Source organism: Cedecea neteri (assembly GCF_000758305.1).
GTDB classification, from domain to species: Bacteria; Pseudomonadota; Gammaproteobacteria; order Enterobacterales; family Enterobacteriaceae; genus Cedecea; species Cedecea neteri_C.
Window position 1 is genome coordinate 227,907 of sequence record NZ_CP009458.1, and the last position, 57,671, is coordinate 285,577.

Genomic DNA, 57,671 nt, shown 5'->3' on the forward strand with positions numbered 1-57,671 from the left:
AAAAAAATGAGAAAAGCAAGCTCCCCCCGAAAGGGAAGTTACTTTTCTCATCGTCTCTAGTAACTGGCTAAAATAAGTATCACAGCGGTGGGGGCATGTTATGTGATCAACCTCACAACTCATTAACAAGAAGGTTTTATCGCTAAATTATTCACCATGAAAACCAATATCGTGATATTTCTCACACTAAAAAACGATCTCTCATGATAATAATCTCCGCAATTACTAGAGCCCATGAGAAAAGTAATCAGCCCTTAAAAGGGGATTGGTTACTTTTCTCTTTTTTTTGTCTTTAACAATCCTGATTACTGAGAGCACACCATGCGTGATTCAAATTTTCGTCGCTGGCTAACGCTGGCAATAATAAGTATCAGTGGTGGTGTAAGTTTTGACCTTGCTTATTTAAGGTATATTTACCAAATCCCCATGGCAAAATTCATGGGATTTAGCAATACCGAAATAGGCTTAATTATGAGTACTTTCGGAATAACCGCAATTATCCTTTATGCGCCGAGCGGAATTATTGCCGACAAATTCTCTCACCGCTTAATGATGACGCTGGCGATGATTGCCACCGGCCTGCTGGGAATTGTCATGGCGTTCTACCCGCCGCTGTGGGTAATGATCGTCATTCAGGTCGCTTTCGCCGTGACCACCATTCTGATGCTGTGGTCGGTCTCCATTAAGGCGGCTTCCCTGCTGGGGGATCATAGCGAGCAGGGAAAAATCATGGGCTGGATGGAAGGCCTGCGCGGCGTCGGCGTGATGGCGCTGGCGGTGTTCACCATGTGGGTGTTCTCGCGCTTCGCGCCGGAAGATGCCAACAGCCTTAAAGCCGTTATTCTTATCTACAGCGGCGTTTATATTGCGCTCGGCGTGCTGTGTTGGTTCTTTGTCAGCGATGGCTTTACCGGCCGTACAGAAGACTCTCAGGAAGCCAAAAAACCAGCGTTCCAGCTTAAAGATATCCTGTCCGTTTTACGGATCAGCACCACCTGGTACTGCAGTATGGTGATCTTCGGGGTTTACACCATTTATGCCATCCTGAGCTATTCCACCAACTATCTGACCGAGATGTACGGCATGTCGCTGGTGGCCGCCAGTTACATGGGCATTGTGATCAATAAAATCTTCCGCGCCGTTTGTGGCCCACTCGGCGGCATTATTACGACCTACAGCAGAATCAAATCGCCCACTCGCGTGGTGCAGCTGCTCTCTATTGTTGGCGCAGTCGCCCTGGTAGCGCTGCTGGCGACCAACGCCAATCCTCAGTCGGTTGCGATGGGCATTGGGCTTATTTTGCTGCTGGGATTCACCTGTTATGCCTCACGCGGGCTGTACTGGGCCTGCCCCGGCGAAGCGAGAACGCCGCCCTATATTATGGGTACCACCGTGGGGATTTGTTCGGTCATCGGCTTCCTGCCGGACGTGTTCGTTTACCCGCTTGTCGGCCACTGGCAGGACACCCTGCCCGCTGAAGAAGCCTACCGCAATATGTGGCTGATGGGATTAGCCGCGCTGTGCATGGTCATCGTGTTTGCCTTTTTGCTGATTCGCAAAATTCGCGCCGCCGACATCGCACAGGAAAAATTGGCATCACTGGCCGCAACGGGCGAGTGATGAGGGAAAATTGAAGGAGAAAGGCAATGTCGAAGCAATACATCATTGGGATTGATGGTGGGAGCCAAAGTACAAAAGTCGTGATGTACGATCTGGCGGGCAATATCGTCTGTGAAGGCAAGGGGCAGCTTCAGCCAATGTACACGCCGGACGCGGATACCGCCGAGCATCCTGACGACGACCTTTGGGACTCGCTGTGCCGCGCCGGGCAGGATTTAATGAACCACTTCACGGGCGACAAGGACGCCATCGTCGGGATTGGCCTCGGCTCCATACGCTGCTGCCGCGCCCTCTTAAAGGCCGACGGCACACCGGCTGAGCCGCTGATCAGCTGGCAGGACGCGCGCGTCACCCGCCCCTACGAGCACACGAATCCTGATGTCGCCTGGGTGACTTCATTCTCGGGTTACCTGTCCCATCGCTTAACCGGCGAGTTCAAGGACAATATCGCCAACTATTTTGGCCAGTGGCCGGTGGACTACAAAACGTGGTCATGGAGCGACGACGGCGAAGTACTGAAGAAATTTAATATTCCGCGCACCATGCTATTTGATGTTCAGATGCCAGGCACGGTCATCGGCCATCTTACCGAAAATGCGTCGAAGGCTACGGGCTTCCCGGCCGGATTACCGGTAGTTTGTACCACCAGCGATAAGCCGGTAGAAGCGCTTGGGGCCGGGCTGCTGGATGACGAAACCGCGGTGATTTCTCTCGGCACCTATATCGCGCTGATGATGAACGGCAAAGCGCTGCCGAAAGACCCCGTGGCTTATTGGCCCATTATGTCGTCTATTCCTGAAACGCTGCTGTATGAAGGTTACGGCATCCGCAAAGGAATGTGGACGGTAAGCTGGCTGCGGGACATGCTGGGTGAGTCATTGATTCAGGATGCGAAAGCGCAGAATCTTTCCCCGGAAGGGTTGCTGAACAAGAAAGCGGCGCTGGTGCCGCCGGGCTGTAACGGCCTGATGACCGTGCTGGACTGGCTGACAAACCCGTGGGAACCCTTCAAACGCGGGATCATGATTGGCTTTGATTCCAGCATGGACTACGCATGGATTTACCGCTCGATCCTCGAAAGCATCGCCCTGACGCTGAAAAACAATTACGACAATATGTGCCATGAGATGGACCATTTTGCCAAACATGTGATCATCACCGGCGGCGGCTCCAACAGCGATCTGTTTATGCAGATCTTTGCCGACGTGTTTAACCTGCCGGTCAGGCGGAACGCGATCAACGGCTGCGCGAGTCTGGGGGCGGCAATCAACACCGCCGTCGGGCTAGGGCTGTATACCAGCTATGAAACCGCCGTTGAAAAAATGGTGCGGGTCAAAGATGTGTTTATGCCGATAGAAAACAACGCGAAACGCTACGAGGCGCTAAACAAAGGGATTTTCAGGGAGTTAACGCAGCACACTGACGTTATTTTGAAAAAATCGTATCAGGTGATGCACGGGGAGTTAGACAACACGGACTCAATTCAAAGCTGGTCCAACGCTTAACTCACGGTTTACGCCGGGTGTGATGACCGCACCCGGCTTTGCTCATCAGGCAATATTCAAATACTTGTGCGTCTGCATCGACAGGCGCCAGTTGCGCGCGATGCAGGTTTCAATGCACAGGCGCGTAGCATCGTCTTTTTGGCTGATAGGCTGCAGCGCGATAATGCGGTTTTTCTCATCCGTCAGCGTAGCCAGCAGTTCGTCCAGCGCTTCAACGTCACGCATACGCCCCACCGGGTGCTTAATTTCATCCGAGCGCTCCAGCGCCTGGGAGAGAATGTCGTACCCACCGCGCATGTTCACCTTCGGGGAAACCGTCACCCAGGTATTTGCCGTGCAGCGCACTTCATGCGTGCCGCTGGTTTCTATCTGGCAGCTAAATCCGTTTTTCTCGAGCAAATCAGTCAGCGGAGTTAGGTCGTGAATGCACGGCTCACCGCCGGTGATCACTATATGTCGCGCGGTATATCCCTGACGGCCAATAACGGCCAGCAGATCTTCAGCGCTTGCCGCGCCCCATTTATCGCTTTCTTTGGTTTTGGCCAGGATGCTGAACAGCGACACTTCACGATCCGCGAGCTTATCCCAGGTATGTTTGGTATCGCACCAGGCGCAGCCTACCGGGCAACCCTGCAGGCGAATAAAAATGGCGGGCACGCCGGTAAAATAGCCTTCCCCTTGCAGGGTCTGGAACATCTCGTTAATCGGGTACTGCATAATTATCTCAGTCATAGTCACAAAAAGTAATTATCGCAGAACTGGCGATGGAGATCATGCGAAAGCGGCTGCGCGACATCGATGTCTGATGCTCATGCCGCACACAGAACCTCCGTTTTCACGGTTACTGTGTGCCAGCTCTCAACTTTCTTATGGTGATTAAACCTTCGCTCCTCATGTTGATCGCCGTCATAACAGCACGTATTGCTAACTTCTAGCATCCCTCTGGCTTTCCCACTGAAATCACATAAGGAAATGATAAATGGATGATTCTTCTGTTCCTGGACAACAAAGAGTTGGGCCCGCCGCCTGGTTTAGCCTGCTGTTTGCGATGGTCTTTTTCTCTGGCCTGTTGGGAGGAAAAAACTGGTACGGGGTGTTTGACTTCACCACGCTAAACGGTGCCTTTGGCAAAGTGGTCAGCGGCGTTAACCCGGCCGGAGAATCGCTGGATGTTGCCAAAAGCGCCTTCCGCGGCAACGGCGGATATGGCGCGATGGACGGTTTTCTTTTCGCTTTCGGCCTGATTCCCGCCGTGATGTTTGCGCTGGGCATGATTAACGTGCTGGAACACTACGGCGCCCTGCGTGCCGCAAGAAAACTGCTGACACCTCTCCTTCGGCCCCTGATGGGCGTGCCCGGTGCTACGGGCCTTGCGCTCATCGGCAGCCTGCAAAGTACCGACGTTGGCGCATCGCTCACCCGCGTACTGGCGGATGAAGGCCAGATCAGCGAAAAAGAAAAAACCGTGTTCACTATGTTCCAGTTTTCCGCCGGAGCCATGATCACCAACTTTTTCTCTTCCGGGGCCGTGCTCTTCACGCTGATCGCCGTGGACGGTAGCCAGGCCGTGCCTAGCTCAATCGGCATGTGCGTCGCCGTGATGTTCATTATGAAAATCGTGGGGGCAAACATGATGCGCCTGATCCTGAACGTCACAGAGCGTAAAGCAAAAACAGAGGTGCAACATGGCTGATGCAGCAAAACCGATGATCACCGATGTCTTTGTGGCCGGGGCGCGCAAAGGCTGGACCATCGCCACAACCAGTACGCTACCTAATGTGTTGATGGCATTCATTATTATTTATGCGCTTGAGCTTACGGGCGCGCTGCAGGGCATGGCCTGGCTGTTTGGCCCGGTGATGAAACTCTTTGGGCTGCCCGGTGAAGCAGCGGCGGTACTCATCGGCGGCTGGATGTCGATGGGCGGCGGCGTGGGCGTCGCTATCAGCCTGTTTGAAAGAGGCATTCTCAGCGGCGAACACCTGGCTATTCTCGCACCGGCCATCTATTTGATGGGCTCTCAGGTGCAGTATGCCGGGCGTATTCTCGGCGTTGTAGGTATTCCGGCGAAACGCATTCCGCTGATGATAGCCCTTTCTGTACTCAACGCATTTTGCGCCATGCTGATCATGCGCGTGCTTATTCTGGAGTAACCCATGGATCTGAAACAGTATCTTCAAGAGTTAAAAAGCGTCGTAAATATCGACTGCGGTACCGCTACCGTTATGGGCGTGGAAGAGGTCAGTCGTATCTTTCAGCAGTGGTATCTGTCAGAAAACTGGCACTGCGACAGCGTTGATCTGGGGAATAAAGTAGGGCCAGGTTTGTTCGCCACGAATAAACCTGACGCTGAACAGTACGACGTTTTGCTGGTGGGACATATGGATACCGTCTTCCCGCCGGGAACCGTCTCAGAGCGCCCTTTCAGCATTGAAGGCGACCGTGCCTATGGCCCTGGCGTGTCAGACATGAAAAGCGGGTTGTTATCTATTCTTTGGGCTTTACGCGGCCTGGACAAAGCCGATCTTGAGCGGCTGGCTATCGCCGTGGCCATGAACCCGGACGAAGAAACTGGCTCAGCCCATTCGCATGAATGGATAGGCGGCATCGCAAAACGCAGCCGCTGCGTGCTGGTATGCGAGGCGGCAAGAGCCGATGGCTCACTGGTGAAAGCCAGAAAAGGCATGGCCCGTTACCGTCTGGCGTTTAAAGGCGTAGCCGCCCATGCGGGCAACGATCCGGAAAAAGGCCGTTCTGCGGTGAAAGCGCTCGCTTACGCGGTGCTGGCAATAAGCGAGCTGGCCGATATGACGAAGGGCACCACGTTGAATACCGGCGTGATTTCCGGCGGCGTTGGGGCGAATATCGTGGCGGATCACGCTGAAATGATTGTCGATCTCCGCTTCAATGATAACGACGAATATCTGCGGGTTAACGAGGCCGTTCAGTCGTTTAGCCACCGCCAGTTCGAGCCAGATGTGTTAACCACCGTCGAACAGCAGGCGCAAACGCCTGCAATGACACCTTCTGCCGAAACGGAAAAACTGATGAAGCTGGTTGAAAAAGCCGGTGAGGCTGTCGACGTAGAAGTTCGCTGGCAGGCGGTAGGTGGCGGCTCAGACGCCAACCACACGGCGGCCCTTGGTGTGCCTTCTCTGGACGGGTTTGGCCCTGTCGGTGCCGGATTCCATTCCCCTTCCGAATATCTGGAGCTGAACAGTATCGAGCCTCGGGTTCGACTGCTGCGTGAAGTGATCCGCTCGCTGTAAAAAAAGGCCGGGGTCTTCCCGGCCTGCTTCATTACTTTTTCAGTTTAAAATCAATCACCATGCGGCCTTTGATCTTGCCGCTCTCCATTTCAGGGTAAAGGGCAATGAGCACCTGAAGCCGATCGGGTGCCTGTTCCTGGATTATTTGATCTTAACAGCCTTCACGTCCAGCATCGGTGTCAGCAGACAGGTATAGCTAAGTTTGTCATTGTCTGGCCCTTTCCCCGGGAAAAATGCCGAACCTTCTACGACAACGTCATAGCGTTCGCTCTTCTTACCGGCAATGACCTTACCGGGAGCAAAAGCGGGTGAGTCAGGACTAATCTCAACCAACCGCTCAAGTCCGGTGCTGATAACATCACTACGGTTAGATTTCGACAACGCCGCGTTGAGACAAGCCCTGTTTGCAGCATCACGCCCCTGCATCGTGCCCATACCAGGCTCATACTTTTGTGGAAGATTAGCCAGGCGCCAAATATCTGACTGTGGCATATAGACGCCAGGTTCAAATCGCCCGGTTCCAGAGCGCACGGCACAAACGATCAGTTGAGGACTGACTCCATCGATAGCAACGAAAGTGGTGCCAGGCTCAGATTGCAGCGTGAGTTTTGCATAATTGGCATTGATCTCAAAAGGAACCGACTTCTCTTTCGCCATCGTCGAGCGTGACTTGCAAAGCGCTACTTTTGCAGGGTCTTGCCCCAGACTGTCACTTGAAATCATCGCCGCATGTGCAGAAGAGATACCTAACAGCATCAGTGGCACTAAAGATAAAAAAATGCTTTTTTGATTCATTATATCCCCGGAGGTTATTCCTTCATTGTTATTGATACATATACACTTTAATCATACGGTTCTTTCAATACACGACTAAACACGCCATTGATAAATATGTGATCTTTATGCTTCAGAAGACAACATGCAATATTGCAAGCGTGGAAATCTCTGGCTCAGTAAGAAATAAAAGGCGAAAAAAAACCCGCCGAAGCGGGTTTTTCAAAGTCTAAAGCAGCAGTAAGAACTTACTGGCCTTTAACTTCTTTCAGACCGTTGAACGGTGCTGGAGTGCCCTGTGCAGCCAGTGCTTCTTCGATACGAATCAGCTGGTTGTACTTAGCAACACGGTCAGAACGGCTCATAGAACCGGTTTTGATCTGGCCAGCAGCGGTGCCCACAGCCAGGTCAGCGATGGTAGCATCTTCGGTTTCGCCAGAACGGTGAGAGATAACCGCAGTGTAGCCAGCGTCTTTCGCCATTTTGATCGCAGCCAGAGTTTCGGTCAGGGAACCGATCTGGTTGAATTTGATCAGGATGGAGTTAACGATGCCTTTTTCGATACCTTCTTTCAGGATCTTGGTGTTGGTTACGAACAGATCGTCACCAACCAGCTGGATTTTGTCGCCCAGCACTTTGGTCTGGTATGCGAAACCAGCCCAGTCAGATTCGTCCAGACCGTCTTCGATAGAAACGATTGGGTAATCTTTGGTCAGGTTTTCCAGGAAGTGAGTGAATTCTTCAGAGGTGAACGCTTTGTTGCCTTCGCCAGCCAGAACGTATTTACCGTCTTTGTAGAACTCAGACGCTGCACAGTCCATTGCCAGGGTAACATCTTTGCCCAGCTCGTAGCCTGCTGCTTTAACCGCTTCAGCGATAACAGCCAGTGCTTCTGCGTTGGAACCCAGGTTAGGCGCGTAGCCACCTTCGTCACCTACAGCAGTGTTCATGCCTTTGGACTTCAGTACCTTAGCCAGGTTGTGGAACACTTCAGAACCGATACGTACCGCTTCTTTCAGGGTTTTCGCGCCAACAGGCTGAATCATGAATTCCTGAATATCAACGTTGTTGTCAGCGTGCTCGCCGCCGTTGATGATGTTCATCATTGGCAGAGGCATAGAGAATTTGCCTGGGGTGCCGTTCAGTTCAGCGATGTGAGCGTAAAGCGGCAGGCCTTTAGAAGCAGCAGCAGCTTTAGCAGCAGCCAGAGAAACAGCCAGAATGGCGTTTGCGCCAAACTTGGATTTGTTCTCGGTGCCATCCAGATCGATCATGATCTTATCGATGTTAGCCTGGTCTTTAGCATCTTTGCCAAGCACAGCTTCAGCGATCGGGCCGTTAACCGCAGCAACAGCTTTCAGTACGCCTTTACCCATGAAACGAGATTTGTCGCCATCGCGCAGTTCCAGTGCTTCACGGGAACCGGTAGAAGCACCTGATGGTGCAGCTGCCAGACCAACGAAACCGCCTTCCAGGTGAACTTCGGCTTCAACAGTCGGGTTACCGCGGGAGTCGATGATTTCACGACCGATCACTTTCACAATTTTGGACATAGTAGGTTTTCCTCAAGTCACAACGTTAAACTAAAACTCCAGACAAACAACGCGCGAAAATGTCGCGCGTTGCCGTTCTAACTCTGCTTACTTCGCCTGGCGTTTCTGGTACTCACCGGCGGCTTTCACGAAGCCTGCAAACAGTGGGTGCCCGTCACGCGGAGTCGAAGTGAATTCCGGGTGGAACTGGCAGGCAACAAACCATGGATGGTTTGGCACCTCAATGATTTCTACCAGTTGGTCATCACCGGAACGACCTGCAACACGTAAACCAGCTGCTTCAATCGGTTTCAGCAGCATGTTGTTGACTTCGTAGCGATGGCGATGGCGTTCAACGATGGTTGGCTCACCGTACATCTGGCGAACCAGGCTACCGTCGGTCAGTTGACACTGCTGGCCGCCGAGGCGCATGGTGCCGCCCAGATCGCTCTTCTCGCTGCGTACTTCAACATTGCCTTCTTCATCGCGCCACTCGGTGATCAACGCCACCACAGGGTACTTACAGTCTGGCACAAATTCAGTGGAGTTGGCGTTATCCATGCCCGCCACATTACGGGCGAACTCGATAAGCGCAACCTGCATACCCAGGCAAATGCCGAGGTACGGGATGTTGTTTTCACGGGCATAGCGCGCGGTAGCAATCTTGCCTTCAACACCGCGGTAGCCGAAGCCGCCAGGGATCAGAATCGCATCCAGACCTTTCAGCAGCTCTACGCCACGAGTTTCAACATCCTGTGAATCAATCAGCTTGATGTTCACGGTCAGACGGTTTTTCAACCCACCGTGTTTCAGCGCTTCAATCACCGACTTATAGGCATCCGGCAGTTCAATGTACTTGCCGACCATACCGATAGTGATTTCGCCCGTTGGGTTGGCTTCTTCGTAGATAACCTGTTCCCATTCTGCCAGATTGGCTTCCGGCGCGTTCAAGCTGAATCGTTTACAAATATAATCGTCCAGCCCCTGGGATTTCAACAGGCCTGGAATTTTATAGATAGAATCGACGTCTTTCAGAGAGATTACCGCTTTCTCTGGAACGTTACAGAACAATGCAATCTTCGCACGTTCGTTGGCCGGTACAACGCGGTCAGAACGGCAGATCAGCACGTCTGGCTGGATACCAATGGAGAGCAGTTCTTTTACGGAGTGCTGAGTCGGCTTGGTTTTCACTTCACCGGCTGCGGCCATGTAAGGCACCAGCGTCAGATGCATGTAGAGCGTGTGCTCGCGGCCCACTTCTACCGCCATCTGGCGAATCGCTTCAAGGAACGGCAGGGATTCGATGTCCCCGACGGTGCCGCCGATTTCAACCAGCACCACGTCGTGGCCTTCGCCGCCTTCCAGAATACGTTCTTTAATGGCGTTGGTGATGTGCGGGATAACCTGCACGGTCGCGCCAAGATAGTCACCACGGCGTTCTTTACGCAGAACGTCAGAGTAGATACGGCCGGTGGTGAAGTTGTTACGGCGGCTCATCTTGTTACGGATAAAACGCTCGTAGTGACCCAGATCCAGGTCGGTTTCAGCGCCGTCTTCGGTAACGAACACTTCCCCATGTTGAATAGGGCTCATGGTACCCGGATCGACGTTGATGTACGGATCGAGTTTCATGATGGATACGTTGAGGCCACGGGCTTCAAGAATAGCTGCGAGGGAGGCTGCGGCAATGCCTTTACCCAGAGAGGAAACGACCCCGCCGGTCACAAAAATATAGTTCGTTGTCATGCTGAACCTGAGAAGTTAGGTTTAAAGACGATGGAATAACCAGGACGGGAAAGTAGTATACCCGAACAGCATGGGCGCCACAAACATTCATTCTGTTCCCCGGAAATCAATCCGGCCCCACAGTCAGGCTAAGAAAATAGCCCTTCCGCGATAAATGTTTTTGACGCAAATCAATCGCTTGTTAAATAAAAAGCGCCAAAAAGTGCAGCTGATAGCAAAAACGCTTTAGATATCAGTTTCCTGGCGTTTCACTTCTTGCCAGGCTTTTTCCATAATTTCCAGCCCTGCCTGCTCCATGGTTAGCCCTTGAGCGGCGACGATCGCCTCCACTTTTCGGAAACGAGCCTCGAATTTTCGGTTAGCTTTTTGTAACGCCACCTCCGCTTTGGTGCCCAAATGCCGAGCCAGATTGACGGTAGCGAACAATAAATCACCCACTTCTTCTTCCAGCTTTGACTCGTCCACCACAGCCTGCTGGGCTTCAAACATGACTTCGTCGATCTCTTCGTGCACTTTATCCAGCACCGGACCAAGCGTCTTCCAGTCAAAGCCGACGTTCGAGCAGCGTTTTTGAATTTTTTGCGCACGCATTAGCGCAGGGAGCGCTTCTGGGATATCGTCCAGCGCCGAGTGCTGAGCCTTCTGCGCGCGCTCTTCGATTTTGATTTGCTCCCATCTCGCCAGCACTTCTCCGCTGGTTGCCGCGTCACCGTCAGCAAAGATATGCGGGTGGCGGCGCTCAAGCTTGTCACTGATGCCCTGGCAAATATCTTCAAAATTAAAGCGTCCTTCCTCCTGCCCCATCTGCGCGTAAAACACCACCTGGAACAACAGGTCGCCCAACTCGCCGCGCAGGTCATCAAAATCTTCGCGATTAATGGCGTCGAGCACTTCATAGGTTTCTTCGAGCGTGTAAGGGGCGATGGTGGCAAAAGTTTGCTCGCGATCCCATGGGCAGCCGTTTTCAGGGTCACGCAGACGCTGCATGATCCCGAGCAGGCGGTCGATTTGAGTCATTGTAATTCCTTGTTTTTAACCCTCACCCTAACCCTCTCCCTAAAAGGGAGAGGGGATGGATCGAGTAGAATTGTTCGCCCTCAACCTTTGGAAAGCGTAACGAAATTGAGCAAAGTTTTCCCCCCTCTCCCTTCTGGGGAGAGGGTCGGGGTGAGGGGCAATAAATTAACCGTGCAACCTGCGGGCATCGATAATGTCCGGCACCTGGTTGAGTTTGCCCAGCACGCGGCCAAGCACCTGCAGGTTATAGATCTCGATAGTCATATCGATGGTGGCCAGTTGCTGTTTCGTGTCACTGCGGCTGGCCACGCCAAGCACGTTGACCTTTTCGTTCGCCAGAATCGTGGTGATGTCGCGAAGCAGGCCGCTGCGATCGTTCGCCGTGACGCGCACCACCAGCGAATAACCGCTGGAGTAGCTTTCCCCCCAAACGGCATCGACGATACGTTCCGGCGCGTGGGATTGCAGCTCGGCCAACTGGTCACAGTCGGCACGGTGAATCGAGATCCCGCGCCCCTGGGTAATAAAGCCGACGATTTCATCCCCCGGAATCGGCTGGCAGCAGCGGGCGATGTGGTGCATCAGATTCCCTACGCCCTCAACGACCACCCGGCCATTGTCTTTACTGCGCGACTGCGGCGGGGAATAGCTTTTTTGCGTCAGCTGACGCAGCGCGGCGGCATCTTGTTCCTCGGCGCTTGGCTTATTAAACTGCGCCTGCAGATAGTTGCTCATCTGGTTGAGGCGAATATCCCCGCCGCCGATAGCCGCCAGCAGTTCTTCAATTTCGTTAAAGTTGTAGCGAGGCAGCAGCGTTTTCTCGGCTTCTTTCAGGCTGATGCCCAGATGCTCAATTTCGTCATCCAGAATCTGGCGTCCGGCAAGAATGTTCTTGTCCCTGTCCTGCTTGCGGAACCAGTTGTGGATCTTCGCGCGCCCGCGGCTGGTAGTGATGTACCCCAGGTTAGGGTTCAGCCAGTCGCGGCTCGGGTTCGGCTGCTTCTGGGTAATGACCTCGATCTGGTCCCCCATTTGCAGTTGATAGGTGAACGGTACGATGCGCCCACCAATTTTTGCCCCGATGCAGCGGTGCCCGACATCGCTGTGAATATGGTAGGCAAAGTCCAGCGGCGTCGAGCCGGCAGGCAGGTCAACCACGTCTCCTTTCGGCGTAAACACGTAAACGCGGTCGTCAAAGACCTGGCTGCGGACTTCGTCAAGCATTTCGCCGGAGTCGGACATCTCTTCCTGCCAGGCGATAAGCTTGCGCAGCCACGCAATGCGGTCTTCATGGCCAGAACTGCCGCTGCGCGCATTGCCTTCTTTGTACTTCCAGTGCGCGGCCACACCCAGCTCAGACTCTTCATGCATCTGCTTGGTGCGGATCTGAATCTCTATGGTTTTGCCGTTCGGGCCAAGCACCACGGTATGAATAGACTGGTAGCCATTCGGTTTAGGGTTTGCGACATAGTCGTCAAACTCATCCGGCAAATGGCGGAAGTGAGTATGTACTATCCCCAGCGCCGCGTAGCAATCCTGCAGCCGCTCGGCAACAATACGTACCGCGCGCACGTCAAACAGCTCATCAAACGCCAAATGTTTTTTCTGCATTTTGCGCCAGATGCTGTAGATGTGTTTTGGTCGGCCATAGACTTCAGCCTTTACGCCCTCTTCTTTCATTGAAGAACGTAATGTGCCGACAAAATCATCGATGTACTGCTCGCGATCGATCCGGCGCTCGTGCAGCAGCTTCGCGATACGCTTGTATTCCTCAGGGTGCAGGTAGCGGAAACAGTAATCTTCCAGCTCCCATTTGAGCTGGCCAATACCGAGGCGGTTCGCCAGCGGGGCGTAAATGTTGGTACATTCTTTGGCCGCCAGCACGCGTTCATCTTCCGGTGCGTCTTTCACTTCACGCAGATGGGCGATACGTTCCGCAAGCTTGATGACCACGCAGCGGAAGTCATCCACCATCGCCAGCAACATACGGCGAACGTTATCCACCTGGTCGGAGGAAACAGAGTCGTTATGGGTCGCTTTCAGGTGGCGAATCGCGTCCATGTCGCGCACGCCGTGAATCAGCGTCACCACCTGTTTGCCGACGCTTTCCAGCATCACTTCTTCGCTGACCACGCCGGCATCAGCCAGCGGGAACAGCAGCGCGGCGCGCAGCGTATCGTTGTCCATGCTCAGCATCGAGAGGATTTCGACCATCTCCACGCCGCGCCACAGCAATAATTCAGCGTCAGGATGACCTTTGGTCTGGCGTTCACAATACGCCCAGGTTTCGGCTAAGCGTTCACACGACTGCTGGTTGGAAATCCCGAGGCTTGCAATCCATTTTTCGGGCGCAAATTCGCCAGCTTTGTTGAGATGTGCACTTCTTACCGCAACCATTATCCTCTCCTGTCAGGCTAACGCTCAGGCCAATGTGCCTGATTAACCCTTTCAATTACGCTCAAAGAGCGCCATAGACTCCAGATGCCCGGTGTGGGGGAACATATCGAGCATGGCCAGTCGTTTAATGTGGTACCCGGCGGCCAGCAACGTTTCACTGTCACGCGCAAGCGTGGTGGGGTTGCAGGAAACGTACACCACGCGGCTCGGCGCCAGTTTGATGACGTGCTGCATAACCCCCGCCGCACCCGCACGCGCCGGGTCGAGCAATATTTTCGTAAATCCTTGTTGCGCCCAGGGCTGCCGCGTCACGTCATCTTCCAGGTTTTCATGGAAGAATGTCACGTTTTTCAGCGCATTACGTTGAGCATTATATTCACCTTTCGCCACCAGCGCAGCAACGCCTTCGACCCCCACGACCGCGGCGGCTCGTTTTGCCAACGGCAGGGTAAAATTCCCCATTCCGCAGAACAAATCTAGCACCCGATCCTCAGGCTGCACCTCCAACCACTCGATCGCCCGCGCCACCATTTGCTGGTTCACCGCGTCGTTAACCTGGATGAAATCTCGTGGGCTAAAGGTTAAGCGTAGCCCGTCTGAATGATACCAGGGCTCTTCGTCGGCCAGGGATTCCAGGCTGTCGCTGTCCGGGGCAAGGAATAACGCCACCTCATGGGAATGCGAAAACTGTTCCAGTTTTTGTCGGTCATCCTTGCTGAGCGGAGCCAAATGGCGCAGCACCATCAGCGGCCCACCGTCGGCCAGGACCAGCTCCACGTGCCCTAACCGGTTCACGATACTTAATTCAGACAAGCACTGGCGTAAAGGTTCCAGTAATGCTTCAAGCCGGGGCGCCAGCACGGGGCAATGATGAATATCCACCAGCGCCTTGTCGCTCGCCTTGCGAAAACCCATCTGTAAGGTTTGCGTGCGGGGCTGATAATTCAACCCCAGCCGTGCACGACGGCGGTATCCCCATGACCCGGCAGAAATAATTTCATCCACCTGACGAGGCTGTTCGCGCTCGCCCATCATGCGCCCCAGGGCCTTAGATTTTGCTTCCTGCTGCAGCGCCACGCTCGCGTGCTGCTGCTGACAGCCGCCGCAAACCCCAAAATGCGGGCAACGTGGCTTCACCCTTTCCGGGCTGTCGTTTAAACGGCGCTTTACCTCAGCCTGAGCGTAGCTACGCTTATCTTCGGTAATGCGAACCTCAACCTGTTCGCCAGGCAGTGCGCCACGAATAAAGAGCGCTTTGCCTTTGTGGCGCGCGACGCCCTGACCGAATGGATCGAGGTCGGTTACGGTCACGGTAAGTAATTCACGATTCGTATCGCGTCGCTTTGCAGAGTAGAATTGCGCCATGATGTAAGTAGATGTGTTCTCAAATGTCACTGTTGCTTTTATTGTCCCATATCGGAACCCCATGACCAACTACAGCCTGCGCGCACGTATGATGATCCTGATTCTGGCCCCGACGCTGTTGGTCGGTTTGCTGCTCAGCATCTTTTTCGTTGTCCATCGTTACAATGACTTACAGCGCCAGTTGGAAGATGCCGGCGCCAGTATTATTGAACCGCTGGCGGTCTCCAGCGAGTACGGCATGAACTTCCACAGCCGGGAGTCGATTCGCCAGTTGGTCAGCGTGCTGCACCGCCGCCATTCCGATATCGTGCGGGGAATTTCGATTTACGATGATAGTAACAAGCTGTTCGTCACCTCTAATTTTCAGCATAACGCCGCTCGTCTGAGGCTACCCGACGGGGAAAAGCCCCCGAAAGATCTCACCGTCACCCGTGCGGGCGACATCATGATCCTGCGAATGCCGATTATTTCCGAAAGATATTCGCCGGATGAATCCGCTGAAACCAACGTCAAACAGAGCAACAGTATACTCGGCTATGTCGCCATGGAGCTGGATCTCAAATCCGTTCGTCTGCAGCAATACCGCGAAATCTTTATCTCAACGTTGATGATGCTGTTCTGTATTGGCATTGCGATGCTGTTTGCCTATCGCCTGATGCGAGACGTGACCGGGCCTATCCGCAATATGGTGAATACCGTGGATCGCATTCGCCGTGGGCAACTCGACAGCCGCGTGGAAGGGTTTATGTTGGGCGAGCTGGATATGCTGAAAAACGGCATTAACTCGATGGCAATGTCTCTGACTGCGTATCACGAAGAGATGCAGCACAACGTCGACCAGGCCACATCCGATCTGCGTGAAACCCTTGAGCAGATGGAAATTCAGAACGTGGAGCTCGATCTTGCCAAGAAGCGCGCCCAGGAAGCCGCCCGTATAAAATCTGAGTTTCTGGCAAATATGTCTCACGAGTTGCGCACCCCGCTCAACGGCGTCATTGGCTTCACTCGCCTGGCCTTAAAAACCGATTTGACACCAACTCAGCGCGACCATCTCTACACGATTGAACGCTCGGCCAATAACTTACTCACCATCATTAATGACGTGCTGGACTTCTCCAAGCTCGAAGCAGGCAAGCTGCTGCTGGAATCCATTCCCTTCCCGCTGCGCAACACCCTGGATGAAGTGGTAACTCTGCTGGCACATTCCGCCCACGACAAAGGCCTTGAGCTAACGCTCAACATTAAAAATGACGTACCGGATAACGTGATTGGCGACCCTCTGCGCCTGCAACAGGTCATCACAAATCTGGTGGGCAATGCGATTAAATTCACCGAAACCGGCAACATTGACCTGCTGGTGGAAAAACGGGCGGAAGGAAACAACAAAGTTCAGATTGAAATGCAGATCCACGACACCGGCATCGGCATTCCTGAACAGGAACAATCGCGTCTCTTCCAGGCCTTCCGCCAGGCGGATGCCAGTATTTCTCGCCGCCACGGCGGCACCGGACTGGGACTGGTGATCACCCAGAAGCTGGTGAACGAAATGGGTGGAGATATCTCCTTCCACAGCAAACCGAATCGCGGCTCAACGTTCTGGTTCCACATCAGCCTGGATCTGAACCCGAACGCCGTGAACGACAGACAGGTGCTGGACAAACTGACAGGCAAACGCCTGGGCTACGTCGAACCAAACGCGAGCGCTGCACAGAGCACCCTGAATTTGCTGCAAAACACACCGCTGGACGTCGTGCACAGTCCGTCGCTCTCCGGGCTGCCTGATGAGCACTATGATATTTTACTGTGCGGCATTCCCGTCACCTTTACAGAAACGCTCACGCTGGCAAACCCTAAGCTCGCAAAGGCGGTCACCATGGCAGATTGCCTGATTCTGGCCTTACCCTGCCATACCCAGGTCGGCGCGGAAGAGCTGAAGCGCCAGGGTGTAGCGGGCTGCCTGTTAAAACCGATCACTTCTACGCGCCTGTTCCCGATGCTGCTTGAAAGCTGCCCTAAAGCTAATCTGGCGCTGCCGTTCGTTGAGCATAGCGATAAGCTGCCGATGGCCGTCATGGCGGTGGACGATAACCCGGCCAACCTGAAGCTGATCGGCGCGTTACTGGAAGACAGAGTGCAGCAAGTTGTGCTGTGTGAAAGCGGCGCGCAGGCGCTGGAACGCGCCCGGCAAATGAACATAGACATTATCCTGATGGACATTCAGATGCCGGAAATGGACGGCATCCGCGCCTGTGAACTGATCCGCCAGTTACCTCATCACCAGCAAACCCCGGTGATTGCCGTTACCGCCCATGCGCTGGCGGGGCAAAAAGAAAAACTCATGAGCGCCGGGATGAACGACTATCTCGCCAAGCCGATTGAAGAAGAAAAGCTGCATCGCCTGCTGATGCGCTACCATCCGGGCAATATCGGCCAGCTTCCCGCCCAACAGGAAGAACCCGTCCCGCCGGCAATTAACATCAATAAGACGCTGGACTGGAACCTGGCGCTTCGCCAGGCCGCCAACAAAGCCGATCTCGCCCGGGAGATGCTTGACATGCTGCTGGAGTTTTTACCGGAAGTGAGAAATGTTCTCGAAGAACAGCTGGTAGGCGACAAGCCCGAAGGGTTGATCGATATCGTGCATAAATTGCACGGGAGCTGCAGCTATAGCGGTGTCCCGCGGATGAAAAAACTCTGCCAGACTCTGGAGCACGAGCTGCGTCACGGCGTAGCGCCGGAGGAGATGGAGCCTGAAATTCTGGAGCTGCTGGACGAGATGGATAACGTTGCGCGGGAAGCGAAGAAGTATCAGATTTGAGCTTAAACCAGGTACGAAGAGGGATCCCGCCCCCCTCTTCGCTTTTACAACAATGTTAGCCTTTGGTCATACCGCGCCACATCACGTCAAACCCGGCAGATTTGTATTCATCCCTGCGTGAAGGGTCGCGTCCGGCAAATTCCATCGTGGTTTCAGCCAGACCAAAGAAAATGGCGTCCGCAAATGCCGATTCAATGCCGGTAAGCACCTCGTTAGTGACGCACTCTTTCGACAAATCGCGCAGGTCCGGGTATGCCTGGTAAACCTGCTCCATCGTTTCAGGGGTGATCTTGCCGGAAACCGCCAGCTGGCGCATCGCCTTGCGGGCATTAACGTTCACCAGCCCCCAGTCAATGTAATTTCCCCATACCGTTCTGGAACGCTCTTTGCTGGGCGCATGCCGGTCGTAGGTTTTCATCAGCTCGTTACCAAGATCTTGCTTATGATGAAGATAAACGGCGTTGAGCAACTCGTCTTTAGTGGGGAAATAGCGGAACAACGTCCCTTCGGCAACGCCCGCCTTTCTGGCAATTAAAGAGGTCGCCGCCCCTAATCCCAGCTCCGCTATCGCGTCGGTTGCCGCATCGAGTAATGCTAATCGTTTATCTTCACTTTTTGGACGAGCCACGGTTCCTCACAAGCCAGTTATCTGAGTGGATAGGGTTTCAGTTATCGGGATCGCCGCGATCGCTGAATGTCATGTTCTTTATCATACCGTAAATTTTGTTGACGGTTGACCTTGCCTGCCTATAATGAGTGCTTACTCACTCAATAGCAATATAACCCGCACAGTTTCTAAGAGAATCCTTTATGGCTGCCGCGCATTCTGGCAAGCGTTCGTTAACCCTAAAATTCATGGTCGTGATTATGTTATTAGGCCTTACTGCCACTAGCGCTGCGCTGTTCCCGATGACTGAATTTGGCAAACTGCCGCAGGGCAGCCGTCTTGAGCGCATCCAGCAATCTCCCCAGTACCGCGACGGCAAGTTCCACAATCAGCAGGACACGCCAATGATGACCGACAAACGCGGTCGCATTGCAGCGCTATGGGATTTCTTTTTCGCCCGACCAGATACGGTCAAACCCGACCGTCCTCTACCGCTGATCAAAACCGATCTTGCGAAGCTTGATAAACAGCAGGATCTCGTGGTGTGGCTGGGCCATTCCTCCTGGTTTATTCAGCTCGGCGGCAAGCGCATTCTTATCGATCCGGTGTTCAGCCACTACGCCGCGCCGTTCGCCTTTCTGAACAAAGCGTTTGCGGGCGATTATCCGTGGCGGGCGGAGGATATGCCGGACATCGACACATTGATCATCTCTCACGATCACTGGGATCACCTGGACTACCCCACGCTGCGGGCGCTTAAACCAAAGATTAAGCAGGTAGTCACTCCACTTGGCGTTGGCGCACATTTTGAAGCCTGGGGCTTCGATCCCGCGCTTATCCACGAGCTGGACTGGCAGGAAAAAGTCGCTATTGATAACGAGTTAACGATCCATGCCCTGCCGGCGCGCCACTTCTCTGGCCGCGGGTTAACCGGCAATAAAACGCTGTGGGCAAGCTTTATGTTCGTCACGCCGCAGCGAAAAGTTTATTACAGCGGCGACACCGGCTACGGCCCACATTTCAAACAAATCGGCGAACAGTTTAGCGATATCGATCTCGCCATCATGGAAAACGGCCAGTACGACGAAGGCTGGAAATACATCCACATGATGCCGGAAGAAGCCGCTCAGGCGACGGAAGAGCTAGGGGCGAAAACCATGGTGCCGGGGCACGCTGGCCGGTTTGCATTGGCGAATCACAGCTGGGACGAGCCTTTCCGCCGCATAGCAACCGCCAGCATAGGCCGCAGCTATCAGCTCCTCACGCCGGAAATGGGGCAAATACTGGAAGTCAGTCAACCGCGTCAGGCCTTCGATGCCTGGTGGGAATAGCATTATCAATTATCGAACGAGCAAGATGTAGAAGGAGGTGATATGTCCATGCCTAAAGATTTTATGGAATCTCTGCTTGAGTGGGTCGATGGCAATATGCAGCGCCCGCTGCGTATTGAAGAAGTCGCCAGGCAGTCCGGCTACTCGAAGTGGTACCTGCAGCGGATGTTCTCAGACTGGGCGGGGAAGAGCCTCGGGGCCTACATTCGTGAACGTAAATTGCAGTTAGCGGCAGAAGATCTGAAAAATACCGAGGACAAAATCCTCGATATCTCAGTGCGCTACGGTTTTGATTCGCAGCAATCTTTTACCCGCACATTTGGAAAACGGTTCAATACATCTCCCGGCGCCTACCGCCGCGAGCACGAACAGCCGCTTAATTAAGACCTTTTCTGGGTGGGTATGCGCCGCTTACCCACCCAGTTTTCACTTACTTCAGTAAAGTCGACCACTGTTCAACCCATGGGCCAGAAACCACTTCAGGCTCTGGATGGTCGTTAGCGTCAATCGTTAAAACGTCGGCGATGCGGGTTGCGCCCTGCTCCTGCAATAACGCATCAAACTGCTTGCCGCCACCGCAGAAGTGGTCGTAATTACTGTCGCCCAGCGCAATCAAGCCGTAATGCAGCTCAGGCTGGTAACCCAGTTGATCTTTGATAGCCTGAAACAGCGGGACAATGCTGTCCGGCAGATCGCCCTGCCCGGTCGTGGAAGTGACCACCAGCGCATAATGGTTGCGGTAGTATTGCCACTCGGTCAGGTCAGGATCTTCAAACACCTTTGCCTGATGGCCGTGTTTTTTCAGAATGGTTTCGGCTTCTTCCGCCACTAACAACGCATTGCCGTACATCGTACCTACAAAAATACCCACTTCGGCCATCGGTAACTCCTTAAGAATTAGAGACAAGGCTTATCCTGGCAGCTCGCCGGATCACACTCACTATTTTCAACATCCGGCAACAGACCACGCCAGCCAAATTGTGTCAGCATTTGCATCCAGGTTTCATCCAGCCCCGCTTTTAGCGTCAACGGTTCCCCGGTGACAGGATGATTTAAAGAGAGCTGGCTGGCATGCAGCATCAGGCGCTGACAGCCGAAATGCTCCGCCGCACCGCGATTCTGGCGCAAATCGCCGTGTTTGGAATCGCCAATGATGGGATGCCGAAGATGCGCCAAATGCCGCCGGAGCTGGTGTTTGCGGCCCGTCTTTGGCTCAAGTTCCACCAGACTGTAGCGCGCGCTTGGATAGCGCCCCACCGCCACCGGCATTTCGACCGTTGCCAGCCCGCGATAATGCGTCACTGCGGGCTGTGGCCCTTTGTCCTGGTCGCTAAATTTATCGGCGATTTTATCCAGCTCTTCAACCAGAGGATAATCCAGCACGGCTTCGTCCTGCAGCCAGCCGCGCACAACGGCATGATAACGTTTCTGCATTTGATGCTGCTCGAACTGCTGCGACAGCAGACGGCCGACTTCGCTGGACAACCCCATCAACAGCACGCCGGAAGTTGGCCTGTCGAGGCGATGAACGGTAAACACGTGCTGGCCAATCTGGTCGCGGACGGTTTGCATCACCACGACTTTTTCGTGCCTGTCCAGCCAGCTACGGTGAACCAGCCAGCCGGACGGTTTGTTCACGGCAACCAGCCATTCATCCTGGTAAATAATCTCCAGCATTAACCCTGTTCCGCGTCAAACAATGCATCCAGCTCAAGCAGCACGGCAAGGAGAGGTTCACGCACGGCATGCGTCGCATCCAGCGCCATCTCATAATAAGGGGCGATAGCAAAGGCTTCAGGCAGAGGATGCTGGCTGTCCAGCAGCGCGTGCATACGAGGGATCAAGACCCATTGCAACCATTCGTGAGGCTGCAGCGTATCCATGCAGAAAGGCTGAGTGCTCTCAAATGCTGTGGGATCGGGAGGCAGGCCCTGCCAGAGGGAATGATCGCGCAGGATCTGCTCAATGGTGAGTAAATGATGGCGAACCAGCGTCTGGCGCTCCATGAAAACCTCATACGTCAGTGGAAAAGAGCGGTACAGAATACCACTTCTTCACTGCCCGTGAAAAAGGCATAAAAAAGGGAGCACTGTTTACACAGTGCTCCCGGTTCGTTTCGCAGCTAATCCAGCTACTTTTTATGCTCCCTGCTCATCCATGACAACTTTGTCCTCTGGTCTCCTGACCAGCAATCCATCGCCAGGGCTTCCTGCTGCCATCATCCTGATGGGTGTCCAACATCATCCTGACGCTAAATCCTTGAGTCTTCCTGACCCACCGTACTCCTGTTACGGCTCTCATTCTCCGTCCTGGAGGTGTCCTTTAACTCTGCCTGAGTTATCCGTGCTTCATCTGTGAAGCCTTCCTTGTTCGCCATCCCGGCGGGTTCCTTTTGTAAGAAGCGACATCATCCTAATGTCTCCTTCATTACGTCGACATCCTGTCGATGGATATAGAATCCCCTATTTGCCCGCATGTGACAAGGGATGCAGCGGTGCTGCGGGCAAAAACCTTCATTCGGAACTTTCCTAAAACAAAAATAACTCATTGTTTTATAATGGAATATACAAATGAGAGTCGCTTTCATCTGCTATCAAATGTAGCGATCTCTCACACAGCTTGTAAGAGATCTCTCACAAAGTGTTGGGCAAAAAAGCTAAATCACCTGTGGTGTTAAGGCATTAAGAAAATCAGAAAGGGAGGTGGAAAGCACGGTGCGCTGCGGGGTGCCGATTCTTTCAATCACCACTTCACCTGTCAAGTTGCATAGTGAAACGACTTCCATTTCATCTTCCGTGGTGGCTAAAAACAGCGTCGGGGATAACTTCAAACGCTTCTGTGTCACCAGGTGGCCAATCAGGTTCTCCTGCACGCGAACAAAGTCATCTTCACTCCAGGCCTGCAGCAGCGTCAGCGCAGTATTCCCATGTATGGCAGGCATATCTCCGGCAAACTGCGTGGTGTAAAACGCTTCAACGGCAGGTTGGAGGGAAATATCCAATGCTCGCTCTACGGCGCTTAAATCCGCTTCTGGGGTAAACGGTTGGGGCTGCCAGCGCACGTCTCCCCCGGTGGTCGTTACAATACACGGCGACGGAATGCCGTATAGCGCTTCACTGGCAGGCCAGCCTCCCGTTTCCTCCTGCCACTGGTCGCAAAAACGGCGGGTAAACTCTTTAAGGGCAAAGGCGACTTCGTTCATTAATTTCTCACTCGCGTAGGCTGGGGTACAATAAAAGCCAATTGTACCTTTATCTCGGTGAAACATGTCCTACGAAAATCACCAGGCTCTAAGTGGCCTGACGCTGGGTAAGCCCACGGCTTATCAGGATCAATACCAGCCTTCGTTACTGCAGGCCGTACCACGTAGCCTGAATCGCGACCCGCTTGGCCTCCACGCCGACAGCTTGCCATTTAGCGGCGGCGACATCTGGACGCTATACGAACTCTCATGGCTGAACAGTAACGGCCTGCCTCAGGTCGCCGTGGGCCATGTGCAATTAGACGCCAACAGCGTCAATCTTGTGGAGTCCAAAAGCTTTAAGCTCTACCTGAACAGCTTTAACCAGACTCGCTTCGCCGACTGGGAAACCGTCCAGGCAACGCTGAAGCGCGACCTAAGCGCCTGCGCCGAAGGTGACGTCAGCGTGGTGCTGTTCCGCCTGCATGAGCTGGAAGGCCAGGAAATTGCAGCTTTCAGCGGAGAATGCATCGACGAGCAGGACATCACCATCGACAGCTACGACTTTAACGCAGATTACCTGCAAGAGGCCGCGGGTGAAGAGATCGTGGAAGAAACGCTGGTTAGCCACCTGCTGAAGTCCAACTGCCTGATCACCCACCAGCCAGACTGGGGCTCCGTGCAGATTCGCTATCGCGGCCCGAAAATCGATCGCGAAAAGCTGCTGCGCTATCTGGTCTCCTTCCGCCATCACAACGAGTTTCATGAACAGTGCGTGGAGCGTATCTTTAATGACCTGCAGCGCTTCTGCCAACCGCAATCCCTCAGCGTTTATGCACGTTACACGCGCCGGGGCGGGTTGGACATTAACCCGTGGCGTACCAATACCGATTTCCATCCTGCTTTTGGCCGCCTGACCCGCCAATAAGTGCGAAATAGCTCCCAGCGCCAAAAGTGAATGTGGTTTACGGGTTGTTAAAGTGAACAAGCCAGGGCTATTGTAATCTGTGAGAACGGCACTTTTCGTTCCGTAAGGAGTTCACTTGATTACACATATTAGCCCGCTTGGCTCAATGGATATGTTGTCGCAGCTGGAAGTCGATATGCTTAAACGCACCGCCAGCAGCGACCTTTATCAACTGTTTCGTAACTGCTCACTGGCGGTCCTTAATTCCGGCAGTCAAACCGACAGCAGCAAAGAGCTGCTCTCTCGCTACCAGAACTTTGACATCAATGTGTTACGCCGTGAACGTGGCGTAAAACTCGAACTGATTAATCCCCCGGAAGACGCTTTTGTTGACGGCAGAATCATCCGCGCGTTGCAGGCTAACCTGTTTGCCGTCCTGCGCGATATTCTGTTTGTTAATGGCCAAATTGCCAACGCAGGCCGTTTTCAACATTTGAACAAAGAAAACTCTATTCACATCACCAACATGGTGTTTTCTATTTTACGAAATGCCCGTGCGCTGCACGTGGGTGAAGCACCGAACCTGGTGGTTTGCTGGGGTGGCCACTCCATTAACGAAAATGAATACCTATATGCCCGCCGTGTGGGTACTCAGCTTGGCCTGCGTGAGCTGAACATCTGTACCGGTTGTGGGCCTGGTGCGATGGAAGCGCCGATGAAGGGTGCTGCCGTCGGCCACGCTCAGCAGCGCTATAAAGAAGGGCGTTTTATCGGCCTGACGGAACCTTCTATTATCGCCGCCGAGCCGCCTAACCCACTGGTCAACGAACTGATCATCATGCCGGATATTGAAAAGCGGCTTGAGGCGTTCGTGCGTATTGCCCACGGTATTATTATCTTCCCTGGCGGGGTCGGAACCGCAGAAGAGTTACTCTACCTGTTAGGTATTCTGATGAACCCGCATAACCACGATCAGGTTCTGCCGCTGATCCTGACCGGGCCGAAAGAAAGCGCGGATTACTTCCGCGTGCTGGATGAATTTATCGTTAGCACCCTGGGCGAGAAAGCGCGCCGGCATTATAAAATCATCATCGACGACGCAACTGAAGTCGCCCACCTGATGAAAAAAGCCATGCCGCAGGTGAAAGAGAACCGCCGTGAAACCGGCGATGCCTACGGCTTCAACTGGTCTATTCGCATCTCGCCGGATCTGCAGATGCCGTTCGAGCCGACCCACGAAAACATGGCTAACCTGCAACTTTACCCTGACCAGCCTGCAGAAAAACTGGCGGCATCACTGCGCCGCGCCTTCTCAGGCATTGTTGCCGGCAACGTGAAGGAACCCGGCATTCATGCCATCGAAAAATACGGCCCGTACAAACTGCACGGAGATCCGGACATGATGAAACGCATGGACGTTCTGCTGCAGGGCTTTGTCGCCCAACACCGCATGAAGCTGCCCGGCAGCGCCTACATCCCCTGCTACGAAATCGTACGCTAACCTTCCAGGGCGACCCATCAGTCGCCCTTCTTTTTACGCTCCCCGAAGCCATTTAATCGATTGCGCTCACACTTAAAAGCACAAACATTGCGACCTGAAGCAAATACTCGTTGAAAAATGCTGTTTTAGGCACTTTCTTTGGCAAAAACCGAGTTATTTGGTCAGGTTTAATTTATTGCATCATCCACAAGTGTTAGGCTTCGCGACCATAAATGTCATATTGATGTCTATGAACAGACTGTTATGCGGATTTGTCGCTTAACAAACGTAGATTATCGCATTTGGGATCGCGATCACTGATACATAGATGACATAAATGTATCTTTCCGCCCGCCGATAGTTACGGGCCACAACTACTACAAAAACGCCCCCGGCCAGAATTTAGTTTCAGCAGTTACGCCACACACATTGCGTTAACTGCGAATTTTTAAACATTGCACGAAACATTCCTTTGGAGATGTAAATGGAAACCACTCAAACCGGCAGTATTGTCTCTGCTGAGAAAAAAGGCGCATGGCGCAAGACCGACACCATGTGGATGCTGGGCCTTTATGGCACGGCTATCGGTGCAGGCGTCCTGTTCCTGCCAATCAACGCCGGCGTTGGTGGCCTGATTCCGCTGTTCATCATGGCGATTCTGGCTTTCCCGATGACTTTCTTTGCCCACCGTGGCCTGACGCGCTTTGTTTTGTCGGGTAAAAACCCAGGTGAAGACATTACCGAAGTTGTAGAAGAGCACTTTGGTATCGGCGCAGGTAAGCTCATCACCCTGCTGTACTTCTTTGCTATCTACCCGATCCTGCTGGTTTACAGCGTGGCGATCACCAACACCGTGGACAGCTTCATCACCCACCAGTTGGGCATGACCGCGCCGCCGCGCGCGATTCTTTCCCTGATCCTGATCATTGGCATGATGACCATCGTGCGCTTTGGCGAGCAGATGATCGTCAAAGCGATGAGCATCCTGGTATTCCCGTTTGTTGCAGCACTGATGATTCTGGCTCTGTACCTGATTCCAAACTGGAGCGGTGCAGCGTTTGAAACCCTGTCCTTCAGCGCAACCCCGGCAACCGGCAGCGGCCTGTGGATGACCCTGTGGCTGGCGATTCCGGTGATGGTCTTCTCCTTCAACCACTCGCCGATCATCTCCTCCTTCGCCGTGGCTAAACGCGAAGAGTACGGCGCAGGCGCTGAGAAAAAATGCTCCAGCATTCTGGCACGTGCCCACGTCATGATGGTGTTGACCGTTATGTTCTTCGTGTTCAGCTGTGTGCTGAGCCTGACCCCGGCAGACCTGGCCGCGGCAAAAGCGCAGAACATCTCTATCCTGTCTTACCTGGCTAACCACTTTAATGCACCGGTTATCGCCTGGATGGCACCAATCATTGCAATGATTGCCATCACTAAATCCTTCCTCGGCCACTATCTGGGCGCGCGTGAAGGCTTTAACGGCATGGTCATTAAGTCTCTGCGCAGCAAAGGCAAAACCATTGAACTGAACAAGCTGAACCGCATCACCGCGATCTTCATGCTCGTCACAACCTGGATTGTCGCGACCCTGAACCCAAGCATCCTCGGGATGATTGAAACCCTGGGCGGCCCGGTTATTGCGATGATTCTGTTCCTGATGCCGATGTATGCGATTCAGAAAGTGCCGGCGATGCGTAAATACAGCGGCCATATCAGCAACATCTTCGTTGTGATTATGGGCCTGATTGCTATCTCCGCTATCTTCTACTCGCTGTTCAGCTAAGCCTTATAAAGCCGCCCGCTCGGGCGGCTCTCTCTTCTCAAGTCACTTACGCAGGGAAATCTTATGATTAGCGTATTCGACATTTTCAAAATCGGTATTGGCCCCTCCAGCTCACATACCGTCGGCCCGATGAAAGCCGGTAAACAATTTTCCGATGACCTGATTGAGCAAGGGATCTTGCGCGACGTCACCCGCGTTGTCGTGGACGTTTACGGCTCACTATCCCTGACCGGTAAAGGTCACCATACCGATATCGCGATTATTATGGGCCTGGCGGGTAACCTGCCGGACACCGTCGATATCGACGCTATTCCGCATTTCATCCAGGATGTGAATACCCACGGGCGCCTGATGCTGGCCAACGGCCAACATGAAGTTGAATTCCCGGTGGACTGCTGCATGAACTTCCATGCCGACAACCTGGCGCTTCACGAGAATGGTATGCGCATCACCGCTCTGGCTGGCGACAAAGTGCTGTATTCTCAGACCTATTACTCCATCGGCGGCGGCTTTATCGTTGATGAAGCGCATTTTGGCGTAGAGAGTGAAAATCCGGTCAGCGTGCCGTATCCGTATAAGAATGCTGCAGACCTGCAAAAACACTGCCGTGAAACGGGCTTATCGCTTTCCGGTCTGATGATGCAGAACGAACGCGCCCTGCACAGCCAGGAAGAGATCGACGCCCACTTTGCAGCGGTCTGGGAAGTAATGAGCAGCGGGATTGAACGCGGTATCACTACGGAAGGCGTGCTGCCGGGCAAAATGCGCGTTCCGCGTCGTGCTGCAGCCCTGCGTCGTATGCTGGTGACCACCGATAAAAATAACTCTGACCCGATGGCAGTTGTGGACTGGATCAATATGTTCGCGCTGGCGGTGAACGAAGAAAACGCAGCCGGTGGCCGCGTGGTCACGGCCCCAACAAACGGTGCCTGCGGTATTGTTCCGGCGGTGTTGGCGTACTACGACAAATTCATTCGTCAGGTGAACGCTAACTCCTGTGCCCGCTATTTCCTGGCAGCAGGTGCTATCGGTTCTCTGTATAAAATGAACGCGTCTATCTCTGGTGCCGAAGTAGGCTGCCAGGGGGAAGTGGGCGTAGCCTGTTCAATGGCAGCCGCCGGACTTGCCGAGCTGCTGGGCGGTAGCCCGACTCAAGTGTGTATCGCCGCGGAAATCGGCATGGAGCATAATCTGGGGCTGACGTGTGACCCGGTTGCGGGCCAGGTTCAGGTTCCATGCATCGAGCGTAACGCCATTGCCGCCGTAAAAGCAGTGAACGCTGCGCGTATGGCGATGCGCCGCACCAGCGAGCCTCGCGTGTGTCTGGATAAGGTTATCGAGACAATGTATGAAACGGGCAAGGACATGAACGCCAAATACCGCGAAACCTCTCGCGGTGGCCTGGCGCTGAAAATTGTCGCCTGTGACTAAAAATTAAGGCTCCCGGTTGGGAGCCTTTTTCTTAGAGCGCCGCTTTCAAACGCTTCACGGCTTCAACCAGTTGTTCATCGGTTGCCGTCGCATAGGAGAAGCGCAGGGTTCGTTTATCTGCATGATCGCTAAAGAAGAATTCACCCGGCACATATACCACACCTTTCTCCAGCGTTTTTTGTAGCCACGCCGTAGTATCGAAGTCATAGCGGAAAGAGGCCCAAAGGAACATCCCACCCTGTGGCTGGTTAAAAGTAATGTGCTCGCCAAGTTCGTCTTCCAGCAGGCGCGACAACGTCAGACACTTCTGCTTATAAGCCTCACGAATCAGCTCAATCTGCTGATCAAGACGCCCCAGTTTCAGGTAAGCCGCCGCCAGCGCCTGCGTAAACGAGTTAGCGTGTAAATCAGTCGCCTGCTTAATGATCGCGACCTTTTGCTTCATCCACTCCGGCAGAATGATCCAGCCAACACGCAGCCCCGGGGCCAGAATTTTCGAGAATGTTGAGGTATAGACCACGTGGTCTTCATACCCTAACTCTTTAGCGACCTGAATCAGGGTCTTCTCGCGGCGATCGGTAAAGCTAATCGCCCCGTACGGATCGTCTTCAATAATCACAAAATCATGTTCGGCAGCCAGTTTTACCAGCTTTTCACGACGCTCAGCGCTCAGGGTTGTGCCGCTTGGGTTACCAAAGGTTGGCACGAGATAAACGCCTTTCACCCGCGTGGTTTTCAGCAGCGCTTCGAGCTCATCGACAATCATGCCGTGCTCGTCCCCACCTACGGACTCAACCTTCGCGGCGGTCAAACTGAGGATTTGCAACGTGGCAAGGTAGGTTGGGCGCTCAACGACGAAAACGTCGCCTTCGTCTGCCAGCGCGCGAATCAGCAAATCCAACGCCTGCTGAGAACCAGAGGTAATCAGCAACTGGTCGCTGCGTGTAGTAATCCCGCGAGCCTTGCACAGCTCAACGAGCTGGTCGCGCAGCTCAGAATTGCCTTCGGTCAGGCCATACTGAAAAGCATCGTTGAAGTTCTCTTCCAGCACTTTACGGGTCGCCAGCTCCAGCCCTTGCTTATCAAACAGCTCGCTGGAAGGAATACCGCCAGCCAGCGAAATCACGCCGGGCATTTTGCTGTGCTTAAGAAGTTCGCGGATGGCCGAGGGTTGCAGGTTTTGAATGCGTTGCGCGAGGTGTTTAGTATTACTCATATTGATGTTCTCTATTTTTTTATGCGTTAGAAATATACATAGCCCGCTAACAACTACGCAATGGCTTTCCGCCCAGTCCCTATAAGGTTTTGCGAGAGGCATTCCTGAATGCTGCGATGAGAATAGCTCATCATGCCGGGAAGTGTTAGGGTAGGCCCATCAGAGTGACGAGTTAATTTCTTATGGCTATTCATTTACTTATCGTCGATGCCCTGAACCTGATCCGCCGTATACATGCGGTGCAGGGTTCGCCCTGTGTCGATACATGTCTGCATGCGCTAGACCAGCTTATCGGCCACAGCCAGCCCACGCATGCCGTGGCGGTGTTTGATGACGAAGAACGCCGCGAAGGCTGGCGGCATCAGGTTCTGCCCGACTACAAAGCAGGTCGTTCGCCGATGCCGGACGATCTGCATGCCGAAATGCCCGCCCTGCGGGAGGCGTTTACCCGCCGCGGCGTACAGTGCTGGCACTCAAAAGGCAACGAAGCGGACGATCTTGCGGCCACGCTGGCGGTGAAAGTCGCTTCCAGCGGCCACCGGGCAACCATTGTGTCCACCGATAAAGGCTATTGCCAGCTGCTGGCCCCAACGCTGCAAATTCGCGACTACTTCCAAAAACGCTGGCTGGATGCGCCTTTCATTGCTCAGGAATATGGCGTTCAGCCGGAGCAACTGGGGGACTTCTGGGGGCTGGCAGGCATCAGCAGCAGCAAAATTCCTGGTGTGCCCGGTATTGGCCCCAAAAGCGCCACGCAGCTCATTAACCAGTTTTCTGACCTGGAAACGCTGTATCAGCGGCTGGATGAAGTCCCGGAAAAATGGCGTAAGAAGCTGGAGCAGCACAGAGAAAGTGCGTTTATCAGCCGCCAGGTGGCAAGGCTTGAGACGGATTTACAGCTCGACGGGAACTTACAGCAGCTAAGGCTGCCGGGTGCATTGCCTTCTGCGTAACGGAAAAAAATTCCCCTTGCCCAAATGAGCAAGGGGTTGGTCATTAACGTTCGTCGCGACGGCCACCCACGGCCGCCCACCAGCGGCGGATGTGCACGGTCACTTCCTCGCGATCGTGGTAAAGCTGGCGGGCTTTGATCTCAGCGTTAATCCCGTTGCTCTCAAGGATTTCGCGGATCTGCGCCAGGTTTTGCGACACCTCTTCGTAGCGCTTTTTCATCGGCAACTTGAGGTTAAAGATAGTCTCACGGCACCAGCCGTTTACCAGCCATGTTGCCATTAAATGGGCCACTTTCGCCGGTTTCTCTACCATGTCGCAGACCATCCAGGAAATGTTGGTGCGGGTTGGGCGATATTTGAAGCCGTCTTCGCGCAGCCAGGTCACCTGCCCGGTGTCCATCAGGCTCTGCGCCATCGGGCCGTTATCAACGGAAGAAACCCACATATTGCGTTTCACCAGCTGATAGGTCCAGCCGCCCGGGCAGGCACCCAAATCCACAGCATACATGCCGTTAGCCAGACGCTCGTCCCATTCATCGGCGGGAATAAAGACGTGAAACGCCTCTTCCAGCTTCAGCGTGGAGCGGCTTGGCGCATCCGCCGGGAACTTGAGGCGCGGGATGCCCATATAGAACGGCGAATTGTTGGTGGTGTAGGAGTAACCCGTGTAGCAGCAGCCTGGCGCGATAAAGAACACATGCACAACCGGGCGCTTCGGCGTTTCGTAGTTGGTCAGTACTCCGGCTTCGCGCAGGCTGGCACGCAGCGGCACGGTAAACTTGCGGCAGAACTTCATCAGCTCTTTGCTTTCGTTGGTGTCGGCCACTTCAACCCGCAGGTCGCCGCCCTTCTCCACCACGCCCTGCAGCATGCCGACAACAGGCGTGATGCGGTCTTCCGGCGGTAAATCTTTTAACAGCTCGCCGGCAACAAACATCTGGCGGGCAAAAATCAGGTCGCTGAACGGCAGTTCACGTGCCAGCTTATCCGCCTCTTCAGGCTGGTAGCATTCAAAAACGACATAGCCGCTCTGCTCTTTGACGCGTGCAAAGCCATAGACGCCACGCTGACCCGCTTTGTCGGTTATCTCTGCCGCGCACTCTTTCTCAAATCCCTGGCGGCAGTACAAAATCACTTTATTCATGGCTTACGCCCTTACGTTTCAGGCGCACAGCACCAATTAACATCAATATCCAGCCGGCCAGGAAGCTGACGCCGCCCACCGGGGTAACAAACGCCCACAGCCGCAGGTGCGACAGAGCCAGGCAGTAAAGACTGCCGCTAAACAATACGGTGCCTAGCGCCATAAAGACGCTGCTCCAGTAGAACCAAATGCTGATCCGACGCTGCATCGCTACCGCAAGGCCAAAAATCGCGAGCGTGTGAAACGCCTGATACTCAAGCCCGGTCTGGATCCATCCCATCTCTGCAACACCCAGAGATTTGCTCAATACGTGCGCCCCAAAGGCGCCCAGGGCAACAAAAACAAAACCGCTGATGGCGGCAAAAATCAGCATGAATCGGCTGGTCATGGTGTAACCCTAAAGTAAGGCGTGGCCGCGCCACGCGAAGGTTGCTTATTGTTCGTAGCGAAAACGGAATTTTTCTTGCTCACTGGCCGCCTTTGCCAGGATCCACTGTCGAAACGCGGCTATTTTACCCAGTTCTGCCTGGCTGTCATGACAAACCAGATAAAAGGCGTTTTTACTTACCAGCACATCATTGAACGGGCATACCAGACGGCCCGCTTCGATTTCCGTTTGGGCCATAACGTTATTGGCCAGCGCAATCCCCTGCCCGTGAATCGCGGCCTGGAGTACCATTGCGCTGTGGCTGAAAATAGGCCCTTGCTGGACATTAATATGGCTCACGCCAAGCTGGCGGGTATAAGTCTGCCAGTCGCGGCGCGAAGCGTCATGCAATAAAGTGTGCTTTGCCAAATCTTCCGGCGTTTTAATCGGTTTGTCGCCGGTTAATAGCATAGGTGAACAAACAGGCAGCAAATACTCAGCATAAAGTTTCTCAACTCTTAGCCCCGGCCAGTTTCCCCGGCCATAGAATATCGCCACGTCCACGTCGTCGGACAGCTTGTCCTCCTGGCGGTCCACCGCCTGGATACGCACATCGATGCCCGGATAAGCTGAGTTAAAGCTTGTTAAGCGAGGCACCAGCCAGTGAATGGCAAAACTCGGCAATAAACTTACCGTTAACGCGCCTTTTGCACTGCGCGCCTGCAGCTTACGGGTGGCTTCCGTCAGCTGGGAAAAAATCTCTTTAATATCCTGATAATAACTCTGCCCCTCCTCCGTCAGCAGCAGCGAACGGTTGCGGCGGCGGAACAGCTTCAGGCCAAGAAAATCCTCCAGGGACTTGATCTGGTGGCTTACCGCAGCCTGGGTAACAAACAGTTCCTCAGCCGCTTTAGTAAAACTCAAGTGACGAGCCGCAGCGTCAAAAACGCGCAGCGCATTCAGAGGGGGTAATCGCTTAGACATGGGGTTATTTGGCTTAAGTGTTAATAACAGTTAACAAACAGATAGCGTTTGTTTACCTATTAGTTTTTTTTATCTGAGCCATTATAAATTGTCCGTTGAGGATGCACCAGCAAATACCTATAGTGGCGGCACTTCCTGAGTCGGAACGAAAAGTTGTCTGGAATGCGTGTTCTGGAGGGCTTTTGGCTTACGGTTGTGATGTTGTGTTGTTGTGTTTGCAATTGGTCTGACATTTCGGACCACGGTAGCCAGGCTACCCCTTTTCACTTCCTGTACATTTACCCTGTCTGTCCATAGTGATTAATGTAGCACCGCCGAATGCGGTGCTTTTTTTTGCCTGCAGTTTTACTTCTTCAGCTCAACCATCTCTTTCACGTCCGAGCGGTTAATCTGCTGCATATTGCCGTTGGCATCCTTGTACTTGATCATCCCGGTTTCGTCATCGGTCTTCGGTTTACCTTCGGAGACGATCGCACGTCCGTCATTGGTATGCATGATGTAGTTTGGGCTGGAACAAGCTGCAAGTGCAAAGGTCATCATACAGGCAGAAACGATAGCAGTGGCTTTGTTCATTATTCTTCTCCTTGTGGATAGAGTTTAATGCTGCTTAAATCTCTTCTACTAACATGCTTAAATATTAGTCCAACAATAATTAGCATAACCTGCTTCTTTGATTCTGCCAGGAAAAACAGACGATTCCGAGAAAGACGGAAACCTTGTGCCAACGCCAGTTTTGCGCGACGATCTGTGCATTGAACTGAGGATCCCCATGACAGCATTTAACCCCGCCCATTTTCGCGCGCAATTTCCCGCGCTGGCAGATGCAGGCGTCTATCTCGACAGCGCGGCCACGGCGCTAAAACCCCAGGCCGTGATCGACGCCACCCAGCAGTTTTACAGCCTGAGCGCCGGGAACGTTCACCGCAGCCAGTTTCCAGAAGCGCAGCGTCTGACGGCGCGCTACGAAGCGGCGCGCGACCAGGTAGCACGTTTGATTAACGCCGAAAGCGGTAGATCTGTGGTCTGGACCCGTGGCACAACAGAAGCCATCAATATGGTTGCACAATGCTATGCCCGTCCTCGCCTCAGGGCCGGGGATGAAATCATTGTGAGTGAAGCAGAACATCATGCCAATTTTGTGCCGTGGCTGATGGTGGCTGAGCAAACCGGCGCAAAAGTGGTGAAACTACCGCTGAATGACCGGGCTCTGCCCGATCTTAACCAGCTTCCGGCATTGCTGAATGACCGCACTCGTATCCTGGCGCTTGGGCAAATGTCTAACGTCACCGGGGGCTGCCCCGATCTTGTAAAAGCCATCAAGCTTGCCCACGAAGCAGGAGCAGTGGTGATGGTCGATGGCGCGCAGGGCATTGTTCACTGCCCGCCGGACGTGCAGACGCTGGATATCGACTTTTACGCCTTCTCCGCCCATAAGCTTTATGGCCCGACCGGCATCGGCGCGCTTTACGGTAAACCTGAACTGCTGGAGCAAATGTCACCGTGGCTCGGCGGCGGGAAAATGATTACCCACGTCTCGTTCGACGGCTTTAAGACTCAGCCAGTGCCTTATCGCTTTGAAGCCGGGACGCCAAACGTCGCGGGCGTCATTGGCCTTAGCGCCGCGCTGGAGTGGCTTGAAACTGTCGATTTACAGCAGGCGGAAAACTGGAGCCGCAGCCTGGCCACTCTCGCAGAGTCCGAACTGGCGAAACGCCCCGGTTTTCGGAGTTTCCGCTGCCAGGACTCCAGCCTGCTGGCGTTTGATTTTGCAGGCGTTCATCACAGCGATATGGTCACGCTGCTGGCCGAATCAGGCATTGCGCTGCGAGCGGGCCAGCACTGCGCGCAGCCCTTGATGGCCGCATTAGGCGTTAGCGGAACGCTGCGCGCCTCTTTCGCCCCTTACAACACACAGCAGGATGTGCACGAACTGCTCGCCGCAGTCGATCGCGCCCTCGATATTCTGGTGGACTGAATGCAGGCTAATCATCCCTTTGGCACAGAAATTAACGCAGAGATGCTGCGAACCACGTTCGAGGCACAGCGGCAGTGGGAAGACAAATACCGCCAGCTGATTTTATTGGGCAAGAAGCTACCGGCCCTGCCGGAGGCATTAAAAACAGAAAGCATTGAAATCAGCGGCTGCGAAAACCGCGTCTGGCTGGGCCACGAGCGCCTGCTGGACGGCACGCTGCACTTTTACGGCGACAGCGAAGGGCGCATCGTGCGTGGGTTACTGGCGGTGCTGTTGACCGCAGTAGAGGGGAAAACCGCCCGGCAGCTGTTGGAAAACGATCCTCTAAGCCTGTTTGACGATCTGGGGCTGCGACATCAGCTCAGCGCCTCTCGCAGCAGCGGGCTTACGGCCCTGGCCGCGGCCGTTCAACAGGCCGCGCACGAGGGTTAATCAGGCGGCGGTTCGTGCCGCCTTCGCCATCATCTTCTTCAGTGCATGAGACACCGCCACAAAACCAAAGCTGGCGGTTACCATGGTCGCCGCCCCAAAACCCGAGGCACAGTCCATTCGTTTTGGGCCTTCGGCGGTGCTTTTCATCGCACAAACTGATCCGTCAGCCTGCGGATATACCAGCGCTTCCGTGGAAAATACGCAGTCCACACCAAGCTTCCCTTTGCTGTTTTTCACCACGCCAAAATCACTTTTCAGGCGTTCACGCAGCTTCGCCGCCAGTGGATCCTGAATAGTTTTGGCCAGATCGCTGACCTGAATCTGCGTCGGATCGATTTGCCCACCGGCTCCCCCCGTGGTCACTAGCGGGATCTTGTAGCGACGGCAATACGCGATCAGCGCCGCTTTTGGCCGCACGCTGTCAATGGCATCGATAACATAGCTGAACCCCTGGCTGAGCAGCTCAGCCGCGTTGTCGGCGGTAATAAAATCATCCACCACCGTAACACGACACTCAGGATTGATCTCTTTGATGCGCGCGGCCATGACTTCCGTTTTGGCCTGGCCTACGCTGTCTTTCAGGGCATGGATTTGCCGGTTGGTGTTGGTGACGCAAACGTCATCCATGTCGATAAGCGTAATTGCCCCAATCCCGGTTCGCGCCAGCGCCTCTGCCGCCCACGAGCCCACCCCGCCAATGCCGATCACGCAAACGTGGGCCTCAGCAAAAAGCTGAAGCGCCGCCTGGCCATACAGACGAGCGGTGCCGCCAAAGCGTTGTAGCCAGGCATCAGAGAGAACGACAGACATCGGGGAAATCCTCAGAAATAAAAAACGGGCTGATTATACAGCCCGTTGTTCAGCGTGGAAACGTTGCAGCATTAACCGTTAAAAACGCTACCCGTGCCAGGAGCCGCTTTCAATACCCAGACGCGCCCGTAGTGGTTGTACCAACCCGCACGGTGCCCGGCATCCGGGCCAATGCCCTGATAGATGTCGAAGTGCTGGCCTTTGATCGCGCCCCCAACGTCCAGGGCCACCATCACGCGCAGCTCGTACTGGCCGGTGAACTTCCCGTTGTTGTCCAGCAGCGGGACTTCGGTCAGCAGCGTGGTGCCAGCAGGAATGATGGAGCGGTCAGAAGCCACGGAGGCACGTCCAATCAAAGGTACCGCGCTCGCGCCTTTCACCGGCGCATAGCTTGCTGGCTTAAAGAAGACAAACGAAGGGTTCTGCTCAAGCAGCTCCCGCACTGCAGCTTCGCTGTGGGTTTCTCCCCAGTGGCGAATCGCCTGCATCGACATGTCTTCTTTCTTCACTTCGCCACGGTCGATCAACACTTTGCCGATGCTGCGATAGGCGTGGCCGTTTTTACCGGCATAGCCGAAGAAGGTCAAAGGCTGACCATCGCCAAAATCAATGTAGCCACTGCCCTGCACATCCATAATGAAGTTATCCATCAGAGAGTTGCTGTAGGCCAGCACATAGCTGTCGCTCAGCCCACCGGCGTAGATTTCCGCGCGGGACGGCAGACGCCCACGTTTTGGCGGCATGCGGTAAATAGGATACTGGAATTCGCCCTGGCGAGTATGACGAGCCTGAATCACCGGGGTGTAGTAGCCGGTAAACTGCACGTTGCCGTAGTTGTCAGCCCCTTCCATCTGCCAGGCATCAAGGCCGAACTGCTTCAGCTGACGGGTATCGCCCCCGGCACGAAGCCACTGTTGCACGGCATTATAGATATCGCTGCCGTTATTATAGAGGCGGGGAGAAGCAGAACGAATCTGGTTAACCTGCTCGGCATAGTCGCCGCCGTTGATAGGCGCGCCAACCGCATCAGGCTGATTCACCAGTGAGAAAGGCTGGGAGAACTTCCCGTCTTTATATTGTTGACCGCGATCGGTCGGTTTTGATGAACAGGCAGCCAGCATGGTTAACATGGCTCCCGCTGCTATGTACTTAATCCAACGTCCTTTCATTTACCTTTCGCCCTGCTCGTTGCCTCTGTATGCCTCGCCGAAGATAGCAAACGCGCCGCCAGAATTAAACGAGTTGCACAACCCACACAGCAAAAACGTCTGTTTTATGGTCACTGTGCGGGTTAATTCAACAACTAAGGGGAAATTCAGGTATTTACTCGAAAAAAGGGTTGCATCAAAAAGCGAGCGGAGTATAGTGCGCATCCACGGACGCGGGGTGGAGCAGCTTGGTAGCTCGTCGGGCTCATAACCCGAAGGTCGTCGGTTCAAATCCGGCCCCCGCAACCAATTAAAAGTCGCTGATTTAACAGCGCAATGATGAAAAATCATTAAAAAGAGTAGTATGACGGACGCGGGGTGGAGCAGCCTGGTAGCTCGTCGGGCTCATAACCCGAAGGTCGTCGGTTCAAATCCGGCCCCCGCAACCAACATTGAGAACACCCTTACGGGTGTTTTTTTGTTTCTGCTGTTTGTAAAAAAATAAGGCAGGTTTATCTCCCGCCTTTATCCTCTGTGTTAGCCCCGTCTTGCCAGCCTTGAGCTGTCCGAGAAGTACGCCTTAATCCCTGCCAAAATTGACTCCGCAACTTCCTGCTGGAATTTCGCCGTACGCAGCTTGCGCTCCTCTTCAGGATTACTCAGGAATGCAGTCTCCACCAGAATAGACGGAATATCAGGCGCTTTTAGCACCGCAAATCCGGCCTGATCGACGCTGTTTTTATGCAGCTTGTTCACTTTCCCCAGCCGGTTAAGCACCTCTTTCCCAAACTTCAGGCTATCGTTGATGGTCAGCGACTGCACCATGTCGAACATCGTGTGGTCGAGATAGCGATCCCCGCTTTTGCCCACGCCACCAATTAAATCCGCGGCGTTCTGCGTTTGCGCCAGGTATTTTGCCGCCGTACTGGTCGCCCCTTTGGTGGACAACGCAAAGACCGACGACCCGCGCGCGGCAGCGGTCGTAAATGCATCCGCATGAATAGAAACAAACAGGTCGGCTCGCTGCTTTTGCGCCTTGGCAACGCGCACTTTCAGCGGGATAAACACATCTTCATTGCGCGTCATGTAAGCCTTCATATTGCCCTCTTTATCGAGCAAGGCCTTCAGCCTGCGCGCGATGCTGAGCACAATATCTTTTTCGCGGGTCTTGTTCGGGCCAATCGCACCGGGATCTTCGCCGCCGTGTCCCGGATCAAGCATGATGACAATCGGCCTGTCTCGCCCGGCTTTACCCGGCTGCGGCCCTTTTTCCGCCGGCATTTTCTTGTCTAACTGGCCGTTGTTGTAATCTTCCAGTAACGCCAGCAGCGGATCTTGTTCGCTATTCATATTGGCGGGATAAAGATCCATCACCAGGCGCTCTTTAAATTCGGCAACCGGAGCCAGCGCAAACAAATGCGGGGTCACGTTTTGCTTCAATTCGAAAACCATGCGCACGGTTTTGGGATCAAACTGCCCCACGCGGGCGGATTTAATAAAGGGATCGTCGCCGCGAACCTGGCTGCCAATGCCTTTTAAAACTGAATTTAAATGCGCCCCTTCGATATCCACAACCACCCGCTCCGGGTTGCTGAGCGCAAACTGGCGGTACTTCAGCTGATGGTTAGATTCCAGCGTCACACGGGTATAAGACGAGGCCGGCCAGACGCGCACGGCGATCACCTGGCTTGAGGCAGCAAAACCGACCTTGCTGACGCTCAACAACCACATGGCTCCGGCACCCTGAAGTAGACGGCGGCGACTCATTAACGAACTGGAATCTGGCATGGCTCCCCTGAGCGATAATCACTAAATGGATGAATTTATTTTTTTGAGCCAAAAACTTTAGCGAAACACGCGGTTACTGTCATCTATAAAAGGGTAAACGTTCGGAAAAGGTCATCAAAAGTCAGGGGGAAGGAATTTTATCCTGGATGAAAATTGGCACTTGCACCAGACACCATAAAAGAATAAAAATACACAAATTACGAATAATCATGCAATGAGGGTGTGCCGTGGTAAAGGAACGCAGAACTGAACTGGTCCAGGGATTTCGCCATTCTGTTCCCTATATTAATGCCCACCGGGGAAAAACGTTTGTCATCATGCTCGGCGGCGAAGCCATTGAACATGAAAACTTTTCCAGCATCGTCAACGATATCGGCCTGCTTCACAGCCTGGGCATTCGCCTGGTCGTGGTGTACGGCGCACGCCCGCAGATTGACGAAAACCTGGCTGAGCACCACCATGAGCCGGTTTACCATAAACATACCCGAGTCACCGACGCAAAAACCCTCGAACTGGTAAAGCAGGCGGCAGGGCTACTTCAGCTCGACATCACCGCGCGGCTTTCCATGAGTCTGGGTAATACGCCGCTTCAGGGCGCCCATATCAACGTGGTCAGCGGTAATTTCATTATCGCGCAGCCTCTGGGCGTGGACGATGGCGTGGACTATTGCCATAGCGGGCGCGTCCGCCGGATCGATGAAGAAGCCATTCACCGCCAGTTGGACAGCGGCGCGATTGTGCTGATGGGGCCGGTTGCGGTCTCCGTCACGGGGGAAAGCTTTAACCTCACCTCCGAAGAAGTCGCCACCCAGCTAGCGGTTAAGTTGAAGGCAGAGAAAATGATTGGGTTCTGCTCCGCTCAGGGCGTGACCGACGACCAGGGAAACGTGATTTCCGAACTGTTCCCGAACGAGGCCCAGCAGCGCATTGAAGCCCTGGAAAACAGCGGCGACTATCATTCCGGTACCGTACGCTTCCTGCGTGGAGCGGTGAAGGCCTGCCGCAGCGGCGTGCGCCGCAGCCACCTGCTCAGCTATCAGGAAGATGGTGCCCTGCTGCAGGAACTGTTCTCCCGCGACGGGATCGGTACGCAGATTGTGATGGAAAGCGCCGAGCAGATCCGCCGCGCCACCATCAACGACATCGGCGGTATTCTTGAGCTGATCCGCCCGCTGGAACAGCAAGGGATCCTGGTCCGCCGCTCCCGTGAGCAGTTGGAAATGGAGATCGACAAGTTCACCATTATTCAGCGGGATAACCTGACCATCGCCTGCGCCGCGCTCTATCCATTCCCGGAAGAAAGCATCGGTGAAATGGCCTGCGTCGCGGTGCATCCGGACTATCGCAGTTCGTCCCGGGGCGAAGAGCTACTGAACCGCGTCGCCAACCAGGCGCGGCAAATGGGGCTGAGCAAGCTGTTCGTGCTGACCACCCGCAGCATTCACTGGTTCCAGGAACGAGGCTTCCTGCCGGTGGACGTTGAGCTGCTGCCGGCGAGCAAAAAAGAGATGTACAACTATCAGCGCAAATCAAAAGTGCTGATGGCCGACCTCACCTGACCTGAAAAAAGGGAAGGCATAAAGTGTGCCTTCCCTTATCTTTTATTCTCCAGAGAAAATCGCCATAAGTCCGCTGCGGCGCTCCGTACGCGTGGCTATCGCTTTATTCAAAACGCGTTCATCGGTATACAGCGACAGCTGTTTACGGGCGCGCGTGATAGCGGTGTACACCAGCTCACGCGTCACCACCGGCACAAACTGGTTCGGCAACACCAGCGCGGCGTGATCAAATTCAGAACCTTGAGATTTATGTACCGTCATGGCGAAGGCCGTGTCGTGTGCTGGCAGACGGCTGGGCTGAACGGATTTTACGGTACCATCCGGCATTGAAAACCAGACACGAAGCCCTTCCTCACGCTGCAGAGCAATCCCGATATCGCCGTTAAACAAGCCAAGAGAGCTGTCATTGCGGGCAATCATCACCGGGCGTCCGCTGTACCAGCGAGACAGCGCCTGGGCAGGCCGCTGAATCAAACGCCCCAGCATCAGTGCCTGTTCAATACGCTCATTCAGGCCGCTGACGCCAAAAGGCCCTTCACGTAAAGCACACAGCAGCTGATAACGGCCAAAAGCAGTAATGATCTCCGCAGGATCGGCTTTCTGGCGCACCAGCTGCAAATACTCGCCGTAGCCGCTGACCACATCGGCAATCATTGCAGTGTAATCTTCAGGCTCCAGCAGCGGCTGCAGCGAGATGTCCGTAAATCCCTGTCCAAATGCGGCTTTCACCTGCCGGCTATCGCTGGCATTAACGGCAAATGCCAGTTGACCGATACCGGACTGGCTGTCAAACCGATAGCTCTTACGCAGCAGGCAAAGCCCGTCTCGGAGCGCGCTTGCCCGGTCGCTATCGCCTACGGGAACCTCACAGCCCGTGAGCCGATTTAATTGCTCCGCACGCTCAGCCGAATACCCGTCGTTCACGTAATGACAGATATCGCCTAGTACGGCGCCCGCTTCCACGGAAGCTAGCTGATCCCTGTCTCCGAGGAAGATGACTCTTGCCCGCTCCGGCAGAGCCTCGATAAGCCTGGACATCATCGGCAGGTCTACCATCGACGCCTCATCCACCACCAGCACATCCAGGTGTAGAGGATTCCCGGCATGGTGACGCAGACGCTGGCTGTTCGGCTGCGCGCCTAAAAGCCGGTGCAGCGTCGAAGCCTCTTCAGGCAGGCGTTTTTTCTGCTCATCGCTGAGCGGCAGCTGGCGCAGCGCACTTCCCAACGATTCCGTTAAGCGTGCGGCTGCCTTACCCGTGGGCGCTGCAAGCTGAATACGTACGGGCTGGCCATCGGAAAGCTGAACCAGCGCGCCCAACAGTTTTGCCACCGTTGTGGTTTTACCTGTCCCCGGCCCGCCGGAAATAACTGAAATACGGCGGGTCAGCGCCACCGCTGCGGCCACTTTCTGCCAGTCCGTCTGTGGGCTACGACCAAACAGTGCATCGAGGATTTCGCGAAGCCGGGTCTCATCCACCGCAACAGGCTGGTTATGTTCACCGAAAAAGGCCGCCACCCGCTGCTCGTTACTCCACATACGGTTGAGGTAAAGGCGGTTATCAATGAGTTTCAGCGGCGTAGGTTCGTCGCCCGAACTCACTGAATGGGAAGCCAGTAACGCGCTGTGCCAGCCTGATACGGGCTCCGCCTCGGCAAAAAGCTGAGCCACAAGTTCAGGATGTTTGCCAGCAAAGGCATATTCGGGCCGGATGCGCTCAAGTGGCAGGCAGACATGCCCTTCGCCTGATTCACGGCTCAGTAGCGCTGCGGCCAGCATGACGGCGGGCTGCTTATCGTTAGCCACCATCATGGCAAACTGTGAATCCAGCGGCCTGAGGGCTTTCAGCGCCACCGCCTGATTGAGTAGCTGAGACATACTCACAGTGGGCTCTCCTCTGCTGCCCCGGCGAACAGCGCATCCATGGCTTCAACCAGCCTGACGTCCGGTCGCGTAGAAAAAATACCCTGCTCGGGCTTACCTTGCTCCACGCCGCGCAGGAACAAATAGATAACCCCACCAAAATGCTGCTGGTAGTCATACCCGGCCATACGGTGGCGCAGGTAGCGATGCAGCGCCAGCGTGTAGAGCTGATATTGCAAATCGTAGCGATGGGATTGCATCGCCACCGCCATCGCCTCCTGGGTGTAAGCGCTGCTGTCTTCACCTAGCCAGTTAGATTTATAGTCCAGCAGGTAGTAGCGCCCCTGCCAGCGGAACACCAGGTCAATAAACCCTTTCAGCATCCCCTTCACCTGACGGAAGTCCAAAGGCGGGCAGCCAGCAGACAGCGGGTCGTAATGGCGAATCAGCGCGTCTAACGCCGGTGCCTGTAGTTCATTGTCGATAGGTAAATAAAATTCCAGCTCCACCTGCCTTTCCTTCGCAGAAAGCAGGTTCAGGGCAACGCCGGCGTCATTGAGCGGCGCAGCAAGCACCGCTTCCAGCCAGCGGCTCACCACCGGCCCCCACTCGCCGCCAAACCCATTGGCAAGCAAGTGTTTTTCTATCTCTTCAGGCTGTACTGGCTGCGTAAAATCAACCTCTTCGAAAAGGCTATGCAAGAAGGTACCAGGCGAAGCACCGCGCGGGAAAGTATGCGGCGTAAGTAACGGCTCACTTTGTTCGGGGGCCTCCCCTACGGCGTCAACGTCCAGGCGCGGCACTAAATCCAATACCCGACTGCTGCCGTGCTGCTGCAGACCGGAATAACTGGTCACGCGCCAGTTATCGGTGATTCGACGCTTGAGCTGACGGGCGGCAAGCTCGGGCAACTCATCGGATACAGGCAGCCACGGAGTATCATCCCCGGGAGATAATGTTTCGACAGCGATAGCCTCGCTTTTCAGGCCTTCCAGCGCCTGGCGCAGCCCTTCGGCATCAAGAGCTTCTCCTTTCTGTAGCAAATAGCCCAGCGCACTGAGATGTAGATCGCTGCTGCCTTTTTTGGCTCTCGAACCACGGAACAACGGCGCCACGCCCAGGCTGCAGTGCCAGACGGAGCGGGTCAATGCCACATACAGCAGACGCAAGTCTTCCGCCAGACGTTCTTCTTCGGCCAGCCCCAGGCTTTCCGCGTCGTTGCTCAAATCCAGAAGCGAGGTAAAGGTGGTCCGGTCGTGATACAGGCCGCTGCTCTGCGGGCGATAGTTGGCCACGAACGGCAGCCAGACCAGCGGATACTCCAGCCCTTTGGATTTGTGAATGGTCACCACCTGCACCAAATGTTTATCACTTTCGAGCCTCAACTGCTGACTGGAAGCGTTGCTGTCCGGCTCGGCAATGCGCTGCGCCAGCCAGCGCACCAGCGCATGCTCGCTCTCCATTTCTGCAGAGGCCTCCTGCAACAGCTCGCTGATATGCAGAATATCCGTCAGCCTGCGTTCCCCGCCCGGCGTGGCCAGCAGGTTTTCAGCTATATTTCTCGCCCCGATTAAGGCCCTCAACATGGGCATCACGCCCCGCTTAAGCCACTGTTCGCGGTAGCCAAAGAATTCTTCAACCAGGTTATCCCAGGCCAGTTCGTCTTTGTTCAGAGACTCAATAGCCTGGGCATCCAGTCCTAGCATGCTCGTCGCAATGGCGCTGCGCATGGCGGTCTCAATTTCAGGCGTCAGCACGGCCTGTAATACCCACAGCAACTCACGCGCCTCAACCGTAGCGAACACAGAATCACGGTTAGAGAGATATACCGATGGAATATTCAGCGCGCTTAGCGCATCACGCACAATGGCCGCTTCTCCACGGCTACGGACCAGAATCGTCATGTCTGATGCCCTGAGCGGCTGGGGCTCATCCCCATGCCAAAGCAGCGCATCCCCGCGCTGCCCGGCGGTGAGCCAGTCGCGAATTTGCCGGGCGCACTGTATTGCCATCGCTTGTTGGTAATCACTCACACCGACGCCATCGCCCGGCTGGAGCCACATTTTCACCGCCGCCTGGCTTTCACCCCGGATGGTAAACCGTAGCCCACCGTTACGGGGCGCTGATTTGACCGGCAGGAATGGAATCTGGCGGAATAAGAACGGGTTATCAACCTGCTGGAACAGCGTGTTTACGCCGTGGATCATCGAGGGAGACGAGCGCCAGTTAGTATCCAGCGTGTAGTGGGCGCTAACTTCCTGACGCGCCTTCATGTAGGTAAAAATATCGGCGCCGCGGAAAGCGTAAATAGCCTGCTTGGGGTCACCAATCAACAGTAGCGCGGTACCCTGCTGCTTGATGTACAGCCGGCGGAAAATACGGTACTGCTGCGGGTCGGTATCCTGGAATTCATCGATCATCGCCACCGGGAAACGGTTACGGATCGCCGTCGCTAATGCGTCGCCACCGGGCTGATGCAGAGACTCATCGAGCCGGCTCAGCATATCGTCAAAGCCCAGTTCGCCGCGGCGGCGCTTCTCTTGCTGAACAATATAACGAATTTCCGCCATCGCTCTGGCTATCACCAGGTCGCGCAGCGTTAGCGGCTCTGCAAGCAATGCATCTATGGCAGTGAACAAGCTATGCCGGGGCACTTCGCCTTTTTTGGTTTTCTCTTCAAGCGTGCTTTGCGCAAACTTCGCCAGCGCGTCAGGGAGCTGATAGCTGGTGGTTTCCAGCTGCGCCCACTGCCCAACAATCTCCAGCCAGTTCGGCAAATGTTTACTGCTGTAGCTGCGTTTATCCACGCCAGAATCGCTAATCAGGCTTGCCAGCTCACCCGCAGCTGCTCTCCACTGAGCTTTGACCCCGTCGATAGCGGAGATTATTTTTTCATGGCGAGCCAGCAGCGTTTCGTCATCCGCCGGGGGCTGTTTCAACCGGGGTTGTTCCCCCTGAAGCCAGCTATTGATGTCTTTTAAAAGCGCTTCCGGGCCAGACCACTCTTCACTCATCGCTTGAGCGACTGGTTTTGGCAACGGGTAGCAGTGACGCCGCCAGAAGTCAGCACACGCGTGGCGGCGCAGCACGGATTCATCCTCAAGGAGCTGTTGCTCGAACAGCATTCCGGACTCAAAAGCGTTGAGGCTGAGCATTCGCTGGCAAAAGCCGTGGATCGTGAAGATAGCGGCCTCATCCATCTGCTGTTCGGCTAACAGCAAGGTACGGGCAGCAAGCTGCTTGTCCGCTATCTGGGCAAGCAGGTTTTGCAGAAGTGGGTTTTTGGTGCGGTTACGAATACAGGCGATGCGCAATTCGTGGATATTTGCCCGAATACGACCACGCAGTTCTTCGGTGGCCGCTTCGGTGAAGGTCACCACCAGCAGTTCTTCAACACCTAGCGGGCGGGGGAAAGCATTCTCTCCCCCTAAGCCCAATAACAACCGCAAATAAAGCGCGGCAATGGTAAAGGTCTTACCGGTCCCCGCGGAAGCTTCTATCAACCGTTCGCCGAACAGCGGCAAACTTAAAGGATCAAGGGGCTGCGCGGTTACATCGGTCATTATTTCTCGCTTACTAGTGGTAACGTCTGCTGCAGACTGCGTGCCCCCTCCCAGGTTTTCCACCCTTTTGGAGCCGCATACTCTGCTTTGCCGTTATGGCTGCCGGAAATCTGTGACAGCACCGCCATCCCCTGGGGAGCTATCACCGCCTGATGGAAGAAATCAGCCAGCTTCTGTGGCGTTAATTTCTTAATTTCAGCTATCACTTTATCACGGGAATCAAACGCCATGTTTCGGCGATCGAAATCTTTGCTAAGCTGCGCCGCCTCTTCCGCAAGCGTTTGAGGCGCCTGCTGCATCTGGGCAATCATCCCCTGCTGGATTTGGGCAAATTCGGCGTCGCTCATGCCGCGCAGTTTTTTCTCGATAACCGGGTAAAACGCTTTAAACCGCTCGTACAGGTAAGCAGGCTGCTTATCACTGCTTTGCAGCAGGAAGCCCACGCCCCACTGGCGACCAATAGACATAGGGAAAGCAAACACCGCATAGCCAAGCTGCTCTTGTGTCCGCAACTGATTATAGAACCAGGGCTGAACGATTTGACCCAGCATTGAACCGTAAGCCGTGCTGGTGGCTTCGCTATAGCCTTTTGGTACATAAACTGCCGCCAGCGCTGAGTCGGTGCTGCTTCCGGCCTTTTCAAACATCGCCAGATGCCGCTTATTGATCAGCACATCGTCATTGCGGCACCATTCGCTGCCCTTCGGCGCCAGCTGCGTTTTGACGTTTTCCGTCAATTGTTTGGTCTGCTCCGGAGACATATTACCAATGACCATAAACTCAGGTCGGGAATTGGTTTTCAGCCGTTCACGGTAATCCAGCACGTCCTTAAGCGTCAGCTCCGGCAGCAGCGCCCGGCGGGTACTACGCTCATAATAAGGCACCTGCGAAACCATCTGCACCGGCGCAATCGCCTGCTCAAAGGCTTTACCTTTTTCCGCCGAGTCCATCATCTGCGCATACCAGGACTTAGCCTGATCCAGCTGTTCCTGCGTTGGGGTATAGCTGAAATAGCCCTTCAACAGCGCTTCGAACAGCTGCGGCAGCCGCTGCGTATAGCCGTTGGCGTTAATCATCAGCCCGCTATTCGCGTTAGATGAGAAACTGATGCCGCCAACCGATGCCTGATTGCTGAGTTCATCCAGCGCAATGCCCGCAAGGTAATCATTGATGGCAAACAGCACCTGATTCTTCGCACTGTTCATCACCTGTGGATTACGCAGCACAAGCGTCACGTCCGCTTTTGGCTCGTTGCCAAAATAGCGGCTCGGCATATATACCACGCGCAGATCCGGTTCGTGGATCAGCAGCTCAGGATGCTGGTACTCCTTCTGCGGTTTATAAAGCGTGAAGTCATCGGGAATGTAAGGGTTCAGCTGAGGCAGCTCAAGCTTGATGGCATCTGCCTTCTGCTGCCAGTCGGCAAAAGTCTGCGCAGGGATTTTGTCAACTTCGTAAGGCGCATCAACGAAATAGGCCGTTTTATTGTGTGGCTCCTGCGGGCTGATGTACCACACACGGGCATTCTGCGGCGTCATCATATCCAGACGCGCTTTAATCGCATTAGGATCGTACTGGTCAGCAATGTTCGCGGAATCCAGCGTATGGCTGACCGGAACGCGCAGCATGGTATCCGCCAGCCATTCAATGTAGTCCATATCACGGGTAATGGACGGGTAGCGGAAGTCGAGATCCAGCACGTGCGCAAGTTCGTCAAAGTAACGTTTATCGATACCTTTGGCGCGCAACTGATCGAGATAGCTGAATATTGCTGCAACCACCTGGTCACGATTGGCTAGGCCTTTATCAGTCAGAGAGACGGAGATGGCGAAAACACCGCTGTTGCCGGCCACCATCGGGTCAGAATCTGCGCGTACGCTTTCCGCAAGCCCCTGCTTTTGCAGCCAATCCGACAGCGTATCGTGGCTGCGGTTGCCTATCAGGTAACCAATCAGCTCATCGGTTTTGCTGCGGAATTTATCGCTATTGTTATCGATGCGGAACTCAACGCGAACCACCTTGCGCGGCATGACCGGCACATAGTGGATGAAGATACCTTTTTGCGCATCAGTAACCACCGGTACGTCGATAACCGGCTTTTCAATATTTTTGTTTGGCACCCGGCCGTAGGTTTCAGCGGCAATCTTCGCCAGTTCAGGCAAAGGCTTGTTGCTGTAGATAACCGCTTTCATCAGGTTTGCGGAGTAGTACTTATCTCTGAATGCCACCAGCGCATCGAGCAGCTTGCTGCCGGGTTTATCGCGCAGGGTTTCAAGGTTGCCTCCGGAGAAACGCGCCGCCGGGTGTAAAGGGTTGATTGTTTCAGCGCTAACCTGCGCCATGCGCATCCCGTCACGCGCGCGGGCCATCGTCAGCTCGGCGTTGACCGCGTTACGTTCACGCTCGGCATATTGCGCCGCGAGGTTAGGTTCAGCAATGGCGTCGGCCAGGCGGTCTACGGCGCCGTCGAGGGCATCGTTTTCCACTTCAAGATAAAATGCAGTTCGATAGGTGGCGGTACTGGCATTGTGGCTGCCGCCATGTTTTTTGAGGAATTCAGACAGGCTATCCGGGTCCGGGTATTTTTTGGAACCCATCAGCGTCATATGTTCCAGAAAATGGGCAAGCCCGAGGTGAGCATCTGGATCTTCCAGTGAGCCAACTGGCACCACCAGCGCTGACAGCGACTTCACCGCCTGCGGGTCGGAAACCAGCAGCACGGTCATACCGTTATCTAAACGAATAGCCTGATACTGACGAGGATCTTTTTCACTTTTACGAATGGTGTCCTGAATCGGTTGCCATCCGTTATCTGCCTGACTGCAGGGTGCCCAAAGAGCAACGAACAAGAAAAGCGCGGTAAACCAGGTGCTGCATTTAGGCATTCACAAACCTCGTCTTCACTAACTCACTCATCATTAACAACTTTTCGAAGCAATCCGTCGAACGCCGTTGTTATACTTCGCCAGCCCTGAGCAAGAAATCGCATCATAATGGAACTCACCAGGCTGTGCAATTTTTATACAACCCTTGTTCAAGATTGGTTGAATCGGAACAGAGGCAACAGGTAGCGCTGGGCCTCTGAGATAATCGCTTCGTAATACTCGGCATTAAGGGTACGGTACAAACGTTGCAGCCAGATATCAGCCCCTTCCCCTTCTACCATATGGTTTCCTTCCCAGGCAGCCAGCAGCTTAGTGCGGGCTTTCTGCTGCGTCTCCTCATCCCATAAAATGGCATTATTTTGTGGGTCATAACAGGTTTTTATCCACGCGCCGCCGCTGTTATGCAGCAGCAGTAATGGCTGACGGAGACCTTCTTTATAACCCTCAACCAGTTGCGAAAGCCATGCCTTCGCTTCGTCCTGCGCCATATGAGGGAAACGCCACTGTGAATCTTTGCGCCCGTACATTCGACTCTCACCCAGGTAGCCGCTGGCGCAGTAGACCAGGTGTTCAATCCATAGCTGCATACCGTGAGCCACATTCAGTACCGAAGGACGCCAGCGCAGCAAGCCATCACCCTGTACGTCCGACAGCCAGCCCGTTACTCTGGTTCCGTCGATGTGAAGATCAACTTCACAGCTTTCCCCTTTTTGCCGTTCGGCCAGCACTGTTTCAGCCAGCGTTTGCATTTCATTGCGCTGGTTTTCCCACAAGATTTCACCGAAAGCCCCGTACGGTAAAACGCCAGCAGCCCGATAGCGCACAAACAGTTGATGCGGATCGTCTTGTTGAACCAGCGTATTAAGCAGGTGCTGATTCAACTGAAAGCGATCGAGCACATCAAGGGTGAAAGGCTCCTCATCCGGCAATTCGGTCTCTTCAAGGCGGAAGTTAATACCCAGACGCATTTGGAAAAATGCCCGCACCGGGTGCCGCCAAAAGCGCTGGAGCTGCTCAAGGGTTATTTCGGCGCAGGGCTCAACGGCCAGAGGTTGAATAAAGTGAGCATGCTCCTCACCGGTGCCGCTGGCTGCGGGTAGCCACTCCTGAGCAAAGCTTTGTTGATCGCCACCAGCAAGGTAGTTGGTGCTGTCGAAAGGCGTTCGGGCATGAAGCATGACCAGGTGCTTTCTCACATGTTCGCTGCTGTCATCGGCATTACATTCCGCATCTCCGGGGAGGTAGTGACTGCGAGCGACATAGTCCAGCAGTTCTTCCACCAGCACCGACGGGTAACGTCTGCTGTTGTCCTGAATCGAACGGCCGATATAGCTGATGTACAGCCGCTGCTGGGCCGAAATAAGCGCTTCAAGGAATAGGTAGCGGTCGTCGTCCCGGCGGCTGCGGTCCCCACGCTGCGGGTGCTGGCTCATCAGGTCAAAGCCCAATGGCGCAAGCGTTCGCGGATAGACACCGTCATTCATGCCCAGCAAACAAACGACCTTAAAGGGAATGGCGCGCATTGGCATCAGGGTACAGAAGTTTACCGGTCCGGCGAGGAAACGCTGGCTGATGCGCTCCTGGTCAAGACGCTGAGCCAGTTCATCGCGCAGTAAGGTTAATGGCACGGGTTGCTGATAGGCAGCATCAGTGCCTTTTTCAATCATCTCCTGCCACTGTTGCTCAATGAGCGCCAGCGCGGCTTCTGTTTCACTATCCGGCAAGAAGAAGCTGTTCAGCATCTCCCTGCATAGCGGTAACCATTCGTCTAAAGGGCGCTCCTGAGTTAACAGCTGACGCCAGCGGTTCAGCTGCATCAGTAACTCCGCAAGCTGCCCCACCAGTTCGGCAATCAGGCCGCTGGATTCATCATAGGGCAGGACTGAATCCCAAACTCCCGCCTGGCTTTCCATCGCATAACCCAGCAGCATACGGGTGAGGCCAAAACGCCAGGTGTGCTGCCCTGTAGCAGGCAGCGCCAGCTCACGAACGTTGTCATCATCAATACCCCAGCGAATTCCAGACTCATTCACCCATTTACGCAGGTAGCGCAGCCCTTCTTCATCAATAGAGAAACGCGCCGCCAGCGCAGGCACTTCCAGCAGCGCCAGTACATCCTCTGCCGCAAAACGGCTTTCCGGCAAGCCAAGCAGTAAAATGAACGCCTGCAGCGCCGGGTGAGCCTGGCGCGCACGCCGGTCAGAAATGGCAAACGGCAACCAACGTTCATCCTTCGCGCTACCAAATACCGCCTGAATAAACGGGCTGTAGCTATCAATATCGGCAACCATCACGATGATATCGCGCGGCGTAAGTTCCGGATCAGCCTCCAGCATCGCCAGCAGCTGATCGTGCAACACTTCAACTTCACGCTGCGGGCTGTGGCATTCATGGAATGTCACAGAACGATCGTTAAGATCCAGCCCCCGTTTGCCGTCACTGCGTTCATACTCCTTAGCCGTCAGCCCCAGTACCTGCGAATCCTTCAGCTCCAGCAGATCATGCTGCAGCCCGTGGAGAAGGTTACCGGGTTCTAAATCGACAAAAACATCGATCTCTTCAAAACGCTCCAGCTCAGAAAGCAAAAAGGCGTAGTCGCGCCCTAATTTCCCCCAAGAGGCTAGCAAGGAATTCCCTACGTCCTGCTCACCAAGTTCATTAAACAGCGAAGAGGCATTGTCGTTGTCCTTAAACAAGGTCAGTTCCCGGTCGGCCTGGTGCAAACGGCGGCGGCGGCTAACAAGACGAGCAAGAAACGCCGGATCTTTAATATCACCCCAGTAGTAGCGGCAGGGGTTGGTAAACAGCACATGGACATCGATATGCTTACCCAGCGCCTGCAGAGCCTGAAGGTACACCGGTGGCAGAGCGGATATCCCACAAATAAAGACGCGAGGCGGGAGCCCTGGCGGGCAAACCTCGCTTTTCTCAAGAGCGCTAATAAAACGCTGGTAGAGATTGGCACGATGCCATTCAGGTTGCCCCAGCTCTGCGGTGTAGTGCACCAGTTCGGCCCAAAGCGGGGCCTGCCAGAGCTGAGACTCTCCTACACCTTCGACAAGCTCGCCCTTCTCCCAACGGCTTAACCAGCCGGGGCGATAGACCAGATACTGGTCATAAAGGTCGGCAATCCGGGAAGAAAGTTGAAACAGCTTACGGCTGCTGTCATCTTCCTGCAGATAGTGGCCAAGTAGTGTGAACTCAGGTTTGTGGAGCATATTGGGGATAAGCGTCATCAGCTTCCAGCTCATGCTCTGCTTGTTGAAAGCACTTTCTTTTGGGATGTCGGGCAATACCCTCACGAACATGTCCCAGATAAAACTGGCGGGCAGCGGAAACTCGATGTTCGCTGCAATACCAAACTTCTGCGCCAGCGTCATTTGCAGCCACTGTGCCATCCCGGTGCTTTGCACCAGTACCACTTCCGGCTCAAAAGGATCCGGCAGCGGCTGCCGCTCCACAATGAACTCCATGATAGCTTCCAGCACATCAAGGCGGTTGGAATGGTAGACACGCAACATAAAATCGCTACTCCTGACGTTGTTCTGACCGTGGGCACTCGAGCCTCGAAAGCTGCGCTATCCGGCCCTCTGGACTTGTTACAGTAACGTCGATGCTGACACATCCCAAAGACGATGTCTGCTGTTGATGCACATTCCATGCATCTGAAAGTGGACGAACTTCTGGCTCTGTCTGCTCACGAACCACTCGCCACAACTGCCTTAACTGCCATTGGCTGGTAAAGCCCTGCTGCAATACGCGGTGGTACCCCAGTAATGCCGTCATCACAATCGCAAACAGCGCCAGGGCACATAGCACCTCCGGGAGGCTGAACCCACCCTGTCGGGAGACTATCGAGGCAGTTTGCATAAGTCATCGTCCAGTAAAGGGCAAAAATCCAGCCAGCCCTGCGCTGAAGCCACTAATTTATTCCCCTGAAGTACACCCCAGCGCCACAATGTAAACGGTTGCGTGGGCCCTGCAGCAGAACCGGAAGCAGCCAGTAAGGCCTCACCTTTATCGGTTAAGTGCAGACAGGCGTGCCACTGATTACGTGACTCAAACTGACATTGCCAGGTTCTCTGCGGCTGCCAGCTTTGTTTTTCCCCCCATGCCAGCGCAGATCTTGCAGCCGTCTGATTTTTAATAAACTGAATTTCGGCGGCAACCTCAAAGCGCTGGGCGCTAAGTTGCCGGGAAAGCCCACTCAGCATCAGAGAACCAACCGCGAGCAGCATCAACACCATCAGCAAAGAGGTACTCCCTTTCTCTTGCTTGCTGCTCATAAATTCTCTCCACTCACCGTGTAGCTAAGCTCCACAGAACGTCCACCTTGCTTCAGATACGCGACAAGACTCACGAGTAATAAAGGCCTGCCGGTTTTGCGTTTCTGGCGAATCACGGAAAAATGTTGCACCACCAATTGCGTCGGGTCAGACATTCTTTCCCAGCCGGTGCCTTCACAATGATCTACGCCCTTTTGGGTCTCCAGACTGCCGTCACGCAAGCGATAGCCCGTCTGTTCATTTTGACTACCGGGGGCCGTGTCCCAGCGGCCATTACCGTTGGCATCCCACTGCAATACCACGCAGCTTCCGTTGTTCATAAGCTTTACAGCCTCCCCCTGACACTGGCCGCGACAATAACCCGCGCGCTGTAAATTTTTTCCAACGGTGAACGCCATTTGCCAGAGCGCTTCCTGCTGGGCAACGTAACTGTACTGGCGTAAAACCTCCCCCTGCAAAGCGGGGAAAAGCCTTGAGGTACCAAGCAACAACGCGCTGCTCAGTGCCATCGCAATGAGCGTTTCGAGTAACGTAAACCCTCTCTGAGCGTTCAACATGACTTGTCACCAGACATTTCGCACAACCGGATTCGCCCCCAAACCGATATCGTCACTTTCCAGCGACCGGCCTTACTTTTCAAAATAAGGTGCCCAGGCCAGGTCGTATTGCGAATACCGTAGAAACCTAGCCCGGCAGTCATCTCTTCCACGGCGATATCGTCAAACTCGGAGGTAAACGCCAGCCTTGGGTTTTCCGAACAGTTTTCTTCAGCGGCACGACTTGCCAGACACCAGCTTTTGCCAAATCGGTGCAGCGCCAAAAGATGGGTTTGGTTGTTCCAGTTGGCGTCATTTCTTAGCCGCGAGAGAAAGTGACTCAGCTGCTGAGCCGTTTGCCGCAACTGCACTCTCTGCTGCCACTCGTGCCAGCCGTGAAGCCCCCCTGCGCTGAGTACGGCAACAATGGCCATCACCACCATCACCTCAATAACGCTAAAACCACGTTGGTTGATTTTCATGGGGGTGAGTGTGGGCAACAGAGGCTCAATGAGCCAGCTCGCAAATCGAATGATTCGACACATGCCGGAAGAAAATTAAGACGTTACGGAGAGTTGCATACGCTCTGGAATCAATGCCGAAGAAGCAAAACCAGGGCAAAAAAAACCGGCGCACTCAGGCACCGGTTCTGTCACGCTGTCGACAAGTTAAATGGCGACAGGCGCTTTGATCGCCGGATGTGGATCGTAGCCTTCAATCTCGAAGTCTTCGAAACGGTAGTCAAACAATGACTCCGGCTTGCGCTTGATAACCAGCTTAGGCAGCGCGCGCGGCTCACGGGTTAGCTGCAGGCGGGTCTGTTCCAGGTGGTTGCTGTACAGATGTGTATCACCCCCGGTCCAGACAAAGTCGCCCACTTCCAGGTCGCACTGCTGCGCCATCATATGCACCAACAGCGCATAGCTGGCGATGTTGAACGGTAAACCAAGGAAGATGTCGCAAGAGCGCTGGTAGAGCTGGCAAGAGAGTTTGCCATCTGCCACATAGAACTGGAAAAACGCGTGGCATGGGGCCAGCGCCATTTTATCCAGCTCGCCCACGTTCCACGCAGAGACAATAATGCGCCGGGAATCGGGGTCGTCTTTCAGTTGCTTCAGAACGGTAGTTAGCTGATCAATATAACGCCCATCAGGGGTTGCCCAGGAGCGCCACTGCTTACCGTAAACCGGGCCAAGATCGCCGTTTTCATCCGCCCATTCGTCCCAAATCGTCACCTTGTTTTCTTTCAGGTACGCGATATTGGTATCGCCATTGAGGAACCACAGCAGCTCATGAATGATCGAACGCAGGTGACATTTTTTGGTGGTAACCAGCGGGAAGCCTTCCTGCAGGTTAAAGCGCATTTGATGCCCAAAAATCGACAACGTGCCGGTACCGGTACGGTCCGCTTTTGGTGTGCCCTCTTCGAGCACTTTTTTCATCAAATCAAGATACTGTTTCATGTCACCTCACGAAAGTTGCTGCTGCGGACGGCGGTAAGCCCAGACCATCATAATGATACCGGCAACAATCATCGGAATCGACAGGATCTGCCCCATGCTGATGTACTGCACCCAGGTGCCGGTGAACTGCGCATCAGGTTGGCGGAAGAATTCCACGATGATGCGGAACGCGCCGTAGCCAATCAGGAACAGACCAGAGACCGAGCCCATCGGGCGAGGCTTACGAATAAACAGGTTCAGGATGATGAACAGCACAACCCCTTCCAGCGCCAGCTCATAAAGCTGCGACGGGTGGCGAGGCAGTACACCGTAGGTATTGAACAGCGACTGCCATTCAGGGTGCGTAGCCAGCAGGCCAACGTCTTCACTGCGCGAGCCTGGGAACAGCATGGCGAAGCGGAAGTTCGGGTCAACGCGGCCCCACAGTTCGCCGTTGATGAAGTTGCCGAGACGGCCAGCCCCCAAACCAAACGGGATCAGCGGCGCAATAAAATCAGAGACCTGGAAGAAAGTACGTTTGGTGCGACGCGCAAACCAAATCATCACGCAGATAACACCGATCAGGCCGCCGTGGAAGGACATACCGCCGTCCCAGACTTTGAACAGGTAGAGAGGATCGGCAAGGAAGACCGGCAGATTGTAGAAGAAGACATAGCCCAGACGTCCCCCCAGGAACACGCCAAGGAACCCTGCATACAGCAGATTCTCTACTTCATTTTTCGTCCAGCCGCTGCCTGGGCGGCTGGCGCGGCGCCCGGCAAGCCACATGGCAAACACGAACCCAACCAAGTACATGAGCCCGTACCAGTGCAGGGAAACCGGCCCGATGGAGAAAAGCACCGGGTCAAATTCAGGGAAACGCAGATAGCCACTATTCATCTGTCACCACAAGCTATTGTTACCTCACCCAAAATAGAAGGTGAGTGGCAAGTACGCACCGCTCTCGATGCGCTCCGAAAGCAGCGGATCATAGCACAAACGGCCGGAGTGATTGATTATGGAAGTTGTAAAAGATGTGTAATGTCCCGGCGATACCGGGACATTGCGAACGGATCAACGCCCGCCGCGAATCAGGCCACCCATGCCACGCCGCTCCATAAAGGCCGCAACCTGATGGCGCACTTCCGTCGCCATTTGAGCCTCAAGTGTACGCTGAGCGAGCACCTCGGCCTCTTCAAGCTGGATATGGCGCAGCAGGTATTTAATACGTGCGACGGAACGGCCGTTCATTGAGAGATGACGGTAGCCCATCCCAACCAGAATCGCGACGCACATCGGGTCACCGGCCATTTCACCGCACAGGCACAGGTCGATGTCATAACGCTCCGCTTCACGCGCAATCAGGTTCAGCGTGCGCAGCATCGCCGGATGCAGGCTATCGTAAAGGTTAGCCACTCGGGTGTTGTTACGATCAACCGCAAGCAAATACTGCGTAAGGTCGTTTGTGCCAACGGAAATAAAATCAATACGCCCAGCCAGATGCCCCAACATGAACACCATGGACGGCACTTCAACCATTACCCCAAGCCTCAGCTTAGGCAGCTGATAGCCTAATTCCTCTTCGACTTCCCGGCCCGCACGATCGATAAGTCTGCGCGCATCATCGATCTCATCAATGCTGGTGATCATCGGCAGCAGGATACTCAAATTCCCCGTGGCCGCATTCGCCCGCAGCATTGCGCGGACCTGGATCAGAAAGATCTCTGGCTGATCCAGCGTAATACGGATACCTCGCCAGCCGAGACAAGGATTCTCTTCGCTGATGGGCATATACGGAAGCTGTTTATCCGCCCCAACGTCCAGCGTTCGCAGCGTCACAGGTTTGTCGTTAAACATCTGCAACATGCCCTGATACTGCGCAACCTGCTCTTCTTCAGACGGGAAACCGCTTTGCAGCATAAACGGAATTTCGGTGCGGTACAGCCCGATGCCGTCGATACGGCTG

47 protein-coding genes and 2 tRNA genes (1 of these 49 only partly in view) are annotated in these 57,671 nt (G+C 54.4%); 18 read left to right on the forward strand and 31 right to left on the reverse strand.

Annotated elements, in window-relative coordinates:
• Window positions 1–321 precede the first annotated feature (321 nt).
• Window positions 322–1,620: an MFS transporter gene (locus LH23_RS01105; RefSeq protein ID WP_039287201.1), complete on the forward strand. Its 1,299-nt coding sequence runs from the start codon at window positions 322–324 to the stop codon at window positions 1,618–1,620.
• A 26-nt stretch (window positions 1,621–1,646) separates the two neighbouring features.
• Complete coding sequence (locus LH23_RS01110; protein WP_039287202.1) at window positions 1,647–3,125, forward strand: FGGY-family carbohydrate kinase; 1,479 nt, start codon at window positions 1,647–1,649, stop codon at window positions 3,123–3,125.
• Window positions 3,126–3,170: 45 nt separating this feature from the next.
• Here the strand turns inward: LH23_RS01110 and queE are convergent, their stop codons facing one another.
• Window positions 3,171–3,842, reverse strand: a complete 672-nt coding sequence (queE, locus tag LH23_RS01115; RefSeq protein WP_039287205.1) for a 7-carboxy-7-deazaguanine synthase QueE — start codon at window positions 3,840–3,842, stop codon at window positions 3,171–3,173.
• Between the two features lie 262 nt (window positions 3,843–4,104).
• Between queE and LH23_RS01120 the strand changes: the two genes are divergently transcribed.
• From LH23_RS01120 to LH23_RS01130, 3 genes are read left to right on the forward strand one after another with little or no spacing between them, the layout of a single operon-like run.
• Window positions 4,105–4,818 (forward strand): nucleoside recognition domain-containing protein, encoded by a 714-nt coding sequence (locus LH23_RS01120; RefSeq protein WP_039287208.1) that lies wholly within the window; start codon window positions 4,105–4,107, stop codon window positions 4,816–4,818.
• Entirely contained in the window at window positions 4,811–5,278 is a 468-nt protein-coding gene (locus tag LH23_RS01125; protein WP_008458378.1) for a YjiG family protein, read from the forward strand. Before LH23_RS01120 ends, LH23_RS01125 begins: the two co-directional genes overlap by 8 nt.
• 3 nt (window positions 5,279–5,281) lie before the next feature.
• The gene (locus LH23_RS01130; protein WP_039287211.1) at window positions 5,282–6,394 is read left to right on the forward strand and encodes a M20 family metallopeptidase; all 1,113 of its coding nucleotides are present in this window, start codon (window positions 5,282–5,284) and stop codon (window positions 6,392–6,394) included.
• Between the two features lie 141 nt (window positions 6,395–6,535).
• Here the strand turns inward: LH23_RS01130 and LH23_RS01135 are convergent, their stop codons facing one another.
• The 6 genes from LH23_RS01135 to rlmD form a co-directional block, all read right to left on the reverse strand.
• Window positions 6,536–7,189 carry a hypothetical protein gene (locus tag LH23_RS01135; protein ID WP_039287214.1) on the reverse strand — a complete coding sequence of 218 codons (654 nt, stop codon included), beginning with the start codon at window positions 7,187–7,189 and terminating at the stop codon, window positions 6,536–6,538.
• Window positions 7,190–7,416: 227 nt separating this feature from the next.
• On the reverse strand, window positions 7,417–8,721 hold the full coding sequence (eno, locus tag LH23_RS01140; protein ID WP_008458382.1) for a phosphopyruvate hydratase: 1,305 nt from the start codon (window positions 8,719–8,721) through the stop codon (window positions 7,417–7,419).
• A gap of 87 nt (window positions 8,722–8,808) precedes the next feature.
• Entirely contained in the window at window positions 8,809–10,446 is a 1,638-nt protein-coding gene (gene pyrG / locus LH23_RS01145) for a glutamine hydrolyzing CTP synthase (RefSeq protein ID WP_008458383.1), read from the reverse strand.
• 225 nt (window positions 10,447–10,671) lie between these two features.
• The gene (gene mazG / locus LH23_RS01150; protein WP_039287216.1) at window positions 10,672–11,463 is read right to left on the reverse strand and encodes a nucleoside triphosphate pyrophosphohydrolase; all 792 of its coding nucleotides are present in this window, start codon (window positions 11,461–11,463) and stop codon (window positions 10,672–10,674) included.
• Between the two features lie 165 nt (window positions 11,464–11,628).
• The gene (relA, locus tag LH23_RS01155; RefSeq protein WP_008458386.1) at window positions 11,629–13,860 is read right to left on the reverse strand and encodes a GTP diphosphokinase; all 2,232 of its coding nucleotides are present in this window, start codon (window positions 13,858–13,860) and stop codon (window positions 11,629–11,631) included.
• 51 nt (window positions 13,861–13,911) lie between these two features.
• On the reverse strand, window positions 13,912–15,225 hold the full coding sequence (gene rlmD, locus LH23_RS01160; protein ID WP_039287219.1) for a 23S rRNA (uracil(1939)-C(5))-methyltransferase RlmD: 1,314 nt from the start codon (window positions 15,223–15,225) through the stop codon (window positions 13,912–13,914).
• 61 nt (window positions 15,226–15,286) lie between these two features.
• Here rlmD and barA point away from each other — a divergent pair, with 61 nt between their 5' ends.
• Window positions 15,287–18,043, forward strand: a complete 2,757-nt coding sequence (gene barA, locus LH23_RS01165) for a two-component sensor histidine kinase BarA (RefSeq protein ID WP_039287221.1) — start codon at window positions 15,287–15,289, stop codon at window positions 18,041–18,043.
• Between the two features lie 55 nt (window positions 18,044–18,098).
• Here the strand turns inward: barA and LH23_RS01170 are convergent, their stop codons facing one another.
• Window positions 18,099–18,671 (reverse strand): TetR/AcrR family transcriptional regulator, encoded by a 573-nt coding sequence (locus LH23_RS01170; RefSeq protein WP_039287224.1) that lies wholly within the window; start codon window positions 18,669–18,671, stop codon window positions 18,099–18,101.
• A gap of 182 nt (window positions 18,672–18,853) precedes the next feature.
• On the opposite strand from LH23_RS01170, the gene LH23_RS01175 reads away from it, so the two are divergent.
• Window positions 18,854–19,981 (forward strand): MBL fold metallo-hydrolase, encoded by a 1,128-nt coding sequence (locus LH23_RS01175; RefSeq protein ID WP_052050101.1) that lies wholly within the window; start codon window positions 18,854–18,856, stop codon window positions 19,979–19,981.
• A gap of 42 nt (window positions 19,982–20,023) precedes the next feature.
• Window positions 20,024–20,365, forward strand: coding sequence for a helix-turn-helix domain-containing protein (locus tag LH23_RS01180; protein WP_039287227.1), 342 nt, complete (start codon window positions 20,024–20,026; stop codon window positions 20,363–20,365).
• A gap of 46 nt (window positions 20,366–20,411) precedes the next feature.
• Here the strand turns inward: LH23_RS01180 and LH23_RS01185 are convergent, their stop codons facing one another.
• The 4 genes from LH23_RS01185 to syd form a co-directional block, all read right to left on the reverse strand.
• On the reverse strand, window positions 20,412–20,861 hold the full coding sequence (locus LH23_RS01185; protein WP_039287229.1) for a flavodoxin: 450 nt from the start codon (window positions 20,859–20,861) through the stop codon (window positions 20,412–20,414).
• A 17-nt stretch (window positions 20,862–20,878) separates the two neighbouring features.
• Entirely contained in the window at window positions 20,879–21,658 is a 780-nt protein-coding gene (gene truC / locus LH23_RS01190; RefSeq protein WP_039287232.1) for a tRNA pseudouridine(65) synthase TruC, read from the reverse strand.
• On the reverse strand, window positions 21,658–21,987 hold the full coding sequence (locus LH23_RS01195) for a YqcC family protein (RefSeq protein WP_039287235.1): 330 nt from the start codon (window positions 21,985–21,987) through the stop codon (window positions 21,658–21,660). Before LH23_RS01195 ends, truC begins: the two co-directional genes overlap by 1 nt.
• Before the next feature lie 650 nt (window positions 21,988–22,637).
• Window positions 22,638–23,183, reverse strand: coding sequence for a SecY-interacting protein (gene syd / locus LH23_RS01200; RefSeq protein WP_039287238.1), 546 nt, complete (start codon window positions 23,181–23,183; stop codon window positions 22,638–22,640).
• 64 nt (window positions 23,184–23,247) lie between these two features.
• Between syd and queF the strand changes: the two genes are divergently transcribed.
• From queF to LH23_RS01220, 4 genes are all read left to right on the forward strand, one after another.
• On the forward strand, window positions 23,248–24,090 hold the full coding sequence (queF, locus tag LH23_RS01205) for an NADPH-dependent 7-cyano-7-deazaguanine reductase QueF (protein WP_039287241.1): 843 nt from the start codon (window positions 23,248–23,250) through the stop codon (window positions 24,088–24,090).
• Between the two features lie 115 nt (window positions 24,091–24,205).
• A complete protein-coding gene (gene ppnN / locus LH23_RS01210; RefSeq protein WP_039287244.1) occupies window positions 24,206–25,570 on the forward strand; it encodes a nucleotide 5'-monophosphate nucleosidase PpnN in 1,365 nt (454 codons plus the stop codon).
• A 463-nt stretch (window positions 25,571–26,033) separates the two neighbouring features.
• Window positions 26,034–27,323, forward strand: coding sequence for an HAAAP family serine/threonine permease (locus LH23_RS01215; protein WP_039287247.1), 1,290 nt, complete (start codon window positions 26,034–26,036; stop codon window positions 27,321–27,323).
• A 63-nt stretch (window positions 27,324–27,386) separates the two neighbouring features.
• Window positions 27,387–28,754, forward strand: a complete 1,368-nt coding sequence (locus LH23_RS01220; protein WP_039287250.1) for an L-serine ammonia-lyase — start codon at window positions 27,387–27,389, stop codon at window positions 28,752–28,754.
• Window positions 28,755–28,785: 31 nt separating this feature from the next.
• Here the strand turns inward: LH23_RS01220 and LH23_RS01225 are convergent, their stop codons facing one another.
• On the reverse strand, window positions 28,786–29,970 hold the full coding sequence (locus LH23_RS01225) for a PLP-dependent aminotransferase family protein (RefSeq protein ID WP_039287253.1): 1,185 nt from the start codon (window positions 29,968–29,970) through the stop codon (window positions 28,786–28,788).
• A gap of 182 nt (window positions 29,971–30,152) precedes the next feature.
• Here LH23_RS01225 and xni point away from each other — a divergent pair, with 182 nt between their 5' ends.
• A complete protein-coding gene (gene xni / locus LH23_RS01230; protein ID WP_039287266.1) occupies window positions 30,153–30,923 on the forward strand; it encodes a flap endonuclease Xni in 771 nt (256 codons plus the stop codon).
• Between the two features lie 43 nt (window positions 30,924–30,966).
• Here xni and rlmM read toward each other — a convergent pair whose 3' ends face one another.
• The 4 genes from rlmM to LH23_RS01250 form a co-directional block, all read right to left on the reverse strand.
• Window positions 30,967–32,067: a 23S rRNA (cytidine(2498)-2'-O)-methyltransferase RlmM gene (gene rlmM / locus LH23_RS01235; protein ID WP_039287269.1), complete on the reverse strand. Its 1,101-nt coding sequence runs from the start codon at window positions 32,065–32,067 to the stop codon at window positions 30,967–30,969.
• On the reverse strand, window positions 32,060–32,455 hold the full coding sequence (locus tag LH23_RS01240; RefSeq protein WP_008458426.1) for a DUF423 domain-containing protein: 396 nt from the start codon (window positions 32,453–32,455) through the stop codon (window positions 32,060–32,062). The genes rlmM and LH23_RS01240 overlap by 8 nt, the downstream gene beginning before the upstream one ends.
• Before the next feature lie 45 nt (window positions 32,456–32,500).
• Window positions 32,501–33,418: a glycine cleavage system transcriptional regulator GcvA gene (gene gcvA, locus LH23_RS01245; RefSeq protein WP_016538028.1), complete on the reverse strand. Its 918-nt coding sequence runs from the start codon at window positions 33,416–33,418 to the stop codon at window positions 32,501–32,503.
• A 345-nt stretch (window positions 33,419–33,763) separates the two neighbouring features.
• Window positions 33,764–33,991, reverse strand: coding sequence for a YgdI/YgdR family lipoprotein (locus LH23_RS01250; protein WP_038479329.1), 228 nt, complete (start codon window positions 33,989–33,991; stop codon window positions 33,764–33,766).
• Window positions 33,992–34,187: 196 nt separating this feature from the next.
• On the opposite strand from LH23_RS01250, the gene csdA reads away from it, so the two are divergent.
• Both csdA and csdE read left to right on the forward strand, forming a co-directional pair.
• Window positions 34,188–35,393: a cysteine desulfurase CsdA gene (gene csdA / locus LH23_RS01255; protein WP_039287288.1), complete on the forward strand. Its 1,206-nt coding sequence runs from the start codon at window positions 34,188–34,190 to the stop codon at window positions 35,391–35,393.
• Entirely contained in the window at window positions 35,394–35,825 is a 432-nt protein-coding gene (gene csdE, locus LH23_RS01260) for a cysteine desulfurase sulfur acceptor subunit CsdE (RefSeq protein WP_039287300.1), read from the forward strand.
• Here the strand turns inward: csdE and tcdA are convergent, their stop codons facing one another.
• Window positions 35,826–36,635, reverse strand: a complete 810-nt coding sequence (gene tcdA, locus LH23_RS01265; RefSeq protein WP_039287304.1) for a tRNA cyclic N6-threonylcarbamoyladenosine(37) synthase TcdA — start codon at window positions 36,633–36,635, stop codon at window positions 35,826–35,828. It lies immediately after the preceding gene.
• Window positions 36,636–36,706: 71 nt separating this feature from the next.
• Window positions 36,707–37,804 (reverse strand): murein transglycosylase A, encoded by a 1,098-nt coding sequence (gene mltA / locus LH23_RS01270; RefSeq protein ID WP_039287307.1) that lies wholly within the window; start codon window positions 37,802–37,804, stop codon window positions 36,707–36,709.
• A gap of 211 nt (window positions 37,805–38,015) precedes the next feature.
• Between mltA and LH23_RS01280 the strand changes: the two genes are divergently transcribed.
• Window positions 38,016–38,092 (forward strand) — tRNA-Met (locus LH23_RS01280).
• A 63-nt stretch (window positions 38,093–38,155) separates the two neighbouring features.
• Window positions 38,156–38,232, forward strand: a tRNA-Met gene (locus LH23_RS01285).
• An 88-nt stretch (window positions 38,233–38,320) separates the two neighbouring features.
• On the opposite strand, the gene amiC is transcribed toward LH23_RS01285, so the two are convergent.
• Window positions 38,321–39,571: an N-acetylmuramoyl-L-alanine amidase AmiC gene (gene amiC, locus LH23_RS01290; RefSeq protein WP_039287313.1), complete on the reverse strand. Its 1,251-nt coding sequence runs from the start codon at window positions 39,569–39,571 to the stop codon at window positions 38,321–38,323.
• Between the two features lie 227 nt (window positions 39,572–39,798).
• Between amiC and argA the strand changes: the two genes are divergently transcribed.
• Window positions 39,799–41,130: an amino-acid N-acetyltransferase gene (argA, locus tag LH23_RS01295; protein ID WP_039287316.1), complete on the forward strand. Its 1,332-nt coding sequence runs from the start codon at window positions 39,799–39,801 to the stop codon at window positions 41,128–41,130.
• Window positions 41,131–41,172: 42 nt separating this feature from the next.
• Here the strand turns inward: argA and recD are convergent, their stop codons facing one another.
• From recD to ptsP, 11 genes are all read right to left on the reverse strand, one after another.
• Window positions 41,173–43,014 (reverse strand): exodeoxyribonuclease V subunit alpha, encoded by a 1,842-nt coding sequence (gene recD, locus LH23_RS01300; RefSeq protein ID WP_039287327.1) that lies wholly within the window; start codon window positions 43,012–43,014, stop codon window positions 41,173–41,175.
• Window positions 43,011–46,556, reverse strand: coding sequence for an exodeoxyribonuclease V subunit beta (recB, locus tag LH23_RS01305; RefSeq protein ID WP_039287330.1), 3,546 nt, complete (start codon window positions 46,554–46,556; stop codon window positions 43,011–43,013). The genes recD and recB overlap by 4 nt, the downstream gene beginning before the upstream one ends.
• Window positions 46,556–49,441, reverse strand: coding sequence for a pitrilysin (gene ptrA, locus LH23_RS01310; RefSeq protein ID WP_039287333.1), 2,886 nt, complete (start codon window positions 49,439–49,441; stop codon window positions 46,556–46,558). The genes recB and ptrA overlap by 1 nt, the downstream gene beginning before the upstream one ends.
• A gap of 149 nt (window positions 49,442–49,590) precedes the next feature.
• Entirely contained in the window at window positions 49,591–52,962 is a 3,372-nt protein-coding gene (gene recC, locus LH23_RS01315) for an exodeoxyribonuclease V subunit gamma (protein WP_039287336.1), read from the reverse strand.
• Window positions 52,963–52,969: 7 nt separating this feature from the next.
• Window positions 52,970–53,311 carry a prepilin-type N-terminal cleavage/methylation domain-containing protein gene (locus tag LH23_RS23200; protein ID WP_071842681.1) on the reverse strand — a complete coding sequence of 114 codons (342 nt, stop codon included), beginning with the start codon at window positions 53,309–53,311 and terminating at the stop codon, window positions 52,970–52,972.
• Entirely contained in the window at window positions 53,293–53,727 is a 435-nt protein-coding gene (locus tag LH23_RS01320) for a DUF2509 family protein (protein ID WP_039287339.1), read from the reverse strand. Before LH23_RS01320 ends, LH23_RS23200 begins: the two co-directional genes overlap by 19 nt.
• A complete protein-coding gene (locus LH23_RS01325; RefSeq protein ID WP_039287342.1) occupies window positions 53,724–54,284 on the reverse strand; it encodes a prepilin peptidase-dependent protein in 561 nt (186 codons plus the stop codon). Before LH23_RS01325 ends, LH23_RS01320 begins: the two co-directional genes overlap by 4 nt.
• Entirely contained in the window at window positions 54,278–54,745 is a 468-nt protein-coding gene (locus LH23_RS01330; RefSeq protein WP_039287345.1) for a prepilin peptidase-dependent protein, read from the reverse strand. Before LH23_RS01330 ends, LH23_RS01325 begins: the two co-directional genes overlap by 7 nt.
• 186 nt (window positions 54,746–54,931) lie before the next feature.
• The gene (thyA, locus tag LH23_RS01335) at window positions 54,932–55,726 is read right to left on the reverse strand and encodes a thymidylate synthase (RefSeq protein WP_039287348.1); all 795 of its coding nucleotides are present in this window, start codon (window positions 55,724–55,726) and stop codon (window positions 54,932–54,934) included.
• Between the two features lie 6 nt (window positions 55,727–55,732).
• Window positions 55,733–56,605: a prolipoprotein diacylglyceryl transferase gene (gene lgt, locus LH23_RS01340; protein WP_008458462.1), complete on the reverse strand. Its 873-nt coding sequence runs from the start codon at window positions 56,603–56,605 to the stop codon at window positions 55,733–55,735.
• A gap of 174 nt (window positions 56,606–56,779) precedes the next feature.
• Window positions 56,780–57,671, reverse strand: the 3' portion of a protein-coding gene (gene ptsP / locus LH23_RS01345; RefSeq protein WP_039287351.1) for a phosphoenolpyruvate--protein phosphotransferase. The gene runs 1,355 nt beyond the window's last position; only the last 892 of its 2,247 coding nucleotides appear in the window; the start codon falls outside the window, past its right edge; it ends in the stop codon at window positions 56,780–56,782.

Bases quoted from the DNA above. Each gene is read 5' to 3' on its own strand.
- LH23_RS01320 (WP_039287339.1), bottom strand. From the start codon at position 53,727: ATGAGCAGCAAGCAAGAGAAAGGGAGTACCTCTTTGCTGATGGTGTTG.
- eno (WP_008458382.1), bottom strand. From the start codon at position 8,721: ATGTCCAAAATTGTGAAAGTGATCGGTCGTGAAATCATCGACTCCCGC.
- rlmD (WP_039287219.1), bottom strand. From the start codon at position 15,225: ATGGCGCAATTCTACTCTGCAAAGCGACGCGATACGAATCGTGAATTA.
- LH23_RS01105 (WP_039287201.1), top strand. From the start codon at position 322: ATGCGTGATTCAAATTTTCGTCGCTGGCTAACGCTGGCAATAATAAGT.
- truC (WP_039287232.1), bottom strand. From the start codon at position 21,658: ATGCTGGAGATTATTTACCAGGATGAATGGCTGGTTGCCGTGAACAAA.
- lgt (WP_008458462.1), bottom strand. From the start codon at position 56,605: ATGAATAGTGGCTATCTGCGTTTCCCTGAATTTGACCCGGTGCTTTTC.
- LH23_RS01215 (WP_039287247.1), top strand. From the start codon at position 26,034: ATGGAAACCACTCAAACCGGCAGTATTGTCTCTGCTGAGAAAAAAGGC.
- LH23_RS01330 (WP_039287345.1), bottom strand. From the start codon at position 54,745: ATGAAAATCAACCAACGTGGTTTTAGCGTTATTGAGGTGATGGTGGTG.
- mltA (WP_039287307.1), bottom strand. From the start codon at position 37,804: ATGAAAGGACGTTGGATTAAGTACATAGCAGCGGGAGCCATGTTAACC.
- LH23_RS01325 (WP_039287342.1), bottom strand. From the start codon at position 54,284: ATGTTGAACGCTCAGAGAGGGTTTACGTTACTCGAAACGCTCATTGCG.
- queF (WP_039287241.1), top strand. From the start codon at position 23,248: ATGTCCTACGAAAATCACCAGGCTCTAAGTGGCCTGACGCTGGGTAAG.
- tcdA (WP_039287304.1), bottom strand. From the start codon at position 36,635: ATGTCTGTCGTTCTCTCTGATGCCTGGCTACAACGCTTTGGCGGCACC.
- syd (WP_039287238.1), bottom strand. From the start codon at position 23,183: ATGAACGAAGTCGCCTTTGCCCTTAAAGAGTTTACCCGCCGTTTTTGC.
- csdA (WP_039287288.1), top strand. From the start codon at position 34,188: ATGACAGCATTTAACCCCGCCCATTTTCGCGCGCAATTTCCCGCGCTG.
- queE (WP_039287205.1), bottom strand. From the start codon at position 3,842: ATGCAGTACCCGATTAACGAGATGTTCCAGACCCTGCAAGGGGAAGGC.
- LH23_RS01120 (WP_039287208.1), top strand. From the start codon at position 4,105: ATGGATGATTCTTCTGTTCCTGGACAACAAAGAGTTGGGCCCGCCGCC.
- LH23_RS01110 (WP_039287202.1), top strand. From the start codon at position 1,647: ATGTCGAAGCAATACATCATTGGGATTGATGGTGGGAGCCAAAGTACA.
- LH23_RS01175 (WP_052050101.1), top strand. From the start codon at position 18,854: ATGGCTGCCGCGCATTCTGGCAAGCGTTCGTTAACCCTAAAATTCATG.
- csdE (WP_039287300.1), top strand. From the start codon at position 35,394: ATGCAGGCTAATCATCCCTTTGGCACAGAAATTAACGCAGAGATGCTG.
- LH23_RS01225 (WP_039287253.1), bottom strand. From the start codon at position 29,970: ATGAGTAATACTAAACACCTCGCGCAACGCATTCAAAACCTGCAACCC.
- recC (WP_039287336.1), bottom strand. From the start codon at position 52,962: ATGTTGCGTGTCTACCATTCCAACCGCCTTGATGTGCTGGAAGCTATC.
- LH23_RS01130 (WP_039287211.1), top strand. From the start codon at position 5,282: ATGGATCTGAAACAGTATCTTCAAGAGTTAAAAAGCGTCGTAAATATC.
- rlmM (WP_039287269.1), bottom strand. From the start codon at position 32,067: ATGAATAAAGTGATTTTGTACTGCCGCCAGGGATTTGAGAAAGAGTGC.
- LH23_RS01195 (WP_039287235.1), bottom strand. From the start codon at position 21,987: ATGGAGCGCCAGACGCTGGTTCGCCATCATTTACTCACCATTGAGCAG.
- ptrA (WP_039287333.1), bottom strand. From the start codon at position 49,441: ATGCCTAAATGCAGCACCTGGTTTACCGCGCTTTTCTTGTTCGTTGCT.
- LH23_RS01240 (WP_008458426.1), bottom strand. From the start codon at position 32,455: ATGACCAGCCGATTCATGCTGATTTTTGCCGCCATCAGCGGTTTTGTT.
- LH23_RS01250 (WP_038479329.1), bottom strand. From the start codon at position 33,991: ATGAACAAAGCCACTGCTATCGTTTCTGCCTGTATGATGACCTTTGCA.
- LH23_RS01135 (WP_039287214.1), bottom strand. From the start codon at position 7,189: ATGAATCAAAAAAGCATTTTTTTATCTTTAGTGCCACTGATGCTGTTA.
- LH23_RS01185 (WP_039287229.1), bottom strand. From the start codon at position 20,861: ATGGCCGAAGTGGGTATTTTTGTAGGTACGATGTACGGCAATGCGTTG.
- xni (WP_039287266.1), top strand. From the start codon at position 30,153: ATGGCTATTCATTTACTTATCGTCGATGCCCTGAACCTGATCCGCCGT.
- LH23_RS23200 (WP_071842681.1), bottom strand. From the start codon at position 53,311: ATGCAAACTGCCTCGATAGTCTCCCGACAGGGTGGGTTCAGCCTCCCG.
- pyrG (WP_008458383.1), bottom strand. From the start codon at position 10,446: ATGACAACGAACTATATTTTTGTGACCGGCGGGGTCGTTTCCTCTCTG.
- thyA (WP_039287348.1), bottom strand. From the start codon at position 55,726: ATGAAACAGTATCTTGATTTGATGAAAAAAGTGCTCGAAGAGGGCACA.
- LH23_RS01220 (WP_039287250.1), top strand. From the start codon at position 27,387: ATGATTAGCGTATTCGACATTTTCAAAATCGGTATTGGCCCCTCCAGC.
- recB (WP_039287330.1), bottom strand. From the start codon at position 46,556: ATGACCGATGTAACCGCGCAGCCCCTTGATCCTTTAAGTTTGCCGCTG.
- LH23_RS01125 (WP_008458378.1), top strand. From the start codon at position 4,811: ATGGCTGATGCAGCAAAACCGATGATCACCGATGTCTTTGTGGCCGGG.
- amiC (WP_039287313.1), bottom strand. From the start codon at position 39,571: ATGCCAGATTCCAGTTCGTTAATGAGTCGCCGCCGTCTACTTCAGGGT.
- relA (WP_008458386.1), bottom strand. From the start codon at position 13,860: ATGGTTGCGGTAAGAAGTGCACATCTCAACAAAGCTGGCGAATTTGCG.
- mazG (WP_039287216.1), bottom strand. From the start codon at position 11,463: ATGACTCAAATCGACCGCCTGCTCGGGATCATGCAGCGTCTGCGTGAC.
- LH23_RS01180 (WP_039287227.1), top strand. From the start codon at position 20,024: ATGTCCATGCCTAAAGATTTTATGGAATCTCTGCTTGAGTGGGTCGAT.
- gcvA (WP_016538028.1), bottom strand. From the start codon at position 33,418: ATGTCTAAGCGATTACCCCCTCTGAATGCGCTGCGCGTTTTTGACGCT.
- barA (WP_039287221.1), top strand. From the start codon at position 15,287: ATGACCAACTACAGCCTGCGCGCACGTATGATGATCCTGATTCTGGCC.